The sequence below is a fragment of the Shewanella polaris genome, from assembly GCF_006385555.1.
Lineage (GTDB): Bacteria > Pseudomonadota > Gammaproteobacteria > Enterobacterales > Shewanellaceae > Shewanella > Shewanella polaris.
In genome coordinates this window covers 1-57,671 of the sequence record NZ_CP041036.1, presented here as the reverse complement: position 1 = coordinate 57,671, position 57,671 = coordinate 1, and the positions used below count along the sequence as shown (strand labels likewise).

Here is a 57,671-nt window from a genome sequence, read left to right as displayed (position 1 = left end):
TCATGTTAGGCGGTATTTTATTCGTAGGCTTAATGGTGGCAGATCAATTAACACTGGTCTCATCATTGACATTGCAACTGCCCGAATCGGTCAATATCGTTGGCTTAGTGGCGATAACCTTATTATTTGGAGCCAGTTTATTGCGTCTTGGACCTAGGAAGTTTTTAAGCCGTTTAATGGTCAACTTAAAATCAACGCAGCATACTCATGATCACACCCAAGATTCAGAGACAAAGACTTCACATCACCACGATTCTGCACATAAACATCATCACTAATTGGTGAGCTATTGATTTGTGATGCTGGTTGGTTAAGTCGCTATATTGAAGGGGAAAGAACAATGTGTATTTTATTTATTGCCGTTGAGGCACACCCAGATTACCCCTTAATCGTTTGCGCTAACCGCGATGAATTTCACCATAGAGCAACTGCCCCAGCTTATCGTTGGACAACAACTCCGCCTATTTATGCCGGACAAGACAAACAAGCAGGCGGCACTTGGTTAGGCATGAATGAACAAGGCCAGTTTGCAGGACTAACTAACATCCGGGTAACTGAACAGCAAGAGGGTGTGCGCAGTCGTGGCGAATTAGTCGTCGATGCACTCACTAAACACCAGACCAATAGCCAATGGTTAATTGAACACTCGGTAAATTACAATCCATTTAATTTGGTCTTTGAACAACACAATCAATTGTTTTGCTTTAACAGTAAAACATCAACGACTACCCAGCTTAAGCCTGGTTTTCATGCCGTAAGCAATGGCGCCTTAGATGATATATGGCCTAAAATGGCTAAAGGCCAGCAACAGCTGCAAAACTATATCAAACAGATGCAATCACCTTGCATAGACCGACTACTTGATATCATGCGTGATACCTCTCAGCCAAAAGATCAAGATTTACCCCAAACAGGCATTAGCCTTGAATGGGAACGACGTCTATCCTCTATTTTTATTCAACATGAAGAATACGGCACCCGCTCAACCAGCATAGTATTGAAGCATCGAAGTGGTAAGGTGCAATTTACTGAAGTGAGATACGATGGCAAGGCACGTAATTTAGGTATGCAACAATTTACGATTAATTAATTCATTCGCTTTGACAGTGTGACTTACTGAAGACTTTCATACAACATATAGCAAACTGTGACTTACACCTCATTCCCAGTAATATCTCATATAAGACACAGCTAAAGTGTATTTATTCCTGTAGGCAACATTCATTTTTACAACCTAGATCAAGGTTATTTGGTTATGAACATAGCATACTTCGGTTGTTGCTAATTTACCCCCTGGAGGACACGCCTTGAAGCAGCCCACTCAGATTAGTTGGGATCAGTCGATGATCGAAAAATACAATTACAGCGGTCCCCGTTATACTTCTTACCCGACTGCATTAGAATTTGACGATGCTTTTACTGAACAAGATTTACTGACATCAATTAAAAATAGTAAATCCGATAAACTATCGTTATATGTACATATCCCTTTTTGCGCCAAGCTTTGCTACTACTGTGGCTGTAATAAAATAATTACTCGCCACTCACATAAAGCTGATCAATATATTGAGTATCTGGCCACTGAAATTATTAAACGAGCCCCATTATTCAAAAATTACACCGTAACCCAAATGCATTGGGGCGGAGGAACACCCACTTTTTTAAGTCCAGAACAAATTCTTAAATTAACCACTCTGATTAAAGAGCATTTTAATTTTGCCGAGGTGGGTGAATACTCAATTGAAGTTGACCCTCGAGAAATCGAGTTAAGTATGTTGGACACCTTAAAAGAAGCTGGGTTTAACCGAGTATCTATAGGTGTTCAAGACTTCAATAAAGAAGTACAAATTGCCGTTAATCGCGAACAAGACGAACAGTTTATTTTCGACTTAATTGCTCGAGCAAAAGAGCTAGGTTTCGTGTCGACTAACGTTGATTTAATTTACGGTTTACCACTACAGACGCCAGAAACCTTTGCTAAAACGATTGCGCGCATTATTGAACTGTCGCCAGATCGCTTGTCTGTATTTAACTATGCACATTTACCATCACGTTTTGCTGCACAGCGTAAAATTAAAGAACATGATATGCCTGCTCCACAACAGAAATTAGATATGCTGCGCCAAACGATTGAATCGTTAACAGGTGCGGGCTATCAATTTATTGGTATGGACCACTTTGCTAAACCTAATGACGAATTAGCCAAGTTACAAAATGCCGGTAAACTACACCGAAATTTCCAAGGTTATACGACTCAAGAAGAGTGTGATTTACTGGGGTTAGGGGTATCTTCAATCAGCCAAATTGGCGATTGTTATGCTCAAAATCAAAAAGATATTCGTCCTTACTATGAGTCTATTGATGCCAATGGACATGCACTATGGAAAGGTTGTAGCTTAAATCAAGATGATGAAATTCGTCGTGCGGTAATTAAACAGATTATCTGCCATTTTGATTTAGACATGAACAAAATAGAGCAGAAGTTTGCGATTAACTTTGATGAATATTTTGTTGAAGATCTCAAACTGTTACAGACATTCATTAATGATAAATTAGTTGATATCACCGATCGCAAGCTAACCGTTAGCACGACCGGTCGTCTACTAATTCGTAATATCTGTATGTGCTTTGATGTCTATTATCGTCAAAAAGCCCGTCAGCAACAGTTTTCAAGAGTGATCTAGTCCACTAGTTATTGAGCACTACATAAAAAAATAGCCAGCATTTGCTGGCTATTTTTTTAACTAAGACATGCTATTTATTGAGCTTTTTAGCATATAGGCTCTTACGGTCACTGTCTGACATAAAGGCCATTTCAACACCATTACGTTGTAATGTTGCCAATTGAACATCGCTAAAACCCATTTCGTTTTTCACTACTCGATATTCATGGGCGATATCAATCGCACTTACACCTGGATCATCAGTATTTAAGCCAATTAATACACCAGCATCCATAAATTTACGCAGAGGATGCACTGTATAATCTTTAACTGTTGAGGTGTGTAAATTACTGGTTGGGCATGACTCAATACCAATTCGATGTTGAGCAAGGTATTCCATTAACTTAGGATCATGAATAGCATTAACACCATGACCTATTCGCGTTGCACCTAATACGTTGATGGCTTGCCACATGCTTTCGGCACCAGCAGCTTCACCGGCATGAGCGGTGACTTGTAGCCCAGCATCTCGAACACGTTTAAAATGTTCGGAAAACAAATCGCCAGGAAACCCAAGTTCATCACCAGCTAAGTCCATCGCGACGATACAGTCACGATGAGCCAAAATACCTTCAAGTTCTAAACGACATTTTTCTTGCCCAAATGATCGCGACATAATACCAATAAGATTAATCTTAATATCATACTCTTTCACTCCAGCACGGACACCGTCAATAACAGCTTCAACAACACCTTCAATGGGTAAATTATGATTCATCGCCATATAATAAGGACTAAAGCGTAATTCAGCGTAATCTAATCCTTGTGCTGCAGCATCGATAACATTTTCATAAGCTACACGCTTCACTGCGTCAAGATCGGCTAATACAGCAACCATCCAATCCAGTTTCTTTAAAAAATCCACTAGGCTATTTTCTTTACCTTGGATCTGCACAAATGGTGCAAGCTCTTCTAAAGAATTAGCAGGTAATTTAATGCCATGTTGATGGCCTAATTCCCAAATAGTTTTTACATTAACATTACCGTCTAAATGCCGATGTAAATCAACCAGCGGAATAGTTGGATCTATCATAATTAACCCCTATAAACTTACCCTGCCATTTGTATGGTTTTGTTGGTCAGAGAATAAATGTCAGTTTAACATGTATTTAAATAAATTTTGATGACCTATATTTTTATGGGATCTAACACACTAAAAACACATGCTAATTTGTGATGTGTTTTTTGTACTTAAATCGGGCATACTCTAATGCTGACAAAACAGATAAAGTTATAAAGGACTATCGATGCGCTTGCTGATCCTACCTACACTGATAATGTTAAGTTTACCTGCTTGTAATAGTCATATAAGTACAACTCAGATTGATAGGCCAATCACACGTCAACAAACGCAAATAGACAGTAATTTACAAGCTATTATAGACCAAAGCTGGGCTGTCAATTTAGCTTACTCACCAGAGCTAGCGGCCAGTTTAGGCGATACCTCAGCGGCAGGGAAACTTGATGATTTATCAGTTGAAACTTTAGCGCAAAAAAATAAACAGACTCTTGCTATCCTTAATAAGCTCAAACGGCTTGACCGAAAGTACTTGTCAAAATCTGATGTCATCAATGCCAAAATACTGCAAGATCAGCTGCAAAATAAAGTTGATATGTATCGTTTTCATGATCACTATTTACCTATAACGGCAGAAAGTGGTTTTCATGCCTACATAGCTGCTATTGCCAAAGGCCGTTTTAATAGTGTTGAAGATTATCAACAATATTTAGCTAAGCTAGAGCAATTACCACGTTATTTTTCCCAACAAACTTATTGGCTCAAACAAGGTTTAGCCAGTGGGATAACGCCAGCAAAAATCACTTTAAGAGGTTTTGAAGACAGTATTAGTGCTTTTATTGTCCCGATAGAAGACAGCGGCTACTTTACTCCATTTACCCACTATCCAGATTATTTTACTGCAGCAGAAAAAAAAGCATTAACCCAACAAGGTCGATCTACAATAGAGCAAACCGTATTACCTCTGTATCTACAGTTTTATGATTTCATGACTCAAGAATACATCCCAAACGCACGTATCCAGATTGCAGCATCATCTTTACCCAATGGCTCTGAGTTTTATCAAAACAGAGTGGAATATTACACCACACTGTCAATGACAGCTGAAGAAGTCCATCAACTAGGTTTACAAGAAGTTGCTCGTATAAAAACTGAGATGGAACAAGTTATTAAAGAAGTTAATTTTAAAGGTAGTTTTGCCGATTTTTTAAGTTTTTTACGCACTGACCCGCAGTTCTATCCCAAAACAGCCGATGAATTACTAAAAGAAGCAGCATTTATTGCAAAAAAAGCCGATGCAATCTTGCCTAAGTATTTCGGAAAATTACCACGAACACCTTATGGCATTGCGCCTGTTCCAGCAGAAATAGCACCTAAATATACTACTGGACGCTATTCAGGTTCAAACCGCGACGATGAACCCGGCTATTATTGGGTTAATACCTATGCTTTGGACAAACGACCGCTCTACGAACTTGAAGCACTGACCTTGCATGAAGCCGTTCCTGGGCATCATTTACAAATATCACTTAATAAAGAACTTATAAACTTACCCAATTTTCGACGTTACAGTTATATATCTGCATTTGGTGAAGGTTGGGGTTTATATTCTGAATATTTAGGTTTGGAAGCTGGATTTTATAAAGACCCATATAGTAACTTTGGTCGATTAACTTATGAAATGTGGCGTGCGGCACGCTTAGTCGTCGACACTGGAATGCATGCTAAAGGTTGGAGTCGCCAACAAGCAATCGACTTTATGGCCAATAATACGGCACTTTCAATGCACAACGTCACAACTGAAATAGACCGTTATATTTCATGGCCAGGCCAAGCGCTATCATACAAAATTGGTGAATTAACCATAAAACGCTTACGCGCTAAAGCAGAAACGTCGCTTGGAAAAGATTTCGATATAAGACAATTCCATGATGCTATTTTAGAAAATGGATCAATTCCGATGTCAGTACTAGAGCAAATGGTTGATGAGTTTATTATTCTTCAGCAAAAAATGATAAAAGACGAGAGTAACGTATAGTAGTTCGATTCATACTTAAGCATAAATAATTTTAAGATTTTAACTATTTGGCATACAAGAATGCATTTCATGAAATTTTCATCAGAATTAAAGCTTGAGACTATTGAACAGCAATGTTTTTGGCAACAAGTACAGCAATCGAGTTTTTGTGCCTATGACGGTATCAATATTGCCTATGCGATGATCCAACATCCAAATAATCAACGCGCCATAGTGATTAGTAATGGCAGGGTAGAATCCTATATCAAGTATCAAGAATTGATGTTTGATTTATACCAACAAGGATTTAGTGTTTACGCTTTAGATCACCGAGGTCAGGGCTTATCCGACAGGCTAACGCATAACCCACATCAGGGTTATGTTGATAAGTTTACTGATTACACTGCAGATTTTACTCAATTTATTAATCAAATAGTATTTCAACAGCAACATGATGAGTTATGTCTAATTGCCCACTCTATGGGCTGTGCCATCGCCAGTGATTATCTTAATCAATACCCTCACACATTTACTGCTGCGGTTTTTTCTGCCCCAATGTTTGGTATAAAACTGCCTATCGCACAATCAGTGATACGTTGGTTAGCTCAAAAATTAGATCATAATCGTCTTGAAGCAGGTAAAATTCACAGCAGGTTTGTGTTAGGTGGAACGCAATATAAACCAGATAGCTTTAGGAGCAATCGGCTCACTCACAGTCAACAGCGTTACCTACATTATCGAGACTTATTCGACAGAACACCTGCGGTGCAATTAGGATCTCCGACCAATCATTGGTTACTTGAAGCAATGTCTGCTGCTGAGAAAAGTATCAACTATGCTAAATACAGTGAAACGCCGATACTCATCTTACAAGCTGAAAAAGACAGTATCGTTTCTAATGAGGCACAAAACCAAGCATTGAGTATCAATTGCCATAAAGTGGTCATTGAAGGAGCATCTCACGAAGTGTTTATCGAAAGTGATACGATGCGTAATCTAGCACTGTCTTACACCATTGATTTTATCGCACAACACTCAACGATAACTGCGTTTTAATTAATTGTATAATATCGTCTTGATTTAATGGTCGGCTAATAATATAACCTTGGAACCAAGTACACTTAGCATGAGTCAGTAAATTGAGCTGTTGTTTATTTTCAACTTGTTTCGCGACGACAGGAAAATTTAAGTTAGTAGCAAACTCAACAACGGCCGTCGCAATATTAAAGATTTCCGGATTAAACTCAATATCTTCCAGATAGACAGCGGCTAACTTCACCTGCGAAAAGCCAACACCTTGTAATAGATGTACGGCACAAGACCCACCACCAAAATTATCCATCGCGATATTGACCCCATATCGTTGTAATTCAGCAATTTTGCTTGTTGCTACCTTAGCGTTCACAACAAATACATCTTCAGCTAATTCAAATTGAAATAATTTAGGTGATATTTGTGCTTTATTAATTCGATTAATAATTACATTTGCATAATGTTCTTGGTGAAAATGGCGCGAAGATACATTTAATGACATCAGTGGGACTATTTCATTTTGTTGCTGAAGTTGTTTAATCAAATCACAAACCTGATCCAGTGCCCAAAGTTCTAATTCAAAAATACAGTCAGACAGTTCCGCGGCTGCAATAAACTTGCGAGGACTAATATACCCATGTTGCGGATGATACCAACGCATTAATACTTCTACGCTGTTTAGTTGTCCAGCCTGATCAACAACGGGTTGATACATCAATGACATCTGGCGGTTATCAATAGCTAGTTTTAACTCATTTTGTAACTTAAATGGTTGAATTTGATCCTTATCTAATTCGGCTTGGTAAATGGCGCAACCATTAGATCGGCTATCTTTAGCTTGCTCTAAAGCACTATCAACACGAGCTAACAATATTTGAGGTTCTAATGACTCTATGCCATCAAAAATCACTAGGCCAATTCTCGCTGATATTGACAAGTGTTGATCTGAAATAGTAAAACTACGACCAATTAATTGCCTCACTTCACTCGCCAATGCTAACGCTCGTTTATTGGCTTGATCAATATCATGACCAAAGTTCTTTGCTAAGATTACAAATTCATCTGCACCCAACCTAGCGACAAGACCGGCACTCGAGAATGTCCCAGAAAGTCTGGCAGCGATTTGCATTAGCAGCCGATCACCTAATTGACGACCCAAGGCATCATTAATTAACTTCAAGTTATCTAAATTAATCATTAACAGTGCTGAAAACTGGCCTGTCTTACGACTAAATACTTGTAAGTCATATAGCTCATCAGCAAGGACTTCGCGGTTAATTAAATCTGTAAGCCCGTTATTATTTTGTTTTTCATTTGTTATATGTTGATTTTTAACATCGCCAGAAACGTCTGTTATTGTCCCAATAATCCGTAATGGTTGACCAGACTCATCCCACTCAACTATTTTGCCACGATCTAAGATCCAAATATAACGCCCATCTTTATGCCGCAAACGGTGAACGCTTTCATAATATTCATGTTGATTATTAATGTAATTTTGTAAAGTATTTAAAACTTGCGCCTTATCATCACGATGTAAACGTGATTCCCACACAGAATAATCATTATCGAGCTCATAGGGTTTATAGCCTAATATGTCTTTCCAGCGGTCAGAAACAAACACATCTCCAGTAGCAATACACCAATCCCAAATACCATTACGAGCACCTTCAACAGCAAAAAGCCACCGTTGTTCAGCATCATTTAGACGTTTTTTGCTTCGACATAAACGCCCGTTTACCTGATTAAGATAATCACGTAGGTTAATCAATTCGGTGGAAGAGCATATAATATCGGTATTAAAATCTGGTGAGTCTATATTTTTTGCAGCTAAGCTTAATTGTGTTATTGGCCTAATAAGCAAGTAATGCAACATGACACAAAATAGCGACAATAATAAAGCACCAATCCCCCATACTTCCATGAAACGCTTTAAGAGACTGTCAACGGCTTCAGCTAAGGTATTTGCAATGTCATACTCTAAATAAATAAGCTCAACTGAGTTAGAGTAACTATAATTTGAATTTGAGTTTGAATTTAGTGGATAATAAACTTGGATGGATAAACGGTCGAAGTTTACTTTTAGATAGAGTTTATTACTGGTAATGACACTTCTATGCAAACTGGCAGAATAGCCTTCCAACACATTCGTCGCATTACTTTCGCGCCAAATAATATGATTCGCGAAGCGAATTTTACTTTCGGCATCAAGTATGACGTACACCATCATATTTTGGTCTGTTGAAACTAAAGCTACTTCCTGTTCAAGTCGTTCATAATCTTGAGTTAACATCGATGATTCAACTACATGACGCATTCTGAACAAGTCTTTCTGGATTTGTTCTGACTGTCTGGATGCAAGTTGTTCATTGATTTCTGCATGCTCATAGACATACTCCCCACATACCAAACCAAGGTAAAGGATAAAGATAGATACAGGTACGAGAATAGACAAAGAGAGTGTTGGCAAACGAGGCAAAATAAACCCACCAAATTAAATATACAAAGATATGCTAACTGTAATCTTATCAATAAGTAAAGGAATAGTTATGAAAGCTAATAGCATAAAGAACATCAAAATATAGTATTTATGAATAGCGATAAAATAATCTAAGCATTTCAAAATGTGATAAGACTACTTTACCTTGTTTAGCTTAGGAGTGTAATTTTATTTACATATACTATATGGCTGATTCAAGCGTTGATCGCTATATTTACGTGATATAAATAGCACTAATAATTGTCCAATTTCACTTATCCCATACGCATGAAAGATAATTGTAGATGATTTCTCTTAAACATAATCAGACAATTAACCATATTTGGCAATTTTTAAAATGCTGCAATTCATCGATTGACTAAAACACTTCCTCTTAAATATTACTTATTTATTGAGAGTAATGAAGTAATGGAGTAATGGTCAATAATTATATTTTGTTGATCTATCAAAGCGATTTCTAATGATAGCCCCCCCACAATTGTACTTAATAATTAACAGACATTGATAGTGTAAATAGTATGACTGGAATGATTATTTATAACTGATTTGTTGCGTCATTTGTTACCATTTTTATGTGTATTAGGTAACAAAGGTAATTGGTATTATTAACTAATTCAAATTTTGATAACCAAACACCCTCGCATGATTGCAGAAACTTTCAGTGAACGGCGCATATCAGATAAATATAAAACCTTGATGTACAAGGCAGACCACTATAATTTATACCATTTACATTAATTAATTGGTCAGTTTTGTCCACCGTCTAGAACATAGTTGAATCACCCTTTCCGGCTCTGCAATAAATCGATTCCATGCAATGGAACACTGCTCAACAATATCGTCATATCCACTAAAGCAACGATTGGCGAGTTCATTCTGACGAAGCCATTGCCACACTTGTTCTATAGGGTTGAGTTCTGGCGAATAGGGCGGAAGCTTAAGGATACTAAGGTTATCAAAGTCCTCAGTCAGATCTTGTTGATGCCAACCTGCGCCATCCATGATGACCAAAGCATGGCGACCCGATTCGGTAGCCTCTGAAATTAATTTTAAATGCTCCCACATATATTCACTGTTGGCATGCGGGGCAAAAATAGCCTCTGTCGCGCCCGTTACCGGACACACCGCGCCATATAAATACGCTGATTCGAACTGTTGTTGCCTTAACGCTCGTGGTCGGGTTCCTTTCGTCGCCCAAATGCGGGTCGTGGTATTTTGCTGACCAAATCTGGCTTCATCTTGAAACCAAACATCAATGCGATCTAACGCTACATGACCAGGGGTGTTAAGGATCGTTGACAGCTGGAAATTTTTTAAAAGCGTCCTGAATATCTTGAGACTGTTTTGGGTGACGAGAACGGGTCGTTATCCATGACAATCCTAATTGATGCAGTAATCTGTAGATATTTGCCTGTTTAAAGGTCACGCCAAATTCAGACTGAATAAAAAAGACTGACATCTCTTGCCATCAATCTTCCGCCACTCTCAGACAAGCTTTGACGTTGTACAAATTCTTTCAGATTTACCAGTTGTTTCGCCGATAATTGAGCGGGTCTACCTGGATTATGTTTATCATCTAGGCCGCTAATGCCATGAGTTAAATAATGAGTAACCCAAGCATTTACACTGGTTCTACTGACCTTCAACATGTTGGCTATAGCAGTACGAGAATGACCTTCGGTAAAATGAAGTAAGGCGAGATAACGCATACGTTTACGTGCGCTTTTCTCAGATTTAACTAATGCTGCAAGATTGAGATTATTCATCGATACTGAAATAAGGAAATGATGACCAATTAGATCACATATTTAATGTAAATGGTATAAGCTAAGCTGTTATCTTGTTTATTGCAGATACAAAAAAGCCTCGTCTAATGACGAGGCTTCGATGTAATTGGCGGAGCGGACGGGACTCGAACCCGCGACCCCCGGCGTGACAGGCCGGTATTCTAACCAACTGAACTACCGCTCCTTTAGCAAATTGCTTACGCACGATGCTAAATACTTTTTAAGTCGCTAACGTGTCATGGCTAGGAGACTCGCTTCATATTGAAGCTACTCTTTCGAGTTATTAGGCGCCTGGAAATGACCTACTCTCACATGGGGAGACCCCACACTACCATCGGCGATACTGTGTTTCACTTCTGAGTTCGGAATGGGATCAGGTGGTGCCACAGCTCTATGGTTTCCAGACAAATTTTGCTTATCTAACGCACTATTCTTTATGCATTAAATAATAATTCGGAAAGCTGATTATGCTTTATTAAAGCTTACTTGAAGTCTCGCACTGCTTAAGCGCTCTATTCTAACACTAAGGTCAGTAAAACCCATCTGGGTTGTATGGTTAAGCCTCACGGGTCATTAGTACAAGTTAGCTCAACGCCTCACAACGCTTACACACCTTGCCTATCAACGTAGTAGTCTCCTACGGCCCTTTAGAGAGCTTAAAGCTCTAGGGATGACTCATCTTAGGACTCGCTTCCCGCTTAGATGCTTTCAGCGGTTATCGATTCCGAACGTAGCTACCGGGCAATGCTATTGGCATAACAACCCGAACACCAGCGGTTCGTCCACTCCGGTCCTCTCGTACTAGGAGCAGCTTCCTTCAATCATCCAACGCCCACGGCAGATAGGGACCGAACTGTCTCACGACGTTCTGAACCCAGCTCGCGTACCACTTTAAATGGCGAACAGCCATACCCTTGGGACCGACTTCAGCCCCAGGATGTGATGAGCCGACATCGAGGTGCCAAACACCGCCGTCGATATGAACTCTTGGGCGGTATCAGCCTGTTATCCCCGGAGTACCTTTTATCCGTTGAGCGATGGCCCTTCCATTCAGAACCACCGGATCACTATGACCTACTTTCGTACCTGCTCGACGTGTATGTCTCGCAGTTAAGCTGGCTTATGCCATTGCACTAACCGTACGATGTCCGACCGTACTTAGCCAACCTTCGTGCTCCTCCGTTACTCTTTGGGAGGAGACCGCCCCAGTCAAACTACCCACCAGGCACTGTCCCGAACCCCGATAAGGGGCCGCGGTTAGAACATCAAAACTACAAGGGTGGTATTTCAAGATTGACTCCACTCAGACTAGCGTCCAAGCTTCAAAGTCTCCCACCTATCCTACACATGTAGGTTCAATGTTCAGTGCCAAGCTATAGTAAAGGTTCACGGGGTCTTTCCGTCTAGCCGCGGGTATACGGCATCTTCACCGCAATTTCAACTTCACTGAGTCTCGGCTGGAGACAGCGTGGCCATCATTACGCCATTCGTGCAGGTCGGAACTTACCCGACAAGGAATTTCGCTACCTTAGGACCGTTATAGTTACGGCCGCCGTTTACCGGGGCTTCGATCATGAGCTTCTCCGAAGATAACCCAATCAATTAACCTTCCGGCACCGGGCAGGCGTCATACCGTATACGTCATCTTGCGATTTTGCACAGTACTGTGTTTTTGATAAACAGTTGCAGCCACCTGGTATCTGCGACTGCCGTCAGCTTAGGGAGCAAGTCCCATCACCGACAGCAGCGTACCTTCTCCCGAAGTTACGGTACCATTTTGCCTAGTTCCTTCAGCCGAGTTCTCTCAAGCGCCTTGGTATTCTCTACCCGACCACCTGTGTCGGTTTGGGGTACGATTTCTACTAACCTGAAGCTTAGAAGATTTTCCTGGAAGCATGGCATCAACTACTTCATCACCTTAGTGACTCGTCATCAGCTCTCAACCTGTACATTTAAGTACGTATTCCCGGATTTGCCTAAGAATACAGCCTACTACCTTAAACGCGGACTACCAACGCCGCGCTAGCCTAGCCTTCTCCGTCTCTCCATCGCAGTTAGCAAAAGTACAGAAATATTAATCTGTTTCCCATCGATTACGCCTTTCGGCCTCACCTTAGGGGTCGACTCACCCTGCCCCGATTAACGTTGGACAGGAACCCTTGGTCTTTCGGCGAGGGAGTTTTTCACTCCCTTTATCGTTACTCATGTCAGCATTCGCACTTCTGATACGTCCAGTGTGGGTTACCCCTTCACCTTCAACCGCTTACAGAACGCTCCTCTACCGCGCACACCTAATGGCATGCACCCGTAGCTTCGGTGGTATGTTTAGCCCCGTTAAATCTTCCGCGCAGGCCGACTCGACTAGTGAGCTATTACGCTTTCTTTAAATGATGGCTGCTTCTAAGCCAACATCCTAGCTGTCTAAGCCTTCCCACATCGTTTCCCACTTAACATACACTTTGGGACCTTAGCTGACGGTCTGGGTTGTTTCCCTTTTGACAACGGACGTTAGCACCCGCTGTCTGTCTCCCGAGTAGTACTCATTGGTATTCGGAGTTTGCAAAGGGTTGGTAAGTCGGGATGACCCCCTAGCCTTAACAGTGCTCTACCCCCAATGGTATTCGCTCGAGGCGCTACCTAAATAGCTTTCGAGGAGAACCAGATATCTCCGAGTTTGATTGGCCTTTCACCCCCAGCCACAAGTCATCCGCTCATTTTTCAACATAAGTCGGTTCGGTCCTCCAGTTGATGTTACTCAACCTTCAACCTGCCCATGGCTAGATCACTCGGTTTCGGGTCTACGCCTTGCAACTAAACGCGCAGTTAACACTCGGTTTCCCTACGGCTCCGCTATTCGCTTAACCTCGCTACAAAACGTAAGTCGCTGACCCATTATACAAAAGGTACGCAGTCACGGTCTCAAGAACCGCTCCCACTGCTTGTACGTACACGGTTTCAGGTTCTATTTCACTCCCCTCACAGGGGTTCTTTTCGCCTTTCCCTCACGGTACTGGTTCACTATCGGTCAGTCAGGAGTATTTAGCCTTGGAGGATGGTCCCCCCATATTCAAACAGGATGTCACGTGTCCCGCCTTACTCGTTTTCATCTATGGTTAGTTTTCATGTACGGGGCTATCACCCTGTGCCGCTGTGCTTTCCAACACATTCCACTAACACCCCATAGACTTAAGGGCTAATCCCCGTTCGCTCGCCGCTACTAGGGGAATCTCGGTTGATTTCTTTTCCTCCGGGTACTTAGATGTTTCAGTTCCCCGGGTTTGCCTCACTACACTATGTATTCATGTAGTGATAACAGCTTATGCTGCTGGGTTTCCCCATTCGGATATCGTTAGCTCAAATGCTTATTACTAGCTCGCCAACGCTTTTCGCAAGTTATTACGTCCTTCATCGCCTCTGACTGCCAAGGCATCCACCGTATACGCTTAGTCACTTAACCATACAACCCAAATGAGTTTCACTTTCGTGAACCACCTGCGTTATATCGCAACTAGCTGGTTTTTACTTGTCTCACCTCCAGGGTAGGAAGTGGACTCGCCTTAGTTTTTAGAATATTCAAGACACTTAAACAGTGTTTTGAGAACTCAAGATACTGATACTTTCGCATCAGTATTATTTTTCGCACTAACGTAATCACACAAACGACAACGAATTATCATCTATGCGCCTTTAGTTAGTACTATCAGCTTTCCAAATTGTTAAAGAACAACACTTAACCGGCTCGCGGTGTGTTTTACTTACCTTCCGAAGAAGTTAACAAGTAATCTGTGTGAACACTCACATGCATTGCTGCACTTTAGGTATTGAGTTAGTCGTATAGGTAAGGAGGTGATCCAGCCCCAGGTTCCCCTAGGGCTACCTTGTTACGACTTCACCCCAGTCATGAACCACAAAGTGGTGAGCGTTCTCCCGAAGGTTAAACTACCCACTTCTTTTGCAGCCCACTCCCATGGTGTGACGGGCGGTGTGTACAAGGCCCGGGAACGTATTCACCGTAGCATTCTGATCTACGATTACTAGCGATTCCGACTTCATGGAGTCGAGTTGCAGACTCCAATCCGGACTACGACGTACTTTGTGAGATTAGCTCCACCTCGCGGCTTTGCAACCCTCTGTATACGCCATTGTAGCACGTGTGTAGCCCTACTCGTAAGGGCCATGATGACTTGACGTCGTCCCCACCTTCCTCCGGTTTATCACCGGCAGTCTCCCTAGAGTTCCCACCATTACGTGCTGGCAAATAAGGATAGGGGTTGCGCTCGTTGCGGGACTTAACCCAACATTTCACAACACGAGCTGACGACAGCCATGCAGCACCTGTCTCACAGTTCCCGAAGGCACACCAGAATCTCTTCCGGCTTCTGTGGATGTCAAGAGTAGGTAAGGTTCTTCGCGTTGCATCGAATTAAACCACATGCTCCACCGCTTGTGCGGGCCCCCGTCAATTCATTTGAGTTTTAACCTTGCGGCCGTACTCCCCAGGCGGTCTACTTAATGCGTTAGCTTGGGAGCCCAGTGACTAAGTCACCAAACTCCGAGTAGACATCGTTTACGGCGTGGACTACCAGGGTATCTAATCCTGTTTGCTCCCCACGCTTTCGTACATGAGCGTCAGTCTTTGTCCAGGGGGCCGCCTTCGCCACCGGTATTCCTTCAGATCTCTACGCATTTCACCGCTACACCTGAAATTCTACCCCCCTCTACAAGACTCTAGTTCACCAGTTCTAAATGCAATTCCCAGGTTGAGCCCGGGGATTTCACATCTAGCTTAATGAACCGCCTGCGTACGCTTTACGCCCAGTAATTCCGATTAACGCTCGGACCCCTCGTATTACCGCGGCTGCTGGCACGAAGTTAGCCGGTCCTTCTTCTGTAGGTAACGTCACAGCAGCGTGCTATTAACACGCTACCTTTCCTCCCTACTGAAAGTGCTTTACAACCCGAAGGCCTTCTTCACACACGCGGCATGGCTGCATCAGGGTTTCCCCCATTGTGCAATATTCCCCACTGCTGCCTCCCGTAGGAGTCTGGGCCGTGTCTCAGTCCCAGTGTGGCTGATCATCCTCTCAGAACAGCTAGGGATCGTCGCCTTGGTGAGCCATTACCTCACCAACTAGCTAATCCCACCTAGGTTCATCCAATCGCGAAAGGCCCGAAGGTCCCCTCCTTTCCCCCGTAGGGCGTATGCGGTATTAGCAGTCGTTTCCAACTGTTATCCCCCTCGACTGGGCAGATCCCTAGGCATTACTCACCCGTCCGCCGCTCGTCAGCAAAGTAGCAAGCTACTTTCTGTTACCGCTCGACTTGCATGTGTTAGGCCTGCCGCCAGCGTTCAATCTGAGCCATGATCAAACTCTTCAATTAAAGTTTTTTGAAATACTCTGTTAGGAATATTTCGGCTCAATGAATTCTGATTTACACCTTATAAACTCGGAAGAATCTATAAAATGCTTGTTACATATTGCTATGAACATTCATCGTTGCATTGAGTTGAAATTTTTTGATTGCCTACATTCCGAAGAACAGAAGACAATTTCGAATAACTCAATACCTGTGAATGTCCACACAGATTTCTTGTTTAGATTGTTAAAGAGCGATGATACCGATTTTTCAGGTATCGCCATAAGACGCTAGGTCGTTGGCTTGGGAGGCGTATTTTACGCGTTCCGATTGCTGCGTCAAGTGTTTTTTCAAACTTTCTTTTCGCTGCTGAACTCAGTGTTTTGAAGCACTTAATTCAACCTAACCCGGTGACCGCTTGCGCTGTCTGCCGTGTCAGTGGATGCGCATTATAGGCAACACAAGATTTAGTGCAACCCCTTTTTTAAGGTTATTTGTCATTCCGGGCTTGTTTGCGGATAATTTAGCCTGACCAGCTAGTTTTTAAGCATTATACTGTCTCAAACTACGAAATATAAGGATTGTTATGTCTACGAATGTAAGAACTTACCAAGGAATACACCCCGATTTAGCTGATAACGTCTACGTTGATGAGTCTGCAGTGCTTGTTGGTGACATAAAATTAGACCGTGATGCCAGTATTTGGCCATTAGTGGCTGCTCGCGGCGATGTGAATAAAATCCGTATCGGTAAACGCAGTAATGTCCAAGACGGCAGTATATTGCATGTAACCCGTAAATCAGCAGCAAATCCTGTTGGCCATCCATTGATCATCGGTGATGACGTAACTATAGGTCATAAAGCAATGTTGCATGGCTGTAAGGTTGGTCATCGGGTGTTAATAGGTATGGGATCTATATTGCTTGATGGTGCAGTCGTAGAGGATGACGTGATTTTGGGTGCAGGTTCATTAGTGCCACCGAATAAGGTTTTGCAAAGTGGTTACTTATATGTAGGCAGCCCATGCAAACAAGTTCGGCTTTTAACAGCCGCAGAGCGCGCTTTTTTACCTCAATCATCTGATAATTATGTTCGTTTAAAAAATGAATATTTAGTGGATTTACAGCAGTAATCGTAATGTAGAATCGCACGATGGACCAATTCCACATTGGTTCATTTGCTTTAAACCTTGTCAAATGTATCCATCTATACATACCTTGAAAAAATTAACACCATGCTTCTAATGACTGATATTAATAGATAGTCATTAAATGCACTATAGTTCTAAATTTTTGCTGGCACATTAAGGCCACGATGAGTTTGTGGCTTTATGTTATGACCAAATAGAGACTTTAGAGCAGCAAATTAAGTTATTGGCATAAACTTTAACAGCATACTCACCGGCCATTCGATTTAACTATGGTTTTCACAATATGATCAAGATTTGACAATTGTATTTAGAAAAGTAGATAACAACATGTACTCTTAAAAACGACAAAAAGGTTGAAACCAACAGCACCTCAAACAAGTCGATAGTATTAAATCTGTTATTTAATACTAATATCGCCCTTGCCATTAAACTGCTCTTGCTCAATCAAGAGTTCTGCTTTGTCTTCTAGGTCAAAACGACACTTTTCAAACATATTTATAACGTTATTTTCACTCACTAGTTGATCATCACAAAGTTCGCTAATAACAGCAAAGCTAGCAAAGCAATTAATATTCATCCCCTGTTGTTGAGCAATAAACCTTACTTGATTTGTTTCAACATAGAGTTGGTCACTAAAAATGACGCTTTGATTCATTAGTCTGATGCCTCTTGTGCCAATAACTCTCGTAATTTACGCATTACAGGTCCTTTATCAGGGGTGACACCTCTCCATAGCTTAAAACTTTCCGCAGCTTGACCAACCAACATCCCTAACCCATCTGCGGTTTTACGAGCATGCCGCTCTTGCGCCCATTGATTGAATACCGTGGTATCTTGACTGTAGGTCATATCGTAACAATCTGTGGTTTCATCGACGATAACGTTAGGTAAAGTAATGAGCTGCCCGGATAGTCCTGCTGAGGTTGAGTTAATAACTAAATCAAATGGCGATAGTAATTTTTCAATGGGTTGAGCAAAAAAGTTGCCGTATTCATTAAATAAGTCTTGGAGTTGCTCTGCTTTTTCATGAGTCCGATTACAGATAATCAACTGAGCCACATTGTGCTGCAATATAGGTAAAATACAACCTCTTGCCGCGCCACCAGCACCCACCAATAAAACTCGCTTACCTTTTAGTGAACCAAACAGCATTTCTAAATCGTTCACCAAACCAACACCATCTGTGTTGTCACCACCAATTTTACCATCAGGTAAATTAAACAAGGTGTTGACTGCGCCAGCGAGTTTAGCGATTTCACTGAGCTCGTCGCACATAGCAAATGCTTGCTCTTTAAATGGTGCAGTGACATTGGCACCTTTTCCGCCATCGGCAAAGAATGCCGTTAGCGAAGTTTCAAATTGATCAACAGGGGCGAGAATGGCTTCATAGCTTATGTCTTGCTGAGTTTGCTTAGCAAACTCAGTATGAATAAATGGCGACTTACTTTGCGCTATTGGGTTACCAAATACAGCATACTTATCTGTCATTCGCTTCATCTCTTGGTTAACGATTTAGGGATACATCCCACATCCATCGTGAGATGTTAACGGCTATATGCTTTTGGCATAGCTGTTTTTTGTAAATAGCGATCACGTAGTTTGTCTTGACGGCTGTCAGTACTTTGTTCTTCACCTGCTATCCACATCTTTTTTACTTTACTACTAAACTCGAAAGGGTCGCCACTCCATAAAACTAAATCAGCAGGTTTCCCCACGGCTATTTGTCCTGAATCTAAATGAAAAATATCAGCTACATTTGCTGTCACAGCAGCCAGTGCATCATCATAATCCATCCCATTAGCAACGGCATTTCCGGCACTAAAACGTAGAGCATAAATACTATGACTATCACCAGGCAAGGCAATGGCCACTTTCACTCCGGCTTTAGTTAGTTTACCTGCATTTTCAAGTGAGTTATGTAATGAATCAAAACTTTCTGGCAAGTTACGCATGCTGTCGATAACCACTGGGATTTTCGCTTTCGCTAACTGATCTGCCACTATTATGGCATCGGCTGCATTAACCAAAATGAGATCAAGGCCAAATTCCTGTTTAAGCTTAATTAAATGCAAGATATCACTGGCACGGTCGACTGAAACGATTAATGATTTCTCGCCCGCAAGCACTGCGTTAACAACACTGTCTTCCCGACTAGGTTCATCTTTGGCTTTAGCGGTCTTTGGTGTTTTTTTCACTTGGGCTTTTTTAGCATCTTCGAGCTTATTAATTAATTGTTGCATACCTGTCGCACGGGACCCCTCTTTCGAGGCTCCCAAAGCAACCACCAATCCCGTATTAGCTGCCAGTAGGCTGTCCCAATTACCACTTAAATCCACTGTAAAAGTCTGCCCCGAAAAAATGCCTTCGCCACCACCAGATGATACGATGTTACGGGTTATACCACCTTTGCGAGCAAATGGTACGGTAGAAGCTTTGGGGTTATAAGCTAAGCTGGGGTCAAAAATAATATCGGCTTCTTTTTCGTAAGTATCACGTGATGCAGATACGGCACCGATCTCTACTAGCCCCAAGTCATTCATGCTAGCAATAAAGCCTGGTGTTAATATTGCGCCTTTGGCATCAATAATGGTATCGGCAGTGGGCGATTGTGGATTAATGGCCACAATCGTACCGTCTTCAATCACAACTGTGGCATCGGTTAATACACCTTGATCAGTCACTGTATGCACGGTTGCATGAATAATGGCTACACTTTCAGCTTGAGCAGCACTACTTAACGCAAGGCTGAATGCAATCACGGATTTATTGAATAGTGTCATTATCTTGCTCCTTATTGCTGACCTAACATAAAGTCACTTTGTGCCTGATAGGCTGGGTCTTGACGGTCATATACTTTCGCGCCATCGATAAATACTTGTTCCGCTTGAGCATAAACACTAAACGGGTTGGTATTCCACACCACTAAATCAGCATTTTTACCTTGCTCAAGAGAGCCGGTTTTATCGCTAATCCCCAATGATTTTGCCGCATTAGCGGTAAGCCAACCAATCACGTGTTCTTCTTTCAAATCAAATCCGTTTTCATTAGCCCTATGCATTATTTTGGCAGTTTCTTGATTTAAGCGTTGAATCGTTACACCTGAATCGGAGTGTACTATTGCGCAAGAGTTTTTAACCGCATCAACCATTGCAACATTTTCAAGCACCATGTCATAAGCTTCTAATTTAAAGCCCCACCAATCTGGCCACATAGCGGCACAGTTACCGTTTTCAGCCAGTAAATCTGCAATTTTATAACCTTCTACAGCATGGTGGAATGTTCCTGCGTGATAACCAAATTCTTTGCCTAAGTCGATCATCATTGCCATCTCTTCAGCTTTATAACAATGATTGTGAATAAGAATGTCACCTTCAAGCACACCTTTTAACGTGTCTTTCATCAAGTCTCGTTCTGGTACCTCAGGATTTTTACCAGCAGCATAATCAGCATCATATTTGTCCCATGCCCGTTTATATTCTGTAGCCTGAATAAATGCAGTACGGTAACCCGCCATATTCCCCATACGTGTCATGGGTAATTCATTACGGCTTCCATAAAGGTTTTTAGGGTTTTCACCGCAGGCCATTTTTAAACCGTAAGGGGCATTAGGGAACTTCATAGCTTGCATGGTAGTAGCGGGGACATTTTTGAGAGTCACGCCTCGGCCACCAATAAGATTGGCAGAACCAGGTAAGATTTGTAATGTTGTAATACCGCCTTCACGGGCACGATTAAAACCAGGATCTTGTGGCCACACACTATGCTCAGCCCAAACTTCAGCGGTAACGGGATTCGTCATTTCATTACCGTCATTATGTGACTCGGCGTTCGGGCTTGGATATACGCCTAAGTGCGAATGTACATCAATAATACCCGGAGTAATCCACTTGCCTTTAGCATTAATAACCACAGCACCTTCAGCAACTAACTGTTTTCCTACAGCACTAATTTTACCGTCTTTAATTAACACATCAGCCTCATCAATACGTTTACCTGTACCAGTTAACACAATGGCATTTTTAAGTAGCGTGGTTGAATTGGGCAGCACATGGTAAGTACTTGGATACGGGTTAGCATTGATTGTAATTTTTTTATCTTGTTGTTCTGCAGGGCTACAACCTATTACTGCGGTTGAAAAAGCTACAGCAACCAATGAAGGCATCAGTTTTACCATTGGGATCTCCTTTGTTATTTGACCTCCAATCTAACTAAGATAATTATCAAAATACAGACTAATCGTTAAATAGTTGGTATCAAAATGTTAACAAAAAAAAGAATCACTGTAACGGTAATGATTTAGATATAATGAAGCCGATATTCTTAATGGCAGATAATATGAACTGGTTACGTAAATTATTCACCAAACCTCAAGCCGATATTAGTAGAGACACAAGCCAATCTAATGCCTACGACATTATTGGTGGAGATAAAGTCATCCGCGCAATTGCTCATGACTTCTACCAACAAATGCAACAACGCCCTGAAGCCCAAGCATTATTAGCCATACATCGATCGCCAATTGCAGATTCAGAACAAAAACTGTATGAATTTTTAAGCGGTTGGTTAGGTGGGCCGCAACTGTATCAACAAAAATATGGTCATCCAGCTTTGCGCGCGAGACACATGCCCTTTGCGATTGATGAGTCGATGCGAGAACAATGGTTAATGTGTATGCGTGCAGCCATTAAAAACACAATAAAAAAGCCTGAACATCAACAAGTGATTATTCAGGCTATTTCGACCCTAGCAGACAACATGCGTAACCGATGACTCAATACAACAGCGTACTAAGTACTAGAATTTAGCTAACCAGTCTTGTGGTTTTAAGTAGATGTCATACAATTCAGCTTCAGGGCTATCCTCTTCTGGAGTATATCCATATTCCCAGCGCACCAATGGCGGCATCGACATTAAAATAGATTCAGTGCGCCCACCCGTTTGTAAGCCAAACAAGGTACCTCGGTCGTAAACCAAGTTAAACTCAACATAGCGGCCACGACGATAAAGTTGAAATTGACGTTCATCATCACCAAATACCAATTCTTTGTTGCGTTCGACTATTGGCTCATAAGCTTCAATAAAACCATTACCAACCGCTTGCATAAACTCAAAACTACGTTCAAAACCAGGTTTGTTTAAATCATCAAAAAAGAGTCCACCTACACCACGCGTTTCATTACGGTGAGGTAAGAAGAAGTACTCATCACACCATTTTTTGTATTTAGGATAAACTTCTTCGCCAAATGGATCGCAAATATCTTTAGCCATTTGATGCCAGCTGATCACATCTTCTTTAAATGGATAGTATGGCGTTAAATCAAATCCACCACCAAACCACCACACAGGGTCGGCCCCTTCTTTATGAGCAATAAAAAAACGCACATTGGCATGGGTTGTAGGAATATAGGGATTATTAGGGTGGATAACTAAAGATACACCCATCGCCTCAAAACTACGGCCAGCCAATTCAGGACGATGCGCAGTGGCCGAGGCAGGCATAGCATCACCCATCACATGTGAAAAATTAACTCCAGCTTGTTCAAATACCTTGCCTTGGGTTAATACCCGACTAGTACCACCACCGCCTTCTTCACGCTCCCATGAATCAGCTTTGAAAGTGGCTTTGCCATCGAGTAGCTCTAAACGCTGACAAATATTTTGCTGCAATACGAGTAAAAATGATTTTACTTTTTGTGCGTCAGGCACTTGAGAAAGATTGTTTGACATAATATTAACTTCCAGTACGAAGGATCTGACCACTGCGGGCATCTATAATAGTTGATGGCTGACGTTGTTCGCCCAGCTGACCTAAAATCAATGCCTCAATTTTATCGCTAAAATCAGTGATGATATGTTGCGCATCGACTACTGGTAACTCACCAGCTAAATTGGCACTTGTCGATACTAAAGGTTTATTGAGGGTATTGCACAATTCACGCACGACGGGATGAGCTGAGACACGCACGGCGATAGAGTCAAACTCACCACAAAGTAATTTAGATACATGCGCTTTAATAGGCATGATAAACGTAAATGGTCCAGGCCATTTAGATTGCACAAACTGCAATTGCTCCCATGTTAGTTGAGTGATATCAATATAAGGAACAAGTTGCTCCAAAGAACTGGCAACTAAAATTAACCCTTTTTGCCAAGGACGCTGTTTAACTGCTAACAATTTTTCGATAGCACTGTCGTTGTCAGGATCACATCCTAAACCAAATACAGCTTCAGTAGGATAAGCAATCACTCCACCTTGGTTTATAACGGCGGCGACAGCAGATGGCTGCAATTGCAACATTAAATTCCCTTGCATCAAATTAATTTTAAAACGAAAACTATAAAGCTCGCTTATATTTACAGGATTTTTGCGGACACTCGACTCGACTACCAGCCGCCCCTTTTCGTTCTACTAAAATTCCGAAACCACAATCAGGGCAAGCTTCATTATATGGAGGATAGTTTACGATAAACTTACATTTTGGGTAGGCACTGCAAGCAAAAAAAGTTTTCCCATATCGACTGGTTCGAGACTCAAGGTGGCCTTTAGCACACTGAGGACAGGTAATCTGTTCAGCTTGATTAGTATTATCGTGTTTTTCAATATGGGTACATTCAGGATAATGCGTACAACCGATAAAAATACCAAAACGCCCCGATTTAACCGCCAGTTCATTACCACATTTAGGGCACACTGAACCGCTGATGACTTGAGTTTCTATCGACTCATGTTGCACTAATGGACGAGTATAATCACATGTTGGATAATTATTACAACCGACAAAGCCACCATGTTTACTATGTCTAACCGACAACTCAGATCCACAAGCAGGACAAAGCTCAAACTCTTTATCTAATGCATGCTCGTGGACATTAAACAGCTGTGGATCAATTTTCGACATGGTGTTCTCAATAAATAATATTTTAGAGTCCTAAAAAAGGAGGCCAAGCCTCCTTTTTATTATGAGTGTAATCGCCCTTCTGGCTGCTCGAAGATTAAATCTTCCATTTGCTCATAAGCAGACTCATTTCCAGGCACATTAAATAGTACCATTAATACCACCCATTTAAGATCTTCTAACACCAATGTTGGCTCATCTAACTCCATGACACGGTCAATGACCATTTCGCGAGTTTCAACACTGAGCACTTGGATCTGTTCTAAAAACAGTAAAAAACCACGGCTCTCAACATCTAATTTAGCCATTTCCGCTTTGGTATAGATACGGAATGAATGTTGTGCATGATTGCACAAGTACGGTTTATCGCTTTCTTGTAGATCAGCAAGGTGCTCTAACCAAGAAAGTGCTTTTATAATATCTACTTGATGAAAACCCGCACGAGTTAACTCTTTAGTGAGTTCATCTTCATCAACTAATAGTTCAATTTCACTATGAACATAATTTTCAAATAAATACATGAGGATATCAAACATGGCTAACTCCTCTTTAGTCTGACGTAACCACCGGGCACTGCTGCAACCCACCCTTGTAACTCGAGTTCAAGCATTTGTATTAACACCAGATCTATTGTCTTCCCACTATCCTCAACCACAGCATCTATGGCTGTCGTTTCATATCCTACACTAGCTAACAGCGGAGGAAATGGCAAATTACAAACTTCATTATCCTGTATATGGTGCCGTTGATGCAATTGTTCAAGGTGATAATCCGATAAACAGCCTAATTCTTCTATTATATCGGCAGCAGACTCGACAAGTTTTGCTCCATTTTTAATTAAATCATGACAACCTTGGCTATAACCGCCTAATACAGACCCCGGAACAGCAAACACCTCACGGTTTTGCTCCATAGCCAGCCGAGCACTAATTAATGAGCCACTTTTACGACTTGCCTCAACGACTACGGTACCTAAACTTAGGCCGCTGACAATACGGTTACGCCGCGGAAAATTACCAGAGAAAGGCCCAATGTTTGGCCAATACTCACTGATGACACAACCAGTATTGATAATATCGTGATACAAATTTTGATGGCGTTTAGGATAAATACACTCGGCTCCAGTGCCAAGAACCGCAATTGTTTTACCGTTCGCGTTTATTGCCGCTTTATGTGCAGCACCATCAATGCCTGTCGCCATACCACTAGTAATTGCAAAACCTTGGTTGGCTAACTGATAAGCGAGTTCGGCAGTCATATCTAAGCCACCACGAGAGGCATTACGGCTGCCAACCACCGCTATACTAGGCAAAACTAGGGACAATATCTGACCTTTAACAAATAACACTGGTGGCGGATCGGTAATCTGAGAAAGTAATGGAGGATAAAGGGGATCAGAAAGAGTCACAATATAGTGATTTGGTTGCGAATCAAGCCATGCTAAGGCTTGCTCCACTTTGTTAAAGTCTATATGGCACTTAGCCAGCAGGTTTGCCGGCAAGGGCAAAGCCTGTGGTTCAAACTCTAAACGTTGACGAATTTCTTCAACGTCCATCTGAGTTAATAATTGTTGAACCCGGGCCGGTCCTAGCCCAGATACTGCACAAACAACTAGCCAGTCGACCAGTTTATCTGAAATTATTCACCTTTAATCGTTAATGGCTCTGGTTTAGACAACTTATCACCCACTCGAACAGGGCGGCCACTAAACATAATCAATCCTAAACTAGTTTTATCAAACACTTTAAAGACCATTAAATTACCATGGAAAACATCAGGCATTTTATAAGCCGTCTCTTCTGAAAACTGTGCAAGGACTTTATCGTAAGTTGAACTATCAAGGGGACGGACAGGATTACCATCGTTATCAATGACAATGTTTTCACCATCGCGGAACATTGAAAAAACATGACCAGTCTTAACACCATCATCTGCACCACGATCAATATATACCACGTCAAGTTTACCCGCTTCACGAATATTGCCTATGGTAGCAATAATTGAGGTAGGCACACTTAAGTCTGCTGCTTTAGGAATAAAATATGCCGACATTAACGCTTCATCTTCAACAGGTGTCACATGATAGCCACCTTTGGTTTCGCGTAAACTGCTGAGCAGTTCAACTTTCGACACAGTCCCAGATTCAATAACTCGGCCAGTTGATGCTAAAATAATTTCTCGGCCTAATAACTCACCACTCTCAGGGGAGAAAAACTCACGGCCAGTTTGGTAAATAGCAACTTTAAGGCCTTGTTCAAGCATTGCATTAACATATACAACGTCATTGACGACATGATGAATCGAAGGACTCTCACCGCTCATAACAATTGGCTGCCCATCTAACCATCTAGGATCAACCACCCTATTCTGTACCAAATAGGGCTTAATTAAGGCAAGATCTACAGCTGGAATAGGGCCATTTTTCGATATAACACGACCTTCAGGGCTCTTTTTGATGTGTTGCTTAACCACTAAACGAGGTTGACCATCAATAAATTCCAAAGTCAGTCGATCACCGGGATAAATTAAATGCGGATTCGCAATTAATGGATTATTTCCCCACAATTTAGGCCAACGCCAGGGATCATTTAAAAAATAACCAGAAATATCCCATAACGTATCGCCTTTTTTAACGACATACGTATCTGGATGACCACCAACTTTCAGTGTTAATGTATCCGCACTAGCCAAAGAAAAATTTAAACATAGAAAAACAAGTAATAATAAGCGTTTCATGGTGAAATCCATGTTGTTTAGCTCTTTATTAGAGCTTTTTACTGTTATTGATAGCCCGTAAGGATTAAAATTACCCTAATTACAATTGCCAGTATAGCTTTCTGGCTGAAATTTGACAGACTTGTTAAGAGTTTATATATGCCAATACTTAATGTTTTACGATTTCCAGATGAGCGTTTACGTACTATAGCTCAACCAGTAACGGATTTTGGTCCGCAACTACAAACACAAATAGATAACATGCTCGAGACCATGTACCTAGAAAAAGGTATTGGCCTAGCCGCCACGCAAGTCGATTTTCATCAGCGACTTATTGTGATGGATTTACAAGATGAAGTTGATCGTCCAACCGTTTTTATTAATCCTCAAATAATGGCCAGTAGTGGCGACTTGGCAAATGAAGAAGGTTGCCTTTCAGTACCGGGGATTTACGCCAAAGTTGATCGTGCAGAATATGTCACTTTAAAAGCGTTAGATCGCCATGGTAATGAATTTACTGTTGAAGCTGACGAGTTATTTGCCATTTGTATTCAGCATGAAATAGATCACCTTAATGGCAAGTTATTTGTCGATTATTTATCGCCATTAAAACGCCAGCGCATTAAAACTAAGCTTGAAAAAGAAGCTCGTTTAGATGCTAGAGAAGCATAGGAAGTCATTTGAAACCGTTAAAAATAATCTTTGCCGGTACTCCGGATTTCGCGGCTAGACATTTACAAGCACTCATCGATTCTGAACATGATGTAGTAGCCACTTATACTCAACCAGATAGACCCGCAGGACGAGGCAAGAAACTCACAGCTAGTCCAGTAAAGACCTTGGCTTTAGAGCATGATATTGCGGTATTTCAACCAGCATCATTACGTAAAGAAGAGGCTCAGGCTGAGTTAGCACACCTTAATGCAGATATTATGGTGGTAGTGGCTTATGGATTGATTTTACCGAAGATAGTGCTTGATACTCCGCGTTTAGGTTGTATTAATGTTCACGGTTCAATTTTACCTCGTTGGCGCGGAGCGGCTCCTATACAAAGAGCATTATGGGCTGGAGATGCCGAAACGGGTGTCACCATTATGCAAATGGATATAGGCCTAGATACTGGCGATATGCTATTAAAAACATTTCTACCTATCGACAATACAGACACTTCAGCGAGTCTATATGAAAAGTTGGCAGTTCAAGGCCCACAAGCATTAATTCAGGCCTTATCAGGATTAAGCGAAGGGACCTTAACCGCTAAAAAGCAAGATGAAACACTCGCAAATTACGCAGAGAAACTATCAAAAGAAGAAGCTCGTCTTGATTGGCATAAAAGTGCTAAGCAATTATGGCAAGACATCCGTGCGTTCAATCCTTGGCCAGTCAGTTATTTTGAACATCAACAAAGTACCATTAAAGTCTGGCAAGCTGATTATTCCGATGAGATATGCACCGAGTCACCGGGAACGATTATTGCTGCAACTAAACAAGGTATTGAAGTTGCGACAGCGGACGGCAAGTTAATTATTCAAACCATGCAACTGCCTAACAAAAAGCCCCTTAATGTGGCTGACATTCTTAATGCTCGTAGTGATTGGTTCGCTGCTGGTGTGTGTTTAAACCAAGAGGCTAACTAGCATGAATGTGCGCGCACTGGCAGCTAAAGCGATTTATGAAGTACTCGAAAAAGGTACGTCATTATCAGTAGCGCTACCCGATCAACAACAACACTTAGAAAACGGCAAAGACAAAGCCTTACTGGCAGAGTTATGTTACGGCGTAATGCGTCAATTACCACAGCTAGACAAATGTGTAAGCGACTGCCTAGCTAAACCGTTTAAAGGTAAGCAGCGAATATTGCATCAACTATTGATTGTTGGTTGTTACCAACTTTACTTTACTCGCATTCCTGCACATGCCGCTATTTCTGAAACAGCGGAAGCCTGCAGACAGTTACGTTTCGATGGTTTGGTCAAAGTGGTCAATGGTGTATTGCGTAATATTCAGCGCCAAGATGCCGCATTAAATACCGACTCAGATACATTACGTTTTAATACTCCGGCTTGGTTTATTAAGCGTTTACAACAAGCGTACCCAGAAAGCTGGCAAGCCATTATCGAACAAAGCCACCAGCGTCCACCAATGTGGCTCCGAAACAATCAACAATCACAAACACGTGAGGTCTATTTAGCAGCACTAGCCCAACATGATATTCAAACCCAAGTTGGTTTAAGCCAAGATGCTATATTGCTCGAAAGCGCAAAAGATGTCGCAGCGTTACCAGACTTTATGGAAGGCGCAGCATCGGTGCAAGATGGCGCAGCACAATGGGCAGCAACCTTACTTGCACCAACAGCAGATGAACTTATTTTAGATGCTTGTGCCGCACCAGGTGGCAAGAGTTGCCATTTACTAGAGCTAGCTCCCAATATCAATTTAGTCGCTGTCGACTTTGATCAAAAACGTCTTGTTCGAGTACAACAAAATCTGGACAGGTTACATTTAAAAGCGCAACTTATTCACGGCGATGCAGCAGACATCCCATCATGGTGGCAAGGACAGCAATTCGATCGAATATTACTTGATGCACCTTGCTCTGCCACTGGGGTAATTCGCCGTCACCCAGACATAAAATGGTTGCGTAAAAATAGCGATATTGAAGAGTTAGCTAACTTACAAAAACAGATATTAGATCATTGCTGGCAATGGCTTAAACCGGGTGGCACCTTATTATATGCAACTTGTTCTATTTTGCCCCAAGAAAATAGCCAGCAAGTTGAACAGTTTCTAGCTCGTACGCCTGATGCGAATTTAGTACCGATAGAGCAACAAACTCATCGCGATGATATCGGTTGGCAAATTTTGCCAGGGCAAAATAATATGGACGGCTTTTATTACGCGCGCCTAGTTAAAGCACTTTAAGGATGTACTTCAAGCCATGAAAATTATTATTTTAGGCGCAGGGCAAGTTGGTGGCACATTAGCTGAAAACTTGGTCGGTGAAAATAACGACATCACACTAGTCGACAGTGATAGAGCTCGATTAAGATTGTTGCAGGACAAATTTGATTTGCGTGTTGTTGTCGGTCATGGCGCCCACCCAAGTGTATTAAAAGAAGCAGGAGCAGAAGATGCAGACATGCTCATTGCAGTAACCAACAGTGATGAATGCAACATGTCAGCATGCCAAATCGCTTACAGCTTATTTGGTACACCGACAAAAATTGCTCGTATTCGCTCAGAAGCTTATTTGGAGCTTCAAGATAAACTATTTATCAGTAGCGAGATTAAAAGTGGTGATGCTAAGCCCCGTGGCGGTTTTATTATTGATGAACTCATCGCGCCAGAACAGTTAGTAACCACTTACATACAAAGATTAGTTGAATACCCAGGAGCACTTCAAGTACTTGAATTTGCAAAAGGAAAACTCAGTCTCGTGGCAGTTAAAGCTTATTACGGTGGTCCATTAGTCGGCAATGCGTTAGCGACATTACGTGAGCATATGCCGAATATTGATACCCGAGTCGCGGCTATTTTTAGACAAGGCCGACCTATTATGCCGCGCGGCACCACGATTATTGAAGCCGATGATGAAGTATTTTTCGTCGCTGATAGTCGTCATATTCGTGCGGTAATGAGTGAGATGCAAAAACTGGATAATTCTTACCGCAATATCATGATAGCTGGTGGCGGTAATATTGGTTTTGGTCTTGCCCAAAAACTGCAACGCACTCACTCGGTTAAATTGATTGAGCACCGTCAAGAGCGCGCCGAGATGTTGTCGGAAAAACTCGTAAAAACTACGGTGTTTTGTGGTGATGCATCAGACCAAGAATTATTGCTTGAAGAACACATAGATCAAACCGATGTATTTATTGCCGTCACCAATGATGATGAAGCCAATATTATGTCTGCACTTTTAGCCAAACGCATGGGCGCTAAAAAAGTCATGGTGTTGATCCAGCGTGAAGCCTATGTCGATATTGTGCAAGAAGCTAACATCGATATTGCCATATCCCCTCAACAAGCCACTATTTCAGCTTTATTAACTCATATTCGCCAAGGTGATATTTGTAATGTTTACTCATTACGTCGCGGCGCGGCAGAGGCTATTGAAGCTATCGCCCATGGTGACTCAAGCACTTCAAAAGTTGTGGGGAAAAAAATTGGCGACATTAAATTACCGCCGGGCACCACCATTGGTGCCATTGTACGTAATGATGAAGTATTAATGGGCCACGATAAAACGGTAATAGAACAGGGTGACCATGTCATTTTATTTTTAGTAAATAAGAAGTTTATCGGTGATGTAGAAAAGTTGTTCCAACCTAGTGCGTTTTTCTTCTAATTTACAATGTTTAATGTAAAACAGATTGTTTTCATTCTCGGCATTTTCCTCTCGATACTGACAGGATTTATGTTAATACCAATGGGTTTTGCGCTATTTTATAGCGAAGAAACCATTGGTGACTTTATGATATCTGGTTTATTTACCGGTTTGATTGCTATTTTGTGTATTCAAAATGGCCGTAACCATCATTTTAATCTCAATATTCGTGATATGTATTTACTCACCAGTATCACTTGGTTTGTTGTCAGTCTATTTGCCGCACTGCCCTTCACTCTTTATCACGGTATTAATTATACAGATGCCTTTTTTGAAACCATGTCAGGGATCACCACTACCGGTTCAACGGTACTATCGGGGTTAGACACCATGGACCACAGCATTTTAATCTGGCGTTCGTTACTTCAATGGCTTGGCGGTATTGGTTTTATTGTAATGGCAGTAGCAATCTTGCCATTTTTGAATGTGGGAGGAATGCGCCTATTTAGAACGGAATCGTCAGATTGGAGCGACAAGACTACGCCTCGAACCCAGCATATGGCCAAACACTTATTTCTTATTTATGTCGTATTAACGCTGTTATGCGCATTGTCCTATCATCTTGCTGGCATGCATTGGTTTGAAGCAATTAATCATGCAATGACCACATTATCAACAGGAGGATACTCGACCTCCGATCGTTCGATGGCGGCCTTTTCACACTCGGCGCATTGGGTTGGTATCGTGTTTATGTTAGCCGGCGGGTTACCGCTACTAATGTTTGTGCAAACCATTCAACAAGGCAGTTTGCGCATATGGAATGATCAACAAGTAAGAGGCTTTTTAACCTTGGTATTACTGGTGTCATTTTCATTGGCATGTTGGTTGTGGCAACACCAAAGCATAGATTTTTTAGATGCATTTAGGTTATCCAGCTTTAATGTGATTTCAGTTATCACAACCACAGGTTATGGATTAACGGACTATCAATCTTGGGGGGCTGTCGCTAGTGTCGTATTTCTATTTTTAATGTTTATCGGCAGTTGCTCAGGTTCAACCTCTGGCGGGATAAAAATATTTCGTTTTCAAATTGCCTTCTCAATAATGCGCCAGCAAATTAAACAACAATTCCATCCTAATGGTGTGTTTAAAGACAAATATAACGGCCATAGTATTCGAAATGATATCGTCCGCTCAATCATGGCTTTTTTTATGTTGATGGTTATCGTTATATTAACACTTTCAATTATTCTGGTACTGACCGGATTAGATCCTATGACCAGCTTTACTGGTGCTATTACAGCAGTAGCCAATGTAGGACCAGGCCTTGGTCCAATTATAGGTCCAGCCGGAAATTTTGCTCCCCTTCCCGATATTGCTAAATGGGCATTGGCATTAGGAATGTTATTGGGGCGCTTAGAAATACTGACTGTTGCAGTGTTATTTCATCCTAAGTTCTGGCATTTTTAATATCGATATATAGTGATATTTATTTGATACATATAGACTTTACTACTAAAAACAACAAAGATAATATATTAAAAACCAGTTACGTAAGTAAGCGGCTAGGAGAATTAAGTACTAAGGATAAATGTTGATTCCCCCTGACACAGATCATTTATCAGGAGGTTGAGTTGGTACAACAGCGACTACGCAGGTACAGCCGTCGCTAATTCGACAATATGATCACCGTAAACCTTTACATCTTCCCAGTCGGTATAATCAATAATTGCGGTGGGGTCAGTAGGACCATCAGTCATTTTCATGATAAGACGGATCATAAAACTGTCATACCAAGGCCATGAAGGATAATCGACTTTACCAGCAATAATTTTAACATCCTGCGGTTTCCACTCTGACAAGGTTAAAAACTTTTGCAAATAGGTATTATTTTCAGGAATTCGTTTTTCTGGTTTACGAGCCACAACGCTAACGCAAAAAAAACTATTTGGTATTTGTGATAAATGCTGCTTGTTTTCGCGAACAAACTTAAATACTGATTTATGATATGAGCCATATAACACACAAGCACCTAACGCAACGGCTTGGTATTTAGACCATTCAATAGTCGCTTTATCTTGAATATTAACAACATCACAATGATTACCTTTGGATTCAATTTGCTGTGCAATTACTCGGCTAATATGTGCCGTATGACCACCTCGGGAATAATATAACACTAAAATATTGGCCATTTTTTAATTCTCATTATTGGATAATTTGTCTCATTTTGGCAATAAAAGCGATTTTAAACCCCTGCAATGATCACAAATTAGAAATAGCTCATATATTTAATAGTTAAAATTGAGATCTCTGTGATGCAGCAGTATGATGATACAAGAAATTTAATAGCACTCACCCTCTACGTAATTACAGGTCATATATAAGGACACTCATGAAGCAAGATATTGACGTTGCAACAATGCTAAATAATGCAGAAACGGCAGCACAATGGCTAAAAGCCATTGCCAATCCTTACCGCTTAATGATTTTATGTTTATTGTTAGAACAAGAACTAAGTGTCACTGAGTTAAATGAAACGGTTCCTTTGAGCCAATCGGCATTATCACAACATTTAGCGGTATTACGCACCCAAGATTTGGTTAACACTCGCAAGAGTTCACAAGTGGTTTATTACACCCTGAAAAATGAGCAAGTCACTGAAGTTATTTCTATTCTTCATCGCCGCTACTGTGCTTAAACAACACTGAAGTTTAGGCCGCTACATTGGCCGTTAACAAGCTCTGGGATAATAAATGTTTATCAAACTACCATCATCCCGTTACCCTTGGTTGGTTTGATTTGCAAAAAATCTGTTATTAACACGTAAAAGTGCTTGGTTCGCACAACAAATGGTAACTTTGATATTACAGGTGTTAAATAAAGCCACTTTACCGAGTTGTCCCTACTGTTATACCGAGAAGGGATTAATCGTGTTAACTAAAAACGCATTAAATTTACTACAAATATGATGAGGTTATTTTTGCGCTGCGATTTGTTTAGCGAACTCGTCTACTTTACCCCAATCCGTAAACTCGAACGTTCCCTGAGTATCTGTCGGTCCTTTCGTCATCCACATGATAAATCGAATCATGAACTTATCAACAAAACGATAACGAGGATAATCAATCTTGCCCGCAAACACGCCTAATAGCTTAGGTTTCCAAGCCGATAATCCTAAAAACTTTTGCATATATGGATTGGTTTCTGGAGTATTTTTTTCAGGCTTTCTTGCGACGACATTGACGGTAAAAAAACTATTTAACTTGGTATCGAGTATCGCTTGGTGTTGCTCAACAAACTTGAACAATTCAGGTCGATGTTTGCCGTATCGAATACTGGCACCTATAACCACTTTGTCCACAGAAGCTAAATCATTAACATCAGCAGCCGCTAAATTAACTACACTTACTTGCTCACCTTGTTCAGTTAGTACTTGCTTAATTTTCTGACAAATTGCCAGTGTCTGACCATCAACCGTTGAATATAAAATAACTGTATTTAACATTAATTTTTCCAAAACGTAGGAGTGAATAATACCAGTAAGGTGAATACTTCTAATCGACCAAATAGCATTGCCATTACCAGTACCCACTTAGCGCCGTCTGTAATACTGGCATAATTAGAGGCGACGTCCCCGAGTCCTGGTCCCAAGTTATTTAAACTTGCTGCGGTCGCACTAAATGCTGTGATGGCATCCATATCCATGGCCATTAATATCACCATACACACAACAAACACCAACGCATAGGCAGAAAAGAAACCCCAAACGGCATCAATAACTCTATCTGGCAATGCCATTGTTCCAATTCGAATCGAATACATTGCTTTAGGATGGATTAATCGTTTCATTTCACGTGAACCTTGCAAGATAAGCAAAATTAAGCGAATCACTTTCATACCACCACCAGTAGAACCAGCGCAACCACCAATAAAACTAGAAAAAATTAATAGAATAGGCAAGAACAACGGCCAAGAATGGAAGCTTTCAGTACCAAACCCCGCAGTTGTTGAAATAGAAACGACTTGAAAAAAAGCATAATCGAGGGTTTTCTCTGGAGAATCATAAATACCAGACTGATATAAAGTCGTAAAACAAATTGCCGTAAGCAACAGCTGAACAGCAATTAACACCTTAAATTCGGCGTCTTTCAAATAGACTTTAACGTTAATACCGCGGCGAGTAAATGCGGCAAAATGTAAGCTAAAATTAACCGCTGCAATCAACAAGAAAACCGCACAAATAACGTTAATCAGCGGACTTTCAAAATAACCTATACTGGCATCGTGGGTGGAAAAGCCACCAATAGCAATGGTCGAAAATGAATGGCAAATAGCATCAAATGCATCCATGCCAGCAAAATAAAATGCCAATGCACAAGCGGTAGTAAGTAAAAAGTAGATGTACCATAACGCTTTCGCTGTTTCGGCTATTCGAGGCGTAACCTTGGTATCTTTCACTGGCCCAGGTACTTCTGCTTTATAGAGTTGCATACCACCAATACCCAGTAGCGGTAAAATAGCTACAGCCAGTACGATAATACCCATCCCCCCCATCCATTGTAGTAAATGGCGATAAAACAATATTGACTTAGGGAGGTCATCTAACCCAACGATGACCGTTGCTCCCGTTGTTGTTAAGGCCGAAAACGATTCAAAAAAACTATCAGTCCAACTTAAATCTGGGTTATTAGAAAAAATAAATGGCAGTGCACCAATTGATCCTAGTACTGTCCAAAACAGCACTACAATCAAGAAGCCTTCGCGAGTTCTAAGATCACCTTTTTCATGACGGTTGGGATACCATAATAAAAAGCCTAAAAAAATACTGACAGAAAAAGCCTGAATAAAGGCGGTACCGCCACCATCTTTATATAAGATAGCCACTAATGCTGATGGCAACATGGTGATTGAAAATAATCCCATCAGCAAACCGGTGATTCTAATAATTGTTTTATATTGCATTAAGGATTCTGTTTAAGTTGTACTGCGTCGAATTTAACAATTAAGTGACATTTTGGCATAAGTTAGTCATAGCTCAAACTGTAAACTTTACTTGTAGCTGACCTTGGGTCAGCGTCGCTAATGCTTGATTAAAAGCCAGATGATGCGATTTAGCCAATTCAAAGTGTATTTCTACAATCTCGGAAAATACTTTATCAACAATCTCACCATCATGCAGAGCCACTAAATACTCAACATCTGTTAGTTGGGAATAATGACACACTAAGCTTACAGGGTACCTTATATGCTTAACTTGAGTTTGTATTTGAGTTAATCCTTGCTTTATACCCGAGGTATAAGCACGCACTAAACCACCCACGCCCAATTTAGTACCACCAAAATAACGCACTACAATAACCCCTAGCTCGCCAATGTTTGCGCCTTGTAAGCACGCTAGCATGGGTTTGCCAGCGCTACCTGATGGTTCACCATCGTCACTGGCGCCCATGTCAATGGTATTTTCAGGGCTGCCAGCTACAAATGCGTAGCAATAATGGTTTGCTCCAGGATATTGCAACCTCACGTCAGTAAGTACTAACTTCATGTCACTCGGGTGCGGGCAATGAAATAACAAAGAGATAAAGCGGCTATGCTTTATCTCTTCTTCTATCAATATGTTAGCTTGTGGTATTAAGTATGACTCAATCAACTAAACCAGACTCTCTTGTCATATTTTCATTACGATTATGATGAACAATGACATTGTCTTCGATACGAATACCACCAAATGGGCGAAGCTCATCAATAGTATTCCAATTAACCGCTTGTTTAGCTGATATTGATAATTGTTCAAGTAAGGTATCAATAATGTATAAACCGGGTTCAATCGTTAATACTTGATTTGGTGCTAACACCCGAGTACAACGCAAAAATGGGTGATCGCCTGGTGCAGCAATATTGGTACCACGTTCATCATGAGCATATCCCCCCATATCATGAACTTGAAGCCCTAGCATGTGCCCTAATCCATGAGGGAAAAATGCTCGAGTAATACCTTGCTCAATTAACTGCTCAATACTGCCTTTTGCAATATCAAAATTAATTAGTAATTGTGCAATATGTTGATGAGTCGCAATATGCAAGTCGGTGTATTTAACTCCGGGTTTCATAGTATCAATAATGGCTAACTGTACCTTATTGAGTGCGGCAATTAACTCACAGAAACGGTTTTTTTCAAATGCATAAGTTCGAGTGATATCGGCAGCATATCCGTGATAGCTAGCCCCTGCATCGATAAGAAATGATAAACGTTGTACAGGATTTACATGTTCTAAAGCAGTGTAATGCAAAATGGCCGCATTTTGGTTTAAAGCCACAATGTTGCCATAAGGTACTTCGTTTTCACCCTGACCAATTTCAAGTAAGTACTGCTGTTGGATTTCAAATTCAGTCGCACCATTATAAAAGGCATTTTTAGCGGCTAAATGGCCCTTTACCGCAATTTGGTTGGCTCGGCGCATACACTCAAGCTCATACTGAGTTTTATCTGCACGGTGATAATGTAAATAGTTCATTACCGCATCCGGATTCCGAGCGGTAAAACCTAATATATCAGCCACGTCTAAATGCTCACCTATATAAGCCCATGATGTCAGACTTTTAGGCAAATAGTCAGCAATACGATCAGGCTTAGTCAGTAACTGAATATCAAAATGTTCAGTCCAAAAAGCTTGTGGTACGTCGTTGACTTTATGCCAAAAGTCGACCGGACGATAAAAAACTAAAGTCGGTTTATCTTGGCCATTCGCAATTAACCAACAATTAGCTGTATCCAAAATAGGTAACCAAGCTTTAAATTGTGGGTTCACTTTAAAGGGATAGTTTAAGTCATCTAAAAATTGTCGATGAGGTTGTCCCGAGTGAATCACTAAACCCGATATATTTTCACGTTGGCAAATTTCAGCAACACGACGATTTAGCTCACCGATGTGTGCATGATATAGATGGGCTAACTGATCCATTGACTATCCCTTTTCATAAATATTAACTTATTGAGTCTATCACAAAGATAAAAACTCCTCGCTAAATGACAAAAAATTAAACGGCCGTTTAAATTGGGTGTTGTAATTTGTCTCATTTAGTCGCACACTGATATTTAGTTGGTCAAGAGATGGCCTAAACTACTGTGATTCAAGCTTGATAACTGCACAGTAAATAAGATGTGGAAGTCGCTTTTAAGCAATAAGGAAGCAAGCAATGATCTACCAAAGCCCTACTATTCAGGTTGAGTTACTTGAAGATAATATTGCCAAGTTGTGTTTTAACGCACAAGGTTCGGTAAATAAATTTGACAGAGAAACTCTAGCCTCACTTGATGCAGCCTTAGATAGCATCAAACAAAACACCAAGGTTAAAGCCTTAATGCTGACATCAGCAAAAAGCACCTTTATCGTTGGCGCAGACATCACCGAATTTTTAAGTTTATTTAAGCAAGATGATGCAACACTGCTCACATGGGTTGAACAAGCCAATGCAGTATTCAACAAACTTGAAGATTTACCTTTTCCAACTATCTCTGCCGTTAACGGTTTTGCTCTTGGTGGTGGTTTCGAAACTATTTTAGCCACTGACTTACGTGTTGTTGATACCAATACACGTATTGGATTACCTGAAACCAAACTAGGTATCATTCCTGGCTTCGGTGGCACAGTGCGTTTACCTAGAATTATCGGCGCTGATAATGCACTTGAGTGGATTACCTCAGGTAAAGATCAACGACCAGCAGACGCATTAAAAGTTGGCGCTATTGATGCCGTTGTAGCTCCAGAAGATTTAGAAGCTTCAGCAATTCAAATGCTGAAAGAAGCACTTGATGGCAGCATCGATTGGCAAGCTCGTCGTACCCTAAAGCAATCACCATTAATGCTACCTAAACTAGAAGCCTTGATGTGTTTTAGCACCGCTAAGGGGATGGTATTCTCTGTTGCAGGCAAACATTATCCAGCACCTATGGCTGCTGTGAATGTTGTTGAACAAGCTGCAGGTTTAGGTCGTGATGATGCATTAAAAGTGGAAGCTCAGGCTTTCATTAAATTAGCTAAAACAGAAGTTGCCCAGGCATTAATTGGTATTTTCTTAAATGACCAGTACGTTAAAGCTAAAGCAAAGAAAGCGGGTAAATTGGCTCACGATGTTAACCAAGCAGCTGTATTGGGTGCTGGTATAATGGGTGGTGGTATTGCATACCAAAGTGCAAGTAAAGGCACGCCAATCGTGATGAAAGACATCGCGCAACCTGCACTTGATTTAGGTTTAAATGAAGCGGCGAAGATACTGACAGTTCAAGTAGCTCGTGGACGTTCTACGCCAGAAAAAATGGCAAAAGTTCTCAACCACATCACTCCTTCACTCGATTATGCTGCCATTAAAAATAGCGATATTGTAGTAGAAGCGGTTGTTGAACATCCAAAAGTGAAAGCAACAGTGCTAGCTGAAGTTGAACAATATGTATCTGAAGATGCCATTATTGCATCAAACACTTCAACTATCTCAATCAACTTATTGGCTAAAAGCCTTAAGAAACCTGAACGCTTCTGCGGTATGCACTTCTTTAATCCAGTGCACAAAATGCCATTAGTTGAAATTATCCGTGGTGAGCGCAGCTCTGAAGAAACCATTGCAACCGTTGTTGCGTATGCAAGCAAAATGGGTAAAACCCCAATTGTAGTAAACGATTGTCCGGGCTTCTTCGTTAACCGCGTATTGTTCCCATACTTTGCAGGCTTTAGTGGTCTACTCGCAGAAGGCGCTGATTTTGCGGCTGTCGATAAAGTCATGGAAAAACAGTTTGGCTGGCCAATGGGTCCGGCTTACTTACTTGACGTAGTTGGTTTAGATACCGGTCATCATGCACAAGCAGTAATGGCAGAAGGCTTCCCTGATCGCATGGGTAAAAACGGCAAAGACGCAATTGATATAATGTTTGAAAACAAGCGTCTAGGCCAGAAGAATGCCAAAGGTTTCTATGCTTATTCTGTTGACCGTCGTGGTAAGCCGAAAAAAGACATTGATCCAGTAAGCTATGAATTATTAAGCGCTGAGTTCGGTGAATTAAAAGCATTCGAGTCAGATGACATCATCGCTCGTTGTATGATCCCGATGATCATCGAAACAGTTCGTTGTTTAGAAGAAGGCATTATTGCATCACCTGCTGAAGGCGATATGGGTCTAGTTTACGGTATTGGTTTCCCTCCATTCCGTGGCGGTGTATTCCGTTACTTAGACACCATGGGCGTAGCAAACTTTGTTGCCCTAGCAGACAAATATGCACACCTTGGTGGTTTATATCAAGTAACCGATGCGATGCGTGAACTTGCAGCCAACAACGGTAGTTACTACCAAGCCTAATCAGTGGGAAAGGAATTAAATCATGAAACAAGCTGTTATCGTAGACTGCATTCGTACCCCAATGGGCCGTTCTAAGGCTGGGGTATTTAGAAATGTACGTGCAGAAACATTGTCTGCAGAATTAATGAAAGCTCTGATGGTGCGTAATCCACAACTAGATCCTAACGACATTGAAGATGTTATTTGGGGTTGTGTGCAGCAAACCCTTGAACAAGGTTTTAACATTGCGCGTAATGCATCATTAATCGCTGGTATTCCAAAAACGGCAGGTGCAGTTACCGTAAACCGTTTATGTGGTTCATCAATGGACGCTCTTCACCAAGCGGCTCGTGCAATTATGACGGGCCAAGGTGACACCTTCATTATTGGTGGGGTTGAGCACATGGGTAGCGTACCTATGAGCCACGGTGTTGATTTCCATCCCGGCATGTCAAAGCGTGTAGCAAGAGCATCTGGAATGATGGGCTTAACCGCTGAAATGTTAGGTAAAATGTATGGTGTAACTCGTGAACAACAAGATGCATTTGCAGTACGCTCTCATCAGCGTGCCCATGCCGCTACAGTTGAAGGTCGTTTCGCCAAAGAGATTTGGGGAATCGAAGGTCACGATGCAAAAGGTGCCTTGATAAAAGTGTTGACCGACGAGGTTATTCGTCCTGAAACATCACTTGAATCACTTGCGACTTTACGCCCTGCATTCGACCCAGTTAATGGTACTGTTACGGCGGGAACATCTTCTGCATTGTCAGATGGAGCTTCTGCAATGTTGGTTATGGAAGAATCTAAAGCTCGCGCCTTAGGTTTACCAATTCGTGCACGTATTCGCTCTATGGCCGTTGCTGGTTGTGATGCTGCAATTATGGGTTATGGTCCAGTACCAGCAACCCAAAAAGCATTAGCTCGCGCAGGTTTATCGGTTGCCGATTTAGACCTTATTGAATTAAACGAAGCCTTCGCAGCACAGTCATTACCTTGTGTTAAAGATCTTGGCTTACAAGATGTCGTCGATGAAAAGATTAACCTTAACGGTGGCGCAATTGCATTAGGTCATCCATTAGGTTGTTCTGGTTCGCGTATTTCGACAACACTGATAAACTTAATGGAAGAAAAAGATGCAACACTTGGTCTTGCCACTATGTGTATTGGTTTAGGTCAAGGTATCGCAACTGTATTCGAACGCGTTTAATGGTTATAAAACCAAGCTGATACTTTTCATTTATATCAACTGAGTTGAAAAAAACGAGCCATAAGGCTCGTTTTTTATTTTTTTAATTTGTCTACTTTGGCTAATGTTCCACGTGAAACATGTTTTATGGAAAATAAAAAATCAATTAAAAACTAAAATAACATTAAGAGTGAAGCAAACTTGGCAAGATTAAATGACAAGAGTAACATTAGCGATAATTAGATTAGTAATATAGATAGCATTCAATGACCGATATTTATACTCAAGCACAACACCACTTAGATGCTCTTGGCCTACGCTGCCCAGAGCCCGTTATGATGATCCGCAAAACGGTACGAAAAATGGCTGATGGAGAAGTATTACTTGTCATTGCTGATGACCCTGCAACGACTCGAGATATTCCGAGTTTTTGTGAATTTATGGATCACACGTTAATTGCCAGTGATACCAGCAAAACCCCTTACCAGTACTTGCTTAAAAAAGGATTGTAATTAATGACAATTACATTGGACGCTATCGCATATAAAACAGCAAAGCGCGGCATAATGAAACCAGCCTTTTGTGCCAATGTAACATTAGAGCGAGGTGTCGAAAATGATGTTTTTGGCCGACCAAGTAAACGTCAAGTGACCGTGATGTCAAAACAACAATGGCTAATGGCCTGTCAGCAAATTAATACAAACCTTGACTGGTTAACTCGTAGAGCAAATTTATTAATTAGTGGTTATGAATTTAGTGCCACTGATGTAGGTAAAATTATTGAGATTGGATCAGAATTGCAGTTACAGATTACAGGCGAAACTGATCCGTGCAACAAAATGGAACTAGCTCATCCCGGCCTAGAGCAAGCATTAATGCCAGATTGGCGTGGCGGTGTCACCTGCCGCGTGATTCGAACTGGATTAATACAACTAGATGACTCAGTAAAAATAGATTAGAAAACCGATAAATCATTTTCGTTTAAGCCTTTCATAATAAAATCTAACGCTATAGCACTCATTGTCTATTAATCGATAACAGACATATGTGTTAACGTCTGTCATTAATTGATACAGATTTGTTGTACACCTTATCGGTAATTTATGCGATAAAGGAACTATTCAAACCGACAAACGCAGTAAAGCCAAATACTCTTTAGGTCATCTAATCAGGCAAAATGACATTTCCTAAACGGGTATTGGGCTTGATTAAATCCACTGAAAATAAAAACGACAACGGATAATCTACTCTATGTTGACTCAAAAACTCACTCCACTTTACACGGCAATGGCACTTACTCTAGGTATGTCTAGCTTTGCCTATGCCGAAGATGACAAAATAAAATGGCACGTAAATGCTCCAGAAAATGCGCCATTAAGTAAAATTGATATCAATGTAACCGAAGGCACATGGATGAACGTCAATGTATCGCCAGATGGTGAACACATTGTATTTGATTTATTAGGTGATATTTATCAAATACCGATAGCAGGAGGCGAAGCCAAACCACTGGTAAAAGGTATAGCTTGGCAAATGCAGCCAATATATAGCCCAGACGGTAAGTATATAGCTTTCACCTCTGATGAAGATGGCGGCGACAATATCTGGATAATGAATGCCGATGGTACCAATCCACACCCTATCACTGCTGAAACATTCCGTTTACTGAACAGCCCGGCCTGGAGTCCTGATTCACAGTATTTAGTGGCACGTAAACATTTTACCGGCACCCGCAGCCTCGGAGCTGGTGAGGTGTGGATGTTTCACGTTGCTGGTGGTGAAGGAGTTAAACTAACAGAGCGCCCTAACGAACAAAAAGATTTGGGTGAACCGGCCTACTCGCCAGATGGTAGATATATCTACTTTAGCCAAGATGCGACCCCGGGCAAGACCTTTCATTACTCAAAAGATTCTGTCAAAGGTATTTATAAAATTAAGCGCTATGACACCCAAACGGGCGATATTGAAGTATTAATTGAAGGAACTGGTGGTGCTATCCGCCCAACACCAAGCCCTGATGGCAAAACGCTTGCTTACATCAAACGTGATGGATTCCAATCGACACTATATTCACTGGATTTAAAGTCTGGTGAAGAAACTAAGCTGTATGACAAACTCGATCGTGATATGCAAGAAACCTGGGCAATTCATGGCGTGTATCCAACAATGTCTTGGACCAAAGACAATAAGCACATCGTATTTTGGGCTAAAGGTAAAATTAATAAACTTGATGTCGACAGTAAAAAAATATCTGACATTCCATTCAGTGTTAAATCTCAAAGAGATATTCAGCCATCAGTCCGCTTTACTCAAAACTTAGATCAAGATGAATTTGATGTAAAAATGCTGCGTATGGCACAAGTATCACCTGACGGCGAAAGAGTGATATTTGAAGCCTTAGGTAAAATTTGGATTCGTGATGTTAAAGATGGTAAACATAAACGATTAACCCGTTTAGATGATGACATCAATGAGCTGTTTCCACAGTGGTCACGCGACGGTAAAGACATTGTATTCACTACCTGGAATGATCAACAGCAAGGTACTGTCAGTGTCGTTAGTGCTAGAGGTAGTAAAGCCAAGGTATTGACCAACGAGCCCGGCAAATATGTCGAACCGACCTTTTCGCCTGATGGCGAATATATTGTTTATCGAAAGGCTCGCGGTGGATACATGACACCACGCACTTGGTCACAAGAACCCGGTTTATATAAAGTGGATGTCAAAGGCAGAAAAAGTACTAAGCTCTCTGCCAGTGGTCACCAACCACAATTTGGCGCTGATTCAGACCGTGTTTATTTTATGGATTTCAATAAAACACCAGAGTTTGCTTCTATCGGCATGAATGGTTTTGAAAAGCGTACTCATTACACCAGCGACCATGCTACCGAGTTTCGTTTATCTCCAAACGGTGAACACTTGGCTTTTGCAGAGCGCTTTAGAGTGTATGTCACTCCTTTTGCTAAACATGGTGAAACCGTCGCTATAGGACCTAAAGCAACCAACTTACCAATAACTCAACTAAGTGCTCGTGCAGGTGAAAGCATTAGTTGGAACGGAAAAAACAACCAACTATATTGGACATTGGGCCCAGATTTATATCAAGCTGATGTCGATACTCAATATGCAAAAGCTGAAACCAAGGTCGATCCTAAAATCACTTCAATTAGTTTTAAAAATAAAGTCGATGTTCCACGTGGAACAGTGGTATTTAGCGGCGGTAAAGTAATCACTATGGAAAATGATCATGTCATTGAAAATGGTGTCGTTATCGTTACAGACAATAAAATTGTCAGTGTTGGTGATGCTAATACCGTTATACCTAAAAAGGCCCAAGTTATCGATATTAGCGGTAAAACCATTATGCCAGGATTATTTGATGCCCATGCACATGGCGGCCAAGCAGATGATGAAATTATTCCACAACAAAACTGGGCCTTATATTCAGGCCTGTCACTTGGGGTAACGTCTATTCACGACCCATCAAATGACACTACCGAAATTTTTGCAGCTTCTGAACAACAAAAAGCAGGCAACATTGTTGGTCCGCGAATTTTCTCAACAGGCACTATTTTATATGGAGCCAACTTACCAGGTTATACTTCGCATGTAGATTCACTGGATGATGCAAAGTTCCACTTAGAGCGTCTTAAAAAAGTAGGTGCATTTAGCGTTAAAAGTTATAACCAGCCACGCCGAGATCAACGTCAACAGATTATTGCAGCGGCGCGTGAACTCGAAATGATGGTTGTGCCTGAAGGTGGAAGTTTACTGCAGCACAATTTATCCATGATAGCGGATGGGCATACAACAGTAGAACATTCGTTACCTGCTGCTTCAATTTACAACGACATTAAACAATTCTGGAGCCAAACAGAAGTTCACTACACACCAACTTTAGTTGTCGCTTATGGTGGTATTTCCGGCGAGAATTACTGGTATGACAAAACGGATGTATGGGCTCACCCTCGTCTAAGTATGTATGTTCCACACGATATTTTAGATGCGCGTTCAATGCGACGCATTACTGCGCCTGATGAACATTACAATCATTTTAATGTTGCCCGCGTAGCTAATGAGTTAAACAAAATAGGCGTTAAACCTAATATTGGTGCTCATGGTCAGCGCGAGGGATTAGCTGCGCATTGGGAGATGTGGATGTTTGCTCAAGGCGGCATGAGTAATATGGAAGTTTTAAAAACAGCAACTATTAACCCTGCTACTACCTTTGGTATGGACCATCAACTAGGTTCTATTAAAGTCGGTAAATTAGCAGACTTAATTGTGATTGATGGAGATCCATTAACCGATATCAGAACGACAGATAAGGTCACTTACACCATGGTCAATGGTAAGCTATTTAATTCTGAAACCATGAATCAACTCAATGGTGATAAACATAAGCGTCAGCCTTTTTTCTTTGAAAAAATTTAACGGTTAAGTTAAGCCAATAAAAATGGTGTTCCACGTGGAACACCATTTTTTATGATTAAAATCAATACTGACCGTAACAATGGCAATCAGTCGTATGGTCATTCACCATTCCCACAGCTTGCATAAATGCATAACAAATTGTCGGACCAACAAAGTTAAAACCAAGCTTTTTTAACGCTTTAGACATTGCTTCAGATTCGGGTGTTTGAGCAGGTACTTGGCTTAAAGATTCGAATTGATTGACGATAGGTGAACCACCAACAAAGTCCCATAAAAAAGCAGAAAAATCATTACCCTGCTCTACAAATACCATATACGCTTTAGCATTTTTGATGATCGAGTTAATTTTAAGGCGGTTACGCACAATGCCTGGCTCAAGCATTAATGCTTCAACCTTATCTTGATCAAACTCAGCAATAACACTTGGTTCAAAACCGGAAAACAGTTGCTCGTAGTTTTTTTGCTTTTTTAAAATGGTAAGCCAAGATAAACCGGCTTGCTGCCCATCTAAACAGAGTTTGGCAAAAAGATGTTTAGCATCAAAATCAGGCCGTCCCCAAACGGTATCATGGTAATGCTGATATAAAGGATCTTCACTTACCCAGCCACATCGGTTAACTTGCATGGTACGGTTCCATTAACGTTTTTATGAATACGTTAAAAAATAACCTACATCTGCCTTGCTCTACAAGGTATAATCACTACCATTTTCTATTAATAGCCTGACAGTAGTAGACATGACGACGAAACACGACGTAAAGACATTTCAGGGTTTCATACTAACCCTTCAGGAATATTGGGCGCAGCAAGGTTGCGCAATTGTTCAACCTCTCGATATGGAAGTTGGTGCTGGTACTTTTCACCCGCAGACGTTCTTACGTTCATTAGGCCCAGAGCCAATGAGCAGTGCATACGTGCAACCGTCTCGCCGTCCTACTGATGGACGTTATGGTGAAAACCCTAACCGTTTACAACATTACTACCAATTCCAAGTAGTGCTAAAACCATCTCCAGATAACATTCAAGAGCTTTATTTAGGCTCACTTGAAGCGCTTGGCATTGACACGTTAGTGCATGACATTCGTTTTGTTGAAGATAACTGGGAATCGCCAACATTAGGTGCTTGGGGCTTAGGTTGGGAAATTTGGCTAAACGGTATGGAAGTAAGTCAGTTCACTTACTTCCAGCAAGTTGGTGGTATTGAATGTAGTCCCGTTACAGGTGAAATCACCTACGGACTTGAACGTTTAGCCATGTATATACAAGAAGTAGACAGTGTTTATGACCTTGTATGGACAGATGGCCCATTAGGTCGTGTGACTTACGGTGATATTTTTCATCAAAATGAAGTAGAACAATCCACCTATAACTTCGAACATGCCAATGTCGACTTTATGTTCACCCTATTCGATCAATGTGAAAAAATGTGCATGCACTTACTTTCACTAGAAAAACCGTTACCACTGCCAGCTTACGAGCAAGTAATGAAAGCATCGCATGCTTTTAATCTACTTGATGCTCGCCATGCAATATCAGTCACCGAACGTCAGCGTTATATTCTCCGCGTTCGTACTATGGCCAAAGGCGTAGCAGAATCTTATTATCAAGCACGTGAAGCGCTTGGCTTCCCATTGTGTAAGTAGAGGTAACGAATGAATTTTGAAAACTTACTCATTGAGATTGGTACTGAAGAGTTACCACCAAAATCATTACGCACTTTGGCTGAATCATTTTTAGCTAACTTTACCGATGAATTAACCAAAGCAGATTTACCTTTTGAATCTGCAGTTTGGTATGCCGCGCCTCGTCGTTTAGCCATTAACATTATTGGCTTGGCGCAAGCACAGGCAGATAAAATTGTTGAAAAACGCGGTCCTGCGGTAAGTTCAGCATTTGATGCAGATGGTAACCCGACTAAAGCAGCACAAGGTTGGGCTCGTGGCAATGGTATTACCGTTGAACAAGCTGAACGTTTAGTGACAGACAAAGGTGAATGGTTAGTTCACCAAGCTAAAGTGGTTGGCGTAGAAACTAAAAGCTTAATTGCTGACATGGCACAACGCGCACTCGATAAATTGCCTATTCCAAAACCAATGCGTTGGGGCAATAATAAAACTCAATTTATCCGCCCTGTTCACACGGTTACCATTCTACTCGGTAGCGAATTAATTGACGCTGAATTATTAAGCATTAAGTCTGCACGAATCATTCGTGGACACCGCTTTATGGGTAAAGCTAGTTTTGAACTAGACCATGCTGACAATTATTTAAGCGCACTGAAAGAGCAAGGCAAAGTGCTTGCTGATTATGAATTACGTAAATCACTGATTAAAGCTGATGCAGAAGCTGCTGCGACTAAATTAGGCGGTGTAGCAGATATTCAGGATGATCTATTAGAAGAGGTTGCTTCACTGGTTGAATGGCCTGTGGTATTAACGGCTAACTTTGAAGAAAAGTTTTTAGATGTTCCTTCGGAAGCCTTAGTTTACACCATGAAAGGTGACCAAAAGTACTTCCCAGTATTTGATAAAGCTGGCAAATTATTGCCTAACTTTATCTTTGTCACCAACATAGAATCTAAAGACCCGCAGCAGATTATTTCAGGTAACGAAAAAGTGGTTCGTCCACGTTTAGCTGACGCTGAGTTCTTCTTTAATACCGATAAAAAGCAAACGCTTGAATCTCGTATAGCCAGTTTAGAGACCGTTGTTTTTCAAAAACAACTTGGTACGTTAAAAGCACGCGTTGAACGTATTTCAGCGTTAGCAGGTTTCATTGCAACTCAATTGAATAACCACAACGTAGACACCAACAGTGTTGACGCTAGCCGTGCCGGTTTATTGTCTAAAACAGACCTTATGACGAACATGGTGATGGAGTTTACAGATACTCAAGGCACAATGGGCATGCACTACGCACGCTTAGACGGCGAAACAGAAGCCGTTGCAATTGCACTTGAAGAACAGTACAAGCCTAAATTTTCTGGTGATACTGTACCAACGGCTACAGTGTCATGTGCTGTTGCACTAGCAGAAAAATTAGATACGTTAGTCGGTATTTTTGGCATTGGCCAGGCACCAAAAGGTGCAGCAGACCCATTTGCACTTCGCCGCGCGGCTATCGGTATTTTACGCATTATTGTTGAAAACAATTTGCCACTAGACTTAGTTGACCTTATTGCTAAAGCGCAGGCATTACACGCGGACAATGTCAGTAACGCCAATACTGCCGATGACGTGCTTGAGTTCTTAATGGCCCGTTTCCGCAGCTGGTATCACGATAAAGGCATTCAAGTTGACGTAATTTTGGCTGTACTTGCTCGTCGTCCAACACGTCCTGCTGATTTTAACAGCCGTGTTAAAGCCGTATCACATTTCCGTAGTTTAGAAGCCTCTACAGCCCTTGCTGCTGCAAATAAACGCGTTTCTAATATCTTGGCTAAGGTTGAAGGTAAATTGCCTGAAAACATCAACCAAGCGCTATTAACGGAAACAGCAGAGAAAGCCTTGGCAGATAAACTTGTTCAATTGCAGCCTTTGTTAGCACCATTATTTGCAAACGCAGATTACCAACAAGCATTAACCTTATTGGCAGACTTACGTGAAAGCGTCGATCAGTTCTTTGAAGATGTGATGGTAATGGCTGATGATGAAGCATTAAAAAATAACCGTTTAGCGTTATTAACCAATCTTCGTGAACAGTTCTTGCACGTTGCTGATATTTCACTACTGCAGTAATGAATACTAACCAAAGTAAAAAAAGCGCCTTTTAGGCGCTTTTTTATTATTAAAAAAACTACAAAAATTAATAACAGAATAATATCTAGAAATTGATGAGTTGTTGATGCAATTCGATAAACTGTTCTTCGCTAAACTCTACTTGAGCTAATAAAAGGGCTAAAGCTGGTTTAGGTAATTTATCCGCTTGCAGCAACATCGAACATTCACTAATAATATTGGCTTTCCAAATCAGCAATGCCATATCATCGTCAGGTTTAATATTAGTATTAGCAAGTAACGTTAGCGGTGTTTCAAAGTGTCGAGGTAATTGCCAATGACGAGCAAGAAGCGCACTTAAGGTTAACGACTTAGTGGTCATTACCTGCTTAAAAAGCATTGAGTTAGGTTGCTCTCCAGGTTCAGCTTGATAAAAAGAGTCCACCAGCATTTTAAAAATCGCAATTTTCCCTACATCATGCAGTAATCCCAAAAGAAATGAGCTATCTCGTTGATCTGGACTCGATAACTCACTGGCTAAAAAAGCGACCTGCATTGAATGACGCCAAATTTCAGCGCCAAAACGCCTGAAATAAATCGGTTTTATATCAATTAACTCTCGCGCTAAACACACTGTAATAAATTGTCTTAGTTGTTGCCTGCCAACTTGAACTAATGCTTGCTTAATACTATTAACATCACTATCAGATCGTTTAAACGCGGGGGAATTACACAGCTTGAGCACGTCCACACACAACAAAGGATCTTGTTCAATAAGTTGAATTAGCTCTTGGGTTTTAATCCCGTCATCGCTAAGTTTTTTATCGAGCTCGAGTATTTTACTCGGTAGCTTTAAAACATTTTCCGCAATTGCTTGTGGTGAACTTAATGCCTGTTCAATATTTTGCATTACGTTACGTTCAAGGTTATTAGCAATACCTGTAGTCGTTGTGGATGGCGTTGCAAATAATAAACTATAAAATAAAGCCGATAAATCTAACTGTGATTCAACAGCTTGCTTTTCTGTTACCTCAATGACTGGTGCTTGTTGCTTAGCTTGTTGACGTTTTTCTACTGCGGTGACACCTGTAAATTTGGCTTGTTCATTGCGGTCACGAATATTAAATAACCTTTTAAAGAAATCTGTCACCACGATTGAAAGCCTTATGAGATCTTGTACCAATCAAATTAATTGATACTTTCTTTATAACCATAGCAATAAAAACAAAAATGGGCGCCCTGAGGCGCCCATTATTTATCTAAAATGTCTTATACATCTAAGTTTGCGACATTCAGAGCATTGGTTTCAATAAACTCACGACGTGGTTCAACTTGATCGCCCATTAAGCAGGTGAATAATTGATCTGCAGCAACCGCATCATCAATAGTAACTCGTAACATACGACGTGATTCTGGATCCATTGTAGTTTCCCACAATTGCTCGGGGTTCATTTCACCCAATCCTTTATAACGTTGAATATACAAACCACGTTTAGCTTCGCTAATCGTCCAATCTAGTGCTTCTAAGAAGCTTTCAACTTCCTTAACACGTTCGCCACGTTGTACATAACCACCTTCTTCAATCATACCGTGCAATGCCGCACCTAACTTGGCAATACGGTGGTAATCAGCTGAATTGAAAAAGTCATAACCAAATAAATAGTTAGTATCAATACCATGCTTACGGATCGTCACGCTAGGAGTGTAAACTTTACGCTCAGGATCAAGCATGACATTGGCAGTAAAAATAATACCACTGCTTTCACGCTCAACTAAATCAGCAATAAAAGTATTACACCATGTGAGCATTTGTGCTTCATCACTCAACATCTCTGCTGTCACTTCTGGGTGATATAGCATGCGGTCGAGTAAGTTAGCAGGGAAACGTTTTTCTAAGCGCGTAATAATACGTTCAACTTCACGGTACTGCGCCACTAAACGCTCTAAAGGTTCACCAGACATACCTAGAGCACCAGGGCTTGGATAAACATTGGTACCATCGAGTGCTTGAGTGGTTAAATACTCAGTCAATGCAGGTTCATCTTTCAAATACTGCTCTTGTTTACCTTTCTTCACTTTGAAAAGAGGAGGCTGAGCAATATAGATATAACCACGCTCAATAAGCTCAGGCATTTGACGGAAGAAGAAGGTCAATAGCAAGGTACGAATGTGCGATCCATCGACATCAGCATCGGTCATGATGATGATGTTGTGATAACGAGTTTTATCTGGATTGTATTCATCGCGACCAATACCACAACCTAATGCAGTAATCAGCGTTGCCACTTCTTGTGAAGATAACATCTTGTCAAAACGCGCTTTTTCTACGTTTAAAATCTTACCTTTTAGCGGAAGAATCGCTTGGTTTTTACGGTTACGTCCCTGCTTAGCTGATCCACCAGCAGAATCCCCTTCCACTATGTATATTTCAGAAAGGCCAGGATCTTTTTCTTGGCAATCAGCAAGTTTTCCTGGTAAACCACCTAAATCTAACGCGCCTTTACGACGAGTCATTTCACGCGCTTTACGTGCAGCTTCACGCGCACGGGATGCATCAACAATTTTACCAACAATTAATTTAGCATCTGCTGGGTTTTCTAATAGGTAATCGTTTAACTGCTCACCCATTGTTTGTTCAACTGCACTTTTCACTTCACTAGATACTAGTTTATCTTTAGTTTGTGAACTGAACTTAGGATCAGGAACTTTTACCGAAATAACTGCCGTTAAGCCTTCTCGCGCATCATCGCCAGTAGCATTAGTTTTACCTTTTTTGTTAAATCCTTCACGTTCCATGTAGTTATTCAAGTTACGCGTTAGAGCACCACGGAAACCGGCTAAGTGAGTACCACCATCGCGTTGTGGAATATTATTGGTAAAACAAAAAATATTTTCTTGGTAACCGTCATTCCATTGCATTGCCACTTCTACGGTAATGCCGTCATCTCTTTCTTGAGAAAAATGAAATACGTCTTTATTAATTGGAGTTTTGTTACGGTTTAAGTAATCAACAAAGGCACTAATACCACCTTCGTACTTAAAGAATTCATCTTTATTTTCAATCTCGTCAACCAAGCGAATGCCCACTCCTGAGTTCAGGAATGATAGTTCACGTACGCGTTTGGCCAAAATTTCAAAATGGAATTCAACGTCAGTAAACGTATCTGTGCTTGGCCAAAAACGAAGTTCGGTACCTGTTTTAACCGAATCACCAATTTCTTTAATGGGTGCATCTGGTATACCGTGAGTATAAAACTGCTCGTATATTTTACCGGCACGACGAATGGTTAACTGCAGTTTTTTCGATAAAGCATTAACTACCGATACACCCACACCATGAAGGCCACCGGAGACTTTATAAGAGTTATCATCGAACTTACCACCAGCATGAAGTATCGTCATAATAACTTCTGCAGCGGAGATCCCTTCTTCTTCATGTATCGAAACAGGAATACCACGACCATCATCTTTTACTGAGACAGAACCATCGGAATGAATGGTAATGGTGATTTCACTACAATGGCCGGCTAAAGCTTCATCGATAGAGTTATCAACCACTTCGAATACCATGTGATGAAGACCTGTGCCATCATCAGTATCACCAATGTACATACCAGGTCTCTTACGGACTGCATCAAGGCCTTTTAATACCTTGATACTCGAAGAATCGTAACTATTCTCTGACATATTTATCTCTCATTGTTATTCAATAACCGTTACTTGCCCTTGTTCCACATGAAACATCTTGCTTGGAGGGCTAGATAACGAATCGACTATTGCTAGCGGATCGATAGCAGTGACAAAAATTTGTGCACCGGTTTCGGTTAACTGCTTTAGCAATAGCTGCCTATGCTGTGCATCCAACTCTGACGGTAAATCGTCAACCAGATAAATACTATTTTTATCTAGCTGTTGTTTGAGCAACTTTCCCTGTGCAATACGCAGTGCACAGACTAATAATTTTAATTGTCCACGGGACAACGCATCTTGCGCTGGTAAAGTGCCCACACGCAAACGTAAGTCTGCTTTATGGGGGCCACTGCCCGTATTTCCAGTGGCTAAATCTCTTGAGTATTGGTTTTCAAGTAATTGGGAATAATCCGTTTTACTGTCCCATCCTCGAGTAAAAGAGACCTTAATATCAATCTGAGGTAAAAACACTCCGATTATACCCTTAAGTAGCACATTTAACGAGTCTACATATTGATTTCGTATCTCGGTAACCTGTTCAGCATACCGTACCAACTCCTTATCCCAAAATTGTATTTGGCTATAGGGAGCTTGATTTCTAAGCAATTGATTGCGTTGCTTTAAAACCTTTCTAGTATTGACCCAAGCTTGATAAAAATGTGGATCAGAATGAAATGCCCCCCAATCGATAAATTGACGTCGAGCTTTAGGCCCCTCGAACAATAAAGAAAAACTTTCTGGAGTAATAACTTGGATAGGTAAAGTTTCGGCTAACGTTGATAGGCGCTTCACTTTTTCACCATCAATTTTAACTTCTATCTCACCACTTCGATGGCGACGTAAGCCAATTTTACAGTCTGTATCTGCTGTAATTGAATGTGCGAATAAAGTAAGTTTATCGTCATCATGGTTAATGACACGCTGTGATAAGTGGCTTCGAAATGAGCGCCCCATACCCAAAAAGTAAATAGCTTCGAGGATACTGGTTTTGCCACTGCCATTTTGGCCGTAAATCAAGTTTAAGCCATCGCAAGGCTGCAATGACGCAGAGGTAATATTGCGGAATGAACCAATGGTAATACGCGATAAACTCATGAAAACCTATTGTGATAAATGCAGTTAATAATCCTATACAGACAAATAAGGTGCCTTACAGCACCTTAATAAACAATAAGCAGATAAACCGTTACAGACGCATTGGCATCACTACATACATAGAATCTTCTTCTTTGTGGTTCTCTATCAAAGCACTAGAATTACCATCAATTAAGGTAATACGCACTTCATCGCTGGCTAAGTTATTTAGCACATCAAGAAGATAACTAACGTTAAAACCAATTTCTAAAGCTTCAGAGTTATAATCAACATCAATAATCTCTTCTGCTTCTTCTTGCTCGGGATTATTGGCAGTTATTTTCAATAAACCAGGCTCGAGCTGAATACGTACTCCACGGAATTTTTCATTCGACAGAATAGAAGCACGAGTCAATGCCTGTTTTAGCTGGTTACGACTGGCTATGACGACTTTATTGCCACCCTTAGGTAATACACGTCGGTAATCAGGGAAACGACCATCAACAAGTTTACTGGTAAACACGGCTGAACTAGTTATGGCTCGAATGGCATTATCACCAATGGCAATTGTAATGTCTTGATCATCACTGTCGAGCAAGCGCGCCATTTCAACAACACCTTTACGAGGCACAATGACTTGTTTTTCAGGTAATGAAATATCAATAGTACGATGGCTTAATGCTAAACGGTGACCGTCGGTGGCAATTGCACGTAATACATTACCTTCTGTTTCAAATAACAAACCGTTGAGATAATAGCGAACATCTTGGTTAGCCATTGAAAACTGAGTAGAATCAATAATCGATTTCAACACACCTTGCTTTAAGTTAAATTCAATATCTGCTTGAAACTCTTCAACGTTAGGGTAATCTTCGGCGGGTAATGTTGCCAATGAAAAACGGCTGCGACCTGAACGCAATAACCATTTATTGTCTTGTTGTTCGACTTTTAATTCACTTTGCTCTGGTAATGATTTAACAATATCCAATAGTTTTTTAGCCGGAACAGTAGTACGACCAACAACAATATCTCCATGAATTGCCGCTTGACCGACCAACTCAACTTCTAAATCAGTACCTGTAAGCTTAAGTGAGGACTCACTAACTTCAACGAGCAAGTTGGCTAAAATAGGTAAATTGTGTCTGCGCTCTACTGCGCCGCACACTAGCTGCAATGGCTTTAATAGGGCATCCCTATCAATTGAAAATTTCATCGTGTCTACATTCCCTGAATTACGAAGACAAAGTTCTAATCAAGTTAGCATAATCTTCTTTAATGTCATGACTTTCTTCGCGTAATTGCGCTATTTTACGGCATGCATGTAAGACTGTCGTGTGGTCTCGACCACCAAAAGCATCACCAATTTCCGGTAAGCTTTGGTTTGTAAGTTCTTTAGATAGCGCCATTGCCACTTGTCTAGGTCTAGCGACACTACGAGAGCGACGCTTAGACAGCATATCTGCCATTTTTATTTTGTAGTATTCAGCAACCGTTTTCTGAATATTATCTATAGTGACTAATTTTTCTTGCAGTGCCAAGAGATCTCTTAATGCTTCACGCACAAAATCGATAGTGATCGGACGGCCAGTAAAGTTGGCATTGGCAATCACACGGTTTAGTGCACCTTCTAATTCACGTACGTTTGAACGTAAACGCTTGGCAATAAAGAATGCCACTTCATCAGGTAAATTAATGCCACTTTCTTGTGCCTTACGCATTAAAATCGCCACGCGGGTTTCTAACTCTGGTGGCTCAATAGCAACCGTTAAACCCCAACCAAAACGCGATTTCAAGCGATCTTCTACCCCGTCGATCTCTTTTGGATAACGGTCAGAAGTTAAAATAATTTGATGATTGCCTTCAAGTAACGCATTAAAGGTATGGAAAAACTCTTCTTGTGAACGATCTTTATTGGCAAAAAATTGAATATCATCAATAAATAATGCATCTACGCTGCGGTAATAACGCTTAAATTCTTCAATGGCATTATTTTGTAACGCTTTCACCATGTCCTGAACAAATCGTTCAGAATGCATGTACACCACTTTAGCATTGGGATTATTTTTAATAATTCCATTACCAACTGCATGTAATAAATGTGTTTTACCTAAACCGGTGCCACCATATAAAAATAATGGATTATAAGCACCACCTGGGTTTTCAGATACTTGTAACGCCGCCGCTTTACCTAATTGGTTCGATTTACCTTCAACAAAGTTATCGAACTGGTATGTAGGATTAATATTGCTACGGTGATTGGCATTAATAATGGGTTCGGCCTGAGTATTAAAAGATGTCGTTCCTACTTGGGCTTTTGTTTGACGATTAACAGGCTTAGCAGCTACTGGAGCGGGTGCAACAGGACGTGCAGAAGGACGGCTACCAATATCAAAACGTAACATAGGTGCATTACTGCCCATTTGTTCAGTAAAAAATTGATTAATGATATTGATGTATTTATCGCGTACCCAATCGAGCACAAAACGATTTGGCGCATACAAAACCAATGTATCACCATCCATTTCAGCCTGTAACGGACGGATCCACATACTGAACTGCTGCGCTGATAACTCGTCTTGCAGTCTGCCGATACATTGTTGCCAAAGTGAAACCGCCACTTATTTATCCCCAATATCTTTAATCAAAGGAGGTGTATTCTATAGTGAGATCACAATGATCGCTATCCTTAAAAGAATAATTATCCCCAACGGGATCATT

At 41.1% G+C, this 57,671-nt stretch carries 43 protein-coding genes, 1 tRNA gene, 3 rRNA genes and 1 pseudogene (1 of these 48 running past the window's edge); 20 read left to right on the top strand and 28 right to left on the bottom strand.

Annotated features, from left to right (window positions below):
• The 3 genes from FH971_RS00240 to hemN form a co-directional block, all read left to right on the top strand.
• A protein-coding gene (locus FH971_RS00240; RefSeq protein ID WP_140232894.1) for a metal transporter crosses the window boundary here: on the top strand, nucleotides 1-278 show its end. It extends 1,303 nt beyond the left edge of the window; the window shows 278 of its 1,581 coding nt (coding positions 1,304-1,581); the start codon falls outside the window, past its left edge; it ends in the stop codon at nucleotides 276-278.
• 62 nt (nucleotides 279-340) lie between these two features.
• Nucleotides 341-1,090 carry an NRDE family protein gene (locus tag FH971_RS00235; protein ID WP_137224030.1) on the top strand — a complete coding sequence of 250 codons (750 nt, stop codon included), beginning with the start codon at nucleotides 341-343 and terminating at the stop codon, nucleotides 1,088-1,090.
• Nucleotides 1,091-1,307: 217 nt separating this feature from the next.
• The gene (gene hemN, locus FH971_RS00230) at nucleotides 1,308-2,684 is read left to right on the top strand and encodes an oxygen-independent coproporphyrinogen III oxidase (protein WP_140232892.1); all 1,377 of its coding nucleotides are present in this window, start codon (nucleotides 1,308-1,310) and stop codon (nucleotides 2,682-2,684) included.
• Between the two features lie 70 nt (nucleotides 2,685-2,754).
• Here hemN and add read toward each other — a convergent pair whose 3' ends face one another.
• Nucleotides 2,755-3,756: an adenosine deaminase gene (gene add, locus FH971_RS00225; protein WP_140232890.1), complete on the bottom strand. Its 1,002-nt coding sequence runs from the start codon at nucleotides 3,754-3,756 to the stop codon at nucleotides 2,755-2,757.
• Between the two features lie 214 nt (nucleotides 3,757-3,970).
• Between add and FH971_RS00220 the strand changes: the two genes are divergently transcribed.
• Both FH971_RS00220 and FH971_RS00215 read left to right on the top strand, forming a co-directional pair.
• Entirely contained in the window at nucleotides 3,971-5,779 is a 1,809-nt protein-coding gene (locus FH971_RS00220; protein WP_140232888.1) for a DUF885 domain-containing protein, read from the top strand.
• Nucleotides 5,780-5,839: 60 nt separating this feature from the next.
• Nucleotides 5,840-6,814 (top strand): alpha/beta fold hydrolase, encoded by a 975-nt coding sequence (locus tag FH971_RS00215; protein ID WP_140232886.1) that lies wholly within the window; start codon nucleotides 5,840-5,842, stop codon nucleotides 6,812-6,814.
• Here the strand turns inward: FH971_RS00215 and FH971_RS00210 are convergent.
• The 6 genes and pseudogenes from FH971_RS00210 to FH971_RS00185 all read right to left on the bottom strand — a co-directional run bounded on the left by FH971_RS00210 (nucleotide 6,780) and on the right by FH971_RS00185 (nucleotide 16,459).
• Nucleotides 6,780-9,269, bottom strand: coding sequence for a bifunctional diguanylate cyclase/phosphodiesterase (locus FH971_RS00210; protein ID WP_140232885.1), 2,490 nt, complete (start codon nucleotides 9,267-9,269; stop codon nucleotides 6,780-6,782). The two genes, FH971_RS00215 and FH971_RS00210, sit on opposite strands and share 35 nt — an antisense overlap.
• 759 nt (nucleotides 9,270-10,028) lie before the next feature.
• Nucleotides 10,029-11,056 (bottom strand): annotated as a pseudogene (locus FH971_RS00205) (IS630 family transposase).
• A gap of 128 nt (nucleotides 11,057-11,184) precedes the next feature.
• A tRNA-Asp gene (locus FH971_RS00200) sits at nucleotides 11,185-11,261 on the bottom strand.
• Nucleotides 11,262-11,366: 105 nt separating this feature from the next.
• Nucleotides 11,367-11,482: ribosomal RNA gene (gene rrf, locus FH971_RS00195) — 5S ribosomal RNA — on the bottom strand.
• Nucleotides 11,483-11,629: 147 nt separating this feature from the next.
• Nucleotides 11,630-14,534: ribosomal RNA gene (locus tag FH971_RS00190) — 23S ribosomal RNA — on the bottom strand.
• Between the two features lie 382 nt (nucleotides 14,535-14,916).
• Nucleotides 14,917-16,459: ribosomal RNA gene (locus tag FH971_RS00185) — 16S ribosomal RNA — on the bottom strand.
• The 16S, 23S and 5S rRNA genes sit together here with 1 tRNA gene alongside, the layout of an rRNA operon.
• Nucleotides 16,460-17,021: 562 nt before the next feature.
• On the opposite strand from FH971_RS00185, the gene FH971_RS00180 reads away from it, so the two are divergent.
• Entirely contained in the window at nucleotides 17,022-17,567 is a 546-nt protein-coding gene (locus tag FH971_RS00180; protein WP_140232883.1) for a gamma carbonic anhydrase family protein, read from the top strand.
• Nucleotides 17,568-17,982: 415 nt separating this feature from the next.
• Here FH971_RS00180 and FH971_RS00175 read toward each other — a convergent pair whose 3' ends face one another.
• The 4 genes from FH971_RS00175 to FH971_RS00160 are packed head-to-tail and all read right to left on the bottom strand — an operon-like array spanning nucleotide 17,983 to nucleotide 21,759.
• Nucleotides 17,983-18,240 (bottom strand): DUF1488 family protein, encoded by a 258-nt coding sequence (locus tag FH971_RS00175; RefSeq protein ID WP_137224043.1) that lies wholly within the window; start codon nucleotides 18,238-18,240, stop codon nucleotides 17,983-17,985.
• Nucleotides 18,240-19,073, bottom strand: a complete 834-nt coding sequence (aroE, locus tag FH971_RS00170) for a shikimate dehydrogenase (protein ID WP_140232881.1) — start codon at nucleotides 19,071-19,073, stop codon at nucleotides 18,240-18,242. Before aroE ends, FH971_RS00175 begins: the two co-directional genes overlap by 1 nt.
• Nucleotides 19,074-19,129: 56 nt before the next feature.
• Nucleotides 19,130-20,365 (bottom strand): amidohydrolase family protein, encoded by a 1,236-nt coding sequence (locus FH971_RS00165; protein WP_140232879.1) that lies wholly within the window; start codon nucleotides 20,363-20,365, stop codon nucleotides 19,130-19,132.
• 11 nt (nucleotides 20,366-20,376) lie between these two features.
• Nucleotides 20,377-21,759: an amidohydrolase gene (locus FH971_RS00160; protein WP_140232877.1), complete on the bottom strand. Its 1,383-nt coding sequence runs from the start codon at nucleotides 21,757-21,759 to the stop codon at nucleotides 20,377-20,379.
• Between the two features lie 161 nt (nucleotides 21,760-21,920).
• Between FH971_RS00160 and FH971_RS00155 the strand changes: the two genes are divergently transcribed.
• Complete coding sequence (locus FH971_RS00155) at nucleotides 21,921-22,355, top strand: group II truncated hemoglobin (RefSeq protein ID WP_137227376.1); 435 nt, start codon at nucleotides 21,921-21,923, stop codon at nucleotides 22,353-22,355.
• Nucleotides 22,356-22,379: 24 nt separating this feature from the next.
• Here the strand turns inward: FH971_RS00155 and hemF are convergent, their stop codons facing one another.
• The 6 genes from hemF to FH971_RS00125 all read right to left on the bottom strand — a co-directional run bounded on the left by hemF (nucleotide 22,380) and on the right by FH971_RS00125 (nucleotide 27,229).
• The gene (gene hemF, locus FH971_RS00150) at nucleotides 22,380-23,312 is read right to left on the bottom strand and encodes an oxygen-dependent coproporphyrinogen oxidase (RefSeq protein WP_137224051.1); all 933 of its coding nucleotides are present in this window, start codon (nucleotides 23,310-23,312) and stop codon (nucleotides 22,380-22,382) included.
• A 4-nt stretch (nucleotides 23,313-23,316) separates the two neighbouring features.
• The gene (gene tsaC, locus FH971_RS00145) at nucleotides 23,317-23,883 is read right to left on the bottom strand and encodes an L-threonylcarbamoyladenylate synthase type 1 TsaC (RefSeq protein ID WP_140232875.1); all 567 of its coding nucleotides are present in this window, start codon (nucleotides 23,881-23,883) and stop codon (nucleotides 23,317-23,319) included.
• A 37-nt stretch (nucleotides 23,884-23,920) separates the two neighbouring features.
• A complete protein-coding gene (locus FH971_RS00140; RefSeq protein ID WP_137224055.1) occupies nucleotides 23,921-24,484 on the bottom strand; it encodes a DNA topoisomerase family protein in 564 nt (187 codons plus the stop codon).
• Nucleotides 24,485-24,543: 59 nt separating this feature from the next.
• Nucleotides 24,544-25,017: a DUF494 family protein gene (locus FH971_RS00135; RefSeq protein ID WP_140232873.1), complete on the bottom strand. Its 474-nt coding sequence runs from the start codon at nucleotides 25,015-25,017 to the stop codon at nucleotides 24,544-24,546.
• A 2-nt stretch (nucleotides 25,018-25,019) separates the two neighbouring features.
• Nucleotides 25,020-26,036, bottom strand: a complete 1,017-nt coding sequence (dprA, locus tag FH971_RS00130) for a DNA-processing protein DprA (RefSeq protein WP_140232871.1) — start codon at nucleotides 26,034-26,036, stop codon at nucleotides 25,020-25,022.
• 83 nt (nucleotides 26,037-26,119) lie between these two features.
• Entirely contained in the window at nucleotides 26,120-27,229 is a 1,110-nt protein-coding gene (locus tag FH971_RS00125) for a LysM peptidoglycan-binding domain-containing protein (RefSeq protein ID WP_140232868.1), read from the bottom strand.
• Nucleotides 27,230-27,355: 126 nt separating this feature from the next.
• Here FH971_RS00125 and def point away from each other — a divergent pair, with 126 nt between their 5' ends.
• From def to FH971_RS00100, 5 genes are read left to right on the top strand one after another with little or no spacing between them, the layout of a single operon-like run.
• Nucleotides 27,356-27,868, top strand: a complete 513-nt coding sequence (gene def / locus FH971_RS00120; protein WP_217495333.1) for a peptide deformylase — start codon at nucleotides 27,356-27,358, stop codon at nucleotides 27,866-27,868.
• A gap of 8 nt (nucleotides 27,869-27,876) precedes the next feature.
• Entirely contained in the window at nucleotides 27,877-28,833 is a 957-nt protein-coding gene (gene fmt / locus FH971_RS00115; protein ID WP_137224066.1) for a methionyl-tRNA formyltransferase, read from the top strand.
• A 1-nt stretch (nucleotide 28,834) separates the two neighbouring features.
• The gene (gene rsmB / locus FH971_RS00110) at nucleotides 28,835-30,118 is read left to right on the top strand and encodes a 16S rRNA (cytosine(967)-C(5))-methyltransferase RsmB (protein WP_140232865.1); all 1,284 of its coding nucleotides are present in this window, start codon (nucleotides 28,835-28,837) and stop codon (nucleotides 30,116-30,118) included.
• A 16-nt stretch (nucleotides 30,119-30,134) separates the two neighbouring features.
• On the top strand, nucleotides 30,135-31,544 hold the full coding sequence (gene trkA, locus FH971_RS00105; protein WP_137224070.1) for a Trk system potassium transporter TrkA: 1,410 nt from the start codon (nucleotides 30,135-30,137) through the stop codon (nucleotides 31,542-31,544).
• A gap of 6 nt (nucleotides 31,545-31,550) precedes the next feature.
• Nucleotides 31,551-32,993 (top strand): TrkH family potassium uptake protein, encoded by a 1,443-nt coding sequence (locus tag FH971_RS00100; protein WP_137224072.1) that lies wholly within the window; start codon nucleotides 31,551-31,553, stop codon nucleotides 32,991-32,993.
• A 179-nt stretch (nucleotides 32,994-33,172) separates the two neighbouring features.
• Here the strand turns inward: FH971_RS00100 and hemG (FH971_RS00095) are convergent, their stop codons facing one another.
• Complete coding sequence (gene hemG / locus FH971_RS00095) at nucleotides 33,173-33,718, bottom strand: menaquinone-dependent protoporphyrinogen IX dehydrogenase (RefSeq protein ID WP_137224074.1); 546 nt, start codon at nucleotides 33,716-33,718, stop codon at nucleotides 33,173-33,175.
• 200 nt (nucleotides 33,719-33,918) lie between these two features.
• Between hemG (FH971_RS00095) and FH971_RS00090 the strand changes: the two genes are divergently transcribed.
• Nucleotides 33,919-34,224 (top strand): ArsR/SmtB family transcription factor, encoded by a 306-nt coding sequence (locus FH971_RS00090; RefSeq protein ID WP_011635510.1) that lies wholly within the window; start codon nucleotides 33,919-33,921, stop codon nucleotides 34,222-34,224.
• Between the two features lie 276 nt (nucleotides 34,225-34,500).
• On the opposite strand, the gene hemG (FH971_RS00085) is transcribed toward FH971_RS00090, so the two are convergent.
• From hemG (FH971_RS00085) to pepQ, 4 genes are all read right to left on the bottom strand, one after another.
• Nucleotides 34,501-35,031: a menaquinone-dependent protoporphyrinogen IX dehydrogenase gene (gene hemG / locus FH971_RS00085; protein ID WP_137224076.1), complete on the bottom strand. Its 531-nt coding sequence runs from the start codon at nucleotides 35,029-35,031 to the stop codon at nucleotides 34,501-34,503.
• Entirely contained in the window at nucleotides 35,031-36,488 is a 1,458-nt protein-coding gene (locus tag FH971_RS00080) for a TrkH family potassium uptake protein (RefSeq protein WP_140232863.1), read from the bottom strand. Before FH971_RS00080 ends, hemG (FH971_RS00085) begins: the two co-directional genes overlap by 1 nt.
• A gap of 73 nt (nucleotides 36,489-36,561) precedes the next feature.
• Nucleotides 36,562-37,176, bottom strand: coding sequence for a YigZ family protein (locus tag FH971_RS00075; RefSeq protein ID WP_140232861.1), 615 nt, complete (start codon nucleotides 37,174-37,176; stop codon nucleotides 36,562-36,564).
• Nucleotides 37,169-38,488: a Xaa-Pro dipeptidase gene (pepQ, locus tag FH971_RS00070; protein WP_140232859.1), complete on the bottom strand. Its 1,320-nt coding sequence runs from the start codon at nucleotides 38,486-38,488 to the stop codon at nucleotides 37,169-37,171. The genes FH971_RS00075 and pepQ overlap by 8 nt, the downstream gene beginning before the upstream one ends.
• Before the next feature lie 235 nt (nucleotides 38,489-38,723).
• Here pepQ and fadB point away from each other — a divergent pair, with 235 nt between their 5' ends.
• The 5 genes from fadB to FH971_RS00045 all read left to right on the top strand — a co-directional run bounded on the left by fadB (nucleotide 38,724) and on the right by FH971_RS00045 (nucleotide 46,473).
• Nucleotides 38,724-40,874, top strand: coding sequence for a fatty acid oxidation complex subunit alpha FadB (gene fadB / locus FH971_RS00065; protein WP_140232857.1), 2,151 nt, complete (start codon nucleotides 38,724-38,726; stop codon nucleotides 40,872-40,874).
• Between the two features lie 22 nt (nucleotides 40,875-40,896).
• The gene (gene fadA / locus FH971_RS00060; RefSeq protein ID WP_140232855.1) at nucleotides 40,897-42,060 is read left to right on the top strand and encodes an acetyl-CoA C-acyltransferase FadA; all 1,164 of its coding nucleotides are present in this window, start codon (nucleotides 40,897-40,899) and stop codon (nucleotides 42,058-42,060) included.
• A 245-nt stretch (nucleotides 42,061-42,305) separates the two neighbouring features.
• Nucleotides 42,306-42,551 carry a sulfurtransferase TusA gene (tusA, locus tag FH971_RS00055; RefSeq protein WP_137224084.1) on the top strand — a complete coding sequence of 82 codons (246 nt, stop codon included), beginning with the start codon at nucleotides 42,306-42,308 and terminating at the stop codon, nucleotides 42,549-42,551.
• Between the two features lie 3 nt (nucleotides 42,552-42,554).
• Entirely contained in the window at nucleotides 42,555-42,998 is a 444-nt protein-coding gene (locus tag FH971_RS00050) for an MOSC domain-containing protein (RefSeq protein WP_140232853.1), read from the top strand.
• Between the two features lie 292 nt (nucleotides 42,999-43,290).
• On the top strand, nucleotides 43,291-46,473 hold the full coding sequence (locus FH971_RS00045; RefSeq protein ID WP_140232851.1) for an amidohydrolase family protein: 3,183 nt from the start codon (nucleotides 43,291-43,293) through the stop codon (nucleotides 46,471-46,473).
• A gap of 61 nt (nucleotides 46,474-46,534) precedes the next feature.
• Here the strand turns inward: FH971_RS00045 and FH971_RS00040 are convergent, their stop codons facing one another.
• Complete coding sequence (locus FH971_RS00040; protein WP_140232849.1) at nucleotides 46,535-47,098, bottom strand: DNA-3-methyladenine glycosylase I; 564 nt, start codon at nucleotides 47,096-47,098, stop codon at nucleotides 46,535-46,537.
• A 112-nt stretch (nucleotides 47,099-47,210) separates the two neighbouring features.
• Between FH971_RS00040 and glyQ the strand changes: the two genes are divergently transcribed.
• Together glyQ and glyS are read left to right on the top strand one after the other, a co-directional pair.
• Entirely contained in the window at nucleotides 47,211-48,116 is a 906-nt protein-coding gene (gene glyQ, locus FH971_RS00035) for a glycine--tRNA ligase subunit alpha (protein ID WP_140232847.1), read from the top strand.
• A gap of 9 nt (nucleotides 48,117-48,125) precedes the next feature.
• Nucleotides 48,126-50,210, top strand: coding sequence for a glycine--tRNA ligase subunit beta (glyS, locus tag FH971_RS00030; RefSeq protein ID WP_140232845.1), 2,085 nt, complete (start codon nucleotides 48,126-48,128; stop codon nucleotides 50,208-50,210).
• 85 nt (nucleotides 50,211-50,295) lie between these two features.
• Here glyS and FH971_RS00025 read toward each other — a convergent pair whose 3' ends face one another.
• The 5 genes from FH971_RS00025 to dnaA all read right to left on the bottom strand — a co-directional run bounded on the left by FH971_RS00025 (nucleotide 50,296) and on the right by dnaA (nucleotide 57,571).
• Nucleotides 50,296-51,342, bottom strand: a complete 1,047-nt coding sequence (locus tag FH971_RS00025) for an HDOD domain-containing protein (RefSeq protein WP_137224096.1) — start codon at nucleotides 51,340-51,342, stop codon at nucleotides 50,296-50,298.
• Nucleotides 51,343-51,458: 116 nt separating this feature from the next.
• On the bottom strand, nucleotides 51,459-53,876 hold the full coding sequence (gyrB, locus tag FH971_RS00020) for a DNA topoisomerase (ATP-hydrolyzing) subunit B (RefSeq protein WP_137224098.1): 2,418 nt from the start codon (nucleotides 53,874-53,876) through the stop codon (nucleotides 51,459-51,461).
• A 15-nt stretch (nucleotides 53,877-53,891) separates the two neighbouring features.
• On the bottom strand, nucleotides 53,892-54,974 hold the full coding sequence (gene recF, locus FH971_RS00015) for a DNA replication/repair protein RecF (RefSeq protein ID WP_140232843.1): 1,083 nt from the start codon (nucleotides 54,972-54,974) through the stop codon (nucleotides 53,892-53,894).
• Nucleotides 54,975-55,065: 91 nt separating this feature from the next.
• Nucleotides 55,066-56,166 (bottom strand): DNA polymerase III subunit beta, encoded by a 1,101-nt coding sequence (gene dnaN / locus FH971_RS00010; RefSeq protein ID WP_140232841.1) that lies wholly within the window; start codon nucleotides 56,164-56,166, stop codon nucleotides 55,066-55,068.
• A gap of 19 nt (nucleotides 56,167-56,185) precedes the next feature.
• Nucleotides 56,186-57,571 (bottom strand): chromosomal replication initiator protein DnaA, encoded by a 1,386-nt coding sequence (gene dnaA / locus FH971_RS00005; RefSeq protein ID WP_137224104.1) that lies wholly within the window; start codon nucleotides 57,569-57,571, stop codon nucleotides 56,186-56,188.
• Nucleotides 57,572-57,671 lie beyond the last annotated feature (100 nt).

Coding starts and splice junctions, on each gene's coding strand:
- FH971_RS00155 (WP_137227376.1), top strand. CDS start 21,921: ATGAACTGGTTACGTAAATTATTCACCAAACCTCAAGCCGATATTAGT.
- recF (WP_140232843.1), bottom strand. CDS start 54,974: ATGAGTTTATCGCGTATTACCATTGGTTCATTCCGCAATATTACCTCT.
- tsaC (WP_140232875.1), bottom strand. CDS start 23,883: ATGTTGCAATTGCAGCCATCTGCTGTCGCCGCCGTTATAAACCAAGGT.
- hemF (WP_137224051.1), bottom strand. CDS start 23,312: ATGTCAAACAATCTTTCTCAAGTGCCTGACGCACAAAAAGTAAAATCA.
- dnaN (WP_140232841.1), bottom strand. CDS start 56,166: ATGAAATTTTCAATTGATAGGGATGCCCTATTAAAGCCATTGCAGCTA.
- FH971_RS00045 (WP_140232851.1), top strand. CDS start 43,291: ATGTTGACTCAAAAACTCACTCCACTTTACACGGCAATGGCACTTACT.
- FH971_RS00090 (WP_011635510.1), top strand. CDS start 33,919: ATGAAGCAAGATATTGACGTTGCAACAATGCTAAATAATGCAGAAACG.
- pepQ (WP_140232859.1), bottom strand. CDS start 38,488: ATGGATCAGTTAGCCCATCTATATCATGCACACATCGGTGAGCTAAAT.
- hemG (WP_137224074.1), bottom strand. CDS start 33,718: ATGGCCAATATTTTAGTGTTATATTATTCCCGAGGTGGTCATACGGCA.
- gyrB (WP_137224098.1), bottom strand. CDS start 53,876: ATGTCAGAGAATAGTTACGATTCTTCGAGTATCAAGGTATTAAAAGGC.
- fadB (WP_140232857.1), top strand. CDS start 38,724: ATGATCTACCAAAGCCCTACTATTCAGGTTGAGTTACTTGAAGATAAT.
- FH971_RS00165 (WP_140232879.1), bottom strand. CDS start 20,365: ATGACACTATTCAATAAATCCGTGATTGCATTCAGCCTTGCGTTAAGT.
- FH971_RS00235 (WP_137224030.1), top strand. CDS start 341: ATGTGTATTTTATTTATTGCCGTTGAGGCACACCCAGATTACCCCTTA.
- hemG (WP_137224076.1), bottom strand. CDS start 35,031: ATGTTAAATACAGTTATTTTATATTCAACGGTTGATGGTCAGACACTG.
- fadA (WP_140232855.1), top strand. CDS start 40,897: ATGAAACAAGCTGTTATCGTAGACTGCATTCGTACCCCAATGGGCCGT.
- def (WP_217495333.1), top strand. CDS start 27,356: ATGCCAATACTTAATGTTTTACGATTTCCAGATGAGCGTTTACGTACT.
- FH971_RS00100 (WP_137224072.1), top strand. CDS start 31,551: ATGTTTAATGTAAAACAGATTGTTTTCATTCTCGGCATTTTCCTCTCG.
- FH971_RS00050 (WP_140232853.1), top strand. CDS start 42,555: ATGACAATTACATTGGACGCTATCGCATATAAAACAGCAAAGCGCGGC.
- FH971_RS00040 (WP_140232849.1), bottom strand. CDS start 47,098: ATGCAAGTTAACCGATGTGGCTGGGTAAGTGAAGATCCTTTATATCAG.
- tusA (WP_137224084.1), top strand. CDS start 42,306: ATGACCGATATTTATACTCAAGCACAACACCACTTAGATGCTCTTGGC.
- FH971_RS00175 (WP_137224043.1), bottom strand. CDS start 18,240: ATGAATCAAAGCGTCATTTTTAGTGACCAACTCTATGTTGAAACAAAT.
- glyQ (WP_140232847.1), top strand. CDS start 47,211: ATGACGACGAAACACGACGTAAAGACATTTCAGGGTTTCATACTAACC.
- glyS (WP_140232845.1), top strand. CDS start 48,126: ATGAATTTTGAAAACTTACTCATTGAGATTGGTACTGAAGAGTTACCA.
- FH971_RS00180 (WP_140232883.1), top strand. CDS start 17,022: ATGTCTACGAATGTAAGAACTTACCAAGGAATACACCCCGATTTAGCT.
- FH971_RS00140 (WP_137224055.1), bottom strand. CDS start 24,484: ATGTCGAAAATTGATCCACAGCTGTTTAATGTCCACGAGCATGCATTA.
- FH971_RS00125 (WP_140232868.1), bottom strand. CDS start 27,229: ATGGATTTCACCATGAAACGCTTATTATTACTTGTTTTTCTATGTTTA.
- FH971_RS00080 (WP_140232863.1), bottom strand. CDS start 36,488: ATGCAATATAAAACAATTATTAGAATCACCGGTTTGCTGATGGGATTA.
- trkA (WP_137224070.1), top strand. CDS start 30,135: ATGAAAATTATTATTTTAGGCGCAGGGCAAGTTGGTGGCACATTAGCT.
- add (WP_140232890.1), bottom strand. CDS start 3,756: ATGATAGATCCAACTATTCCGCTGGTTGATTTACATCGGCATTTAGAC.
- FH971_RS00215 (WP_140232886.1), top strand. CDS start 5,840: ATGCATTTCATGAAATTTTCATCAGAATTAAAGCTTGAGACTATTGAA.
- FH971_RS00220 (WP_140232888.1), top strand. CDS start 3,971: ATGCGCTTGCTGATCCTACCTACACTGATAATGTTAAGTTTACCTGCT.
- aroE (WP_140232881.1), bottom strand. CDS start 19,073: ATGACAGATAAGTATGCTGTATTTGGTAACCCAATAGCGCAAAGTAAG.
- FH971_RS00135 (WP_140232873.1), bottom strand. CDS start 25,017: ATGTTTGATATCCTCATGTATTTATTTGAAAATTATGTTCATAGTGAA.
- rsmB (WP_140232865.1), top strand. CDS start 28,835: ATGAATGTGCGCGCACTGGCAGCTAAAGCGATTTATGAAGTACTCGAA.
- dprA (WP_140232871.1), bottom strand. CDS start 26,036: ATGGACGTTGAAGAAATTCGTCAACGTTTAGAGTTTGAACCACAGGCT.
- FH971_RS00160 (WP_140232877.1), bottom strand. CDS start 21,759: ATGGTAAAACTGATGCCTTCATTGGTTGCTGTAGCTTTTTCAACCGCA.